The sequence below is a fragment of the Lactovum odontotermitis genome (assembly GCF_054658595.1).
The window spans coordinates 1-56549 of record NZ_BAAGGQ010000014.1 but is presented as its reverse complement, the minus strand read 5'-3'; the positions used below and the strand labels follow the sequence as shown (position 1 = coordinate 56549).

The following is a 56549-nucleotide window of genomic DNA, read 5'->3' as shown; positions in this document are numbered from 1 at the left end:
TATCATATCAATAAACTCCATCTAACTTATTTTCCATTTGCAAAATAAACATCCCCTTTGTAAAAATAATTATTACGTAGTATATTATAATTTCAGAAAATTGTCAATCATTTAATTATCTCGCAACTTAATATTTTTATCTCAACAAACAAGTAAATTTCAAAAAATCAAAGAATACGCTTGACTTAAAAGAAAAAAACTCCATTTTGAAACCAAAATAGAGTTTATCCACAGTCTAAAGCCCATTGAGCTCATCTTATTCTGTATAATACTTAACCACCGCATCACGGAAAAACTCCGCCACACCGTCAAAGTCACGGTCATAGTTCTTGCGGAAGCGCGAATCATCCACATACATTTGCGCAAAGCCCCGATGCATCTCAGCTGTAATCGGCTGCGACAGGTGATAAGACAGCCACTGCGCATGCAGCTCAACGGCTTCACGCGCCATCGTCTCATCTTTCTCCGGGAAAGCAGCATTCAGTAAATCTACAATTCTCTGATGTGTGTCCTCATCCCAATTCATTTCACCTTGCGTTCTCTCCAGATACTTTTCGTTCGCACGGTCCGCGGCTTCATCACCGTATTTCTGACGCACCTCTTGCCCGTACTTCTCTTCATTTTCCTGCACCCGCAACTTTTTCAGCTGCTCAAAATCCTTTTCTGACATTTGAAAATCTCCTTTTTCAAGTTTTTTTGTGAGACTGTCAATCAAATCAGATAAGCGCTGCTGCTCCTGACGCAGACGAAACAAATGCTCTGACAAAGCTGACTGTTCATCCATCGTGCGCGACAGAACTTCTTGAATCGCTGAAAGCGGCATGTCCAGCGCACGCAAGTTCATAATGTAGAAAATCTTCGTCAAATCTGACGGCTCATACTCACGATAGGTGTTTTCTCCGCGCTTCGGCGCCAAAAGACCAGCGTTTTCCCACACTCGCAGGGTTCTCGAGGTCAAACCAGTCATTTTTGTCACTTCTTTGATATTCATGCTCACAATTATATCATACAACTTGACCTTGGGTCAATGTCAAGCACAAAGCACGTCCTAATAAAAAAGCGCTCAAAGCGCATTTTTATCATAACCGTCAGTATAAACTTCCTGCTTCAACACCCCAACATAAGGCAGATTACGGAAATCTTCGTCATAGTCAAGCCCATAGCCGACCACAAACTCATTTGGAATCTCAAAGCCCTTATAATCAGGCGTGAGGTCAACTTCACGGTTAGAAGGCTTATCCAGCATCGTCACAATCGTTACCTTCGCCCCGCGATGCTCAAGCAGCTCCTTCAAATACTTCAGCGTCAGCCCCGTATCAATAATATCCTCAGCAATGATGACCTCGCGGCCGTTCACCGGCGTGTCAACATCCATAATCATCTTCACCTCGCCGGAAGACTTAGTGCCGCCGTGATAGCTCGACAGCGTCATAAAATCGATTTCAACATGCGTGTCGATACGCTTAATCAACTCAGCCAGAAAAGGAATCGAACCCCGTAAAATCCCCAGAATCAGCGGATTCTTCCCGTCAAAATCCTTCGTAATTTGCGCGCCAAGCTCCTTGGCCTTCTCAGCAATTTCTTCCTCAGTAATCAGCACCTTTTCGATGTACTGCTCAAGCATGTTCCGTCTCCTTTATTCAGGGCTCTAACCCAGATTCTTTGTTTAATTGTAGCACTTTCAAGACCATTACTCAAATCAGAAGTCATTTTCAGCACAGGCACAGCATAAATGTCTGAGTTGACCGCAATCACAGGCACATCCCTTTGGTTTAGGGCAATCTTCTCATCGATAAAATATTTCTTTAACGCCTTATTTACACCGCGGATTTGTATGAAATCACCCGGGCTTCGCTTTCTGATGGCATACTTCTCATTTACTGGCAAATTTACCGCCAAATAATGGGAATCGTTCGGGTTTTCAGTCACAACTTCCAGCTCCCAAGCCTCCAGCGACCGCGTCAAATAGAATTCCTGCACATTTTTCACGAAAAAGTAATCATTCGTGATTCGGCCTGAGAATTGCGCAGATTTGCGGATAATGTGCAAAATCTGCTCAAACTGCCCCTTGCTGAGCTGTAAATCCGCAAACCGCATCAAATACTCCTGCAGAATAAAATACTGCAAATCCTCATCCTGCGCCAGGAAACGCGCTAAATCAATCCTGTCATCCAAAATGGACAAACTGTCAATCTGACCGCGAATCAGCCGCATACTCCGGGAAATCTCAGCCGACAAATCCGTCAAACTTGCCAAAAACTGCGGATTCTCCTGCGACAATTCAGGAAAATAGACATTTCTCACACGATTGCGCAAATGATTATTCTCATGATTTGTAAAATCCTCGAAAAAGTCCGCCGCACCATCAAGCTCTGACTTACGAAAAGCCAGCAAAGGCCGAATGAGCTCACCGCCCGCAAAGCCTTGCCTTTCAGGAATTCCGCCCAAATAACGCAGACGGCGCCCGGTCAATAAACGCATGAAGACCGTCTCCGCCTGGTCCTCCTGATGATGGGCAGTAACCAGTACATTGTAGCCATTTTTTTGCATAATCTCAGAAAAATAGTGATAACGAAATTTCCGGGCTGCGTTTTCTGAAAACTTTCCAGTAAACGCAGACGAGAAAAAAGGAATTTCCAGCATCTTCATTTTTTCCCGGAGAAAACGCTCTTCCTGCTCAGATTCCGCACGAACCTTATGATTGACGTGCGCCACCGCTAACTCAATGTCCAACTTCTCACGCAAATCATAGAGCCAGTTAAACAACGTCATCGAGTCCTGTCCGCCGGATAAGGCAACCAGCACGCGCGAATGGGCGCTAAAAAACGCTCGCTCCTGACAAATTCGCAAAAATGTTAATTCATTTGGACTCATCATCTTATTTAAGTGCCTCATAAACCGTCTGTGAAATCTCGGTAAGCAGGCTGTCCGGCTGCTCGCCGGTTGTCATAATCACGAGCACATAAGGCTCCGGCGTGAAAACAATCGCAGCATCATTGTTCTCTTCGTCAGCAATCCCGATTTTATGGGCAACCTTTACATTATCCGGCACAGCCGCGTCAATCCTTGATGTATCATAGGAAGTACTGAAAAGTGCATTGAAACAAGCACCGCCCTCACCATAAAGCGCCAGAAGCGTATTCGCAACCATCTGACTGCTCGCATCTCTCGAAGATGTGGACCAGTCCGCACCTGCAATTTTCTTTATCTCTGCCTGAAAATCTGCAGAGAATTTGTCAGTTTCATAATAAGCCAGCATGTTTGAGGCCACATTGTCAGATTCTTTAGCTGCCAGATTAATCAAATCCTGGAGCTGGTAATCCTTATTGTCGGCACTTTTCGACATGCTGCCGGTTCCAGTAGCCTGAAAAGCTTCCCAAGATGTATCATTCACCTCTTCCGTATATTTCAGCTTGTCTGTCAAGGCTGCATTTCCAGCGTTAATCTGCTTTTGTGTCCAATAAAGAATCGGCAGTTTCCATAAGCTGGCCGCATAAATCATTTTATCCGGGTTGACAGTCACTGTAAACTTACTGTCAAGCTGCTTTACAGTGATTGACAGGTCTTTATCCGCATATTTCTGAGTCAATGTTTTTTCCAAATCCAGCATTTTAGGATTTTTCAAACTGACGGAAGCAGCGTCAATCCAGCCGGTCCGTCCGCCGTCAAAGCTCACTTCATAATAAGTGCCCCAATGAGTCTTAGCTTTTGCTAAAGTCTGCAAAGTCTGATTCCCAGAAATTGTGTCGTAAACTTCCGGATTAAAGGTTGTAAAGGGACTGTAAAGCACGTTTACATCACTCATCAAATACACCGTGGTTGACAGCTTTTCTCGTGTCAACGTAATGTCGGACGCGATTGATTTACTGCTTGCCAGCACGAAAGAGCCGTCAGCCAGCTCAAAAGCCGGCTTTTTCCCGGATAAACTCAGTTTTTTAATCGAAAGATGACCCTGCGCTGCAATCAAAGTTTTCTTCTTCGTCAAGTTCACATCTTTATAACTCATTATATCTGACAAAGCCACTGCCCGCAGCGGAATCACTTTCAAATATTTCGTCTTCGGCTGATTTTTGACCAGCTGCTTTTGAGCAGGCCTTGCCTCCTGAAAAAAAGCAAAAAACACTAGCACCAGTAACAATGCTAGTATAACATAAACAAGCCAGGGAATTTTTTTCAACTTAGTCTTTATTATTTCTTGCATCTTGTAAAACCCTGTCAAGCATTTCATTGCCGGAGCTCAAATCTGCATTACGCCAAACATCAAGTTTTGCAAACATCGGATTACCGCCGTGCAGCAGCTCATAAGTACGCTGACGCTGACCAAATGATTCGCTCGTCACATCCCAGGCCAAATTCAAAAGCAGCGCCCTGTCCTCAGCAGAAATCAGCGGACTAGTCAAACTCGCCTTCAAAATCTCTGCAATTTCCGGATTATCAAACTGTGCAAAATCCGGGATACCAACCGCCGAACCACTTGAAAACTCAGCAATCACGCGAAGAACCTCGTCATAATAAGCCGTCAAAGAAACACGCACAGCCAGCAGAGAATTCATATTCGGCGTGAAAACCTCACCCTCGAGATGTCCCGTCAACTCACTTCGAAGCACAGCCCCGCGAATCAATTCCAGATTGACTGTAAGTCCGCCCAGCATCTCCTGAACCCTCGTAAATCCGGTCAATCCCAGCTTCTCAGCCAGACGCAGCGCAATTGACGTCGCAAATTCCAGCTTGACAAGCCCGCGAACCTCGTCTTGATGCGCAGTGTGCACATAAAGCCCGCTTCCGCCAAAGAAAGCATTGGATAATTCAACATTACCGCAGACCAGCAGATTTTCATTCGGCACAAAGACATCATCAAAAATCAGCATGGCATCCAACTCATCAAAAGCATTCGCCAGCGGATGATCCGCTAAACTGCCCTCACGCAAAGTCGGCTTACGGCAGACCACTTTAAGGCCAGAAGCGTTTAAAGGCAGCCAGAAAGCCAGCGCAAACTTAGTGTCTTCCGGTGCCAAACCAGGCAGATTAAAGACCAGCAGCTGGTCAGCAAACGGCGCCAGCGTATTGACCTGCTTCGCCCCGCGCAGCACCACACCATCTTCGCGCTCTTCTTTAATCCAGACGCCGGCAAATTCCTCACCGGCATTCAATAGGTCCTGAAGCCCCCTACCACGGTCAACCTGAGGATTTTGAATCGCATGAGAGACAAACAAATCCTCGTTTCGAACCATTTCAGCCCAGTTCTTGGCATTCTCGGCATAATCCGCACGATTGTCAGCCCCTAAAACAGCTGCATAATTCGAAAGAATCGCAATTCCGCTGTCAATAAAATCAGGTGTTCTCCCCAGCATGCCAAAAGATTCGCGCGCAATTTTCTCATAAACCGCACGTTTTTCAGCCAAATCTTCCGCTGAATGCGGTGTTAAAAAAAGCTTCGAGATTGAAGACCCGTCTTCACCAGTAAAACTCAGTGTAGGGTCTGTCTCCCGCAGTTTGTAATAGCGCTGAATCACAGCCAGTGTTCGTGCAAATGTCGGCTCAGCCGTCAAATCTGTTAATCGTCCGCCGGCAAAATAAACCTCACGGCCGTCATTTAAATTTCCATCTCTTGTTGTCATTATTTTGAAGAACTTTCTGTTGTTAATGGGGAACTCGGCACCGTAAAGATTTTCTCATTAGCTCTTGTATAAAGATACCTGCTCCGGGCATACTTCTGCATGTAAAAAGAATTCTGCATGTTCTGAATCAGCTCAGACTGACTCGTTACCTTATACTTAACTTCTTTGCTCTCAGAAATCGTCTGAACATTCGTGGCCTTGGCCTTTTCCAGCGTCTGAAAAGATTTGACCAGTCCATAAGTCGGAATCGCCAACACAATCACAACTGTGATGAGAATCAGACCGAGATATTTACGGCGCGGCGTTGAAGCACGACGCTGTTTTTCCAGCTGGCGGTTCGTATATTCGTTGTTAAGCCGCAGAACATTTGGAACGTTCGGAACATTTGGTTCATTAGTCGTCCGTTGGTCCATCTGCTTCTCCTTTCAGCCGAGTTTCACTGATGATTTCATACATTTTTTCAGCATCTTCTTTACGAACATTTTCACGCAAATCAAGCACTTTAGCCTCTAGGATTTTATTACCGAAGCGAATAGTGATGATGTCGCCGGTTTTCAGCGCTGTTGCCGACTTGGCAATTTTCCCGTTGACTTGAATGCGGCCCTTATCCGCAACTTCCTTTGCCACAGGACGACGCTTGATTAATCGCGATACTTTTAAATATTTATCAAGTCTCATAGCGAAATTATAACATTTTCAACCTCTAAATAAAAGCCGATTACCGACTAAATCTTAAAAACAATACGAAAAATGATAAACACCAAATAAATAATCCAAAATCCAGCGTTAAACAATAGAGCCATCGCCCTTAGCCTGAAAAATTTCTGCCTATCTGTTTTTCTTGCAAATGCAAAAATACCCAGAAATCCGAGCAAAAACAAGAAACATAAAATACCCCACCAAAGCAGATTTAAGCTGATACTGGACAAGATAACCACAGAAACAGGCAGGGCAAACTCAGCTAGCAATAGGCGTGTTGCCCATCTTTGCTTTTCACTTTCTTCTTGCTCAAGTCTCTCTAATTCAACCTTAAGAGATTTTTTCTTCGTAAAATCAACCACTTATCCCTTAATTGTACAGAAAACTTTAATAAAATCAAGTGAAAAGCCAAGAACTTGTTTCACGTGAAACATTATTTGCCGTTTTCCTCTTTCTGCTCACGAATATCGGAAAGTGCCTCAGCAAACTTGATAATCTCCTGCAGCCAGAAAATCTCCGACTTTTCAGGCTTCAAGCGTACAACCATCTGCCCGCGTTCCTCAGCAACTTTCGCTTTCAGCACCGTTTTTGACAGAGCCTCAAAATAATCCTGCCCCTCATAAAGCGCACGCGAAGCCCTATCAAACTTGACCAAAATCTCACGCGGCTGTTTTTCAATCTTGGCAATAAGCGCATTTTCCGAAAAATACTTGAGCAAGCCAATTTCCAGCAGATAAGCAGCCTCGTCCGGATAAGTCCCGAAGCGGTCTAACAACTCGTCGCTGAGCTCCTCGTAAGCTACTCGGCTGTCGATTTGCCGAATTCGCTTGTAAATCTCGATTTTTTGACGTTCATCAGAAATGTAATCCGACGGCAAGAATGCGTCAAGACTGAGCTGGATTTCCGTATTGGACTTAAGTTTCTGCTTCGTCTCACCCAGCCGCTTATGGACTGCTTCCTCAAGCAATTGATTATACAAATCGAAACCAACTGTATCGATAAATCCGGACTGCTCCGCCCCCAGAAGATTGCCCGCTCCGCGGATTGACAAATCACGCATCGCAATCTTAAAGCCGCTTCCCAGCTCAGTAAAGCCCTTAATCGCGTCCAGCCGCTTCTCAGAGACCTCAGACAGAATTTTCTCCGGCTGATACATGAAATAAGCATAAGCCACACGATTCGTCCGCCCGACACGGCCGCGCAGCTGATAAAGCTGGCTCAGGCCCATTTTATCAGCATTCTCGATGAAAAGCGTGTTCGCATTGGGAATGTCAACCCCCGTCTCAATAATCGTCGTCGTGACCAGCATGTCATAATCACCCGCAATAAACGCCAGCAGCGTATCCTCCAGCTGAACCTCCGTCATTCGCCCGTGAATCGCTGCAATCCTGGCCTCCGGAACTAATTCTTCCAGCTGCGCCACCTTATTCTCAATGCTGTCAATTCGATTGTGCACGTAGAAAACCTGCCCGCCGCGGCCTAATTCACGTAGAACGGCATCGCGGATGACGTCATAATTCGTTTCCATCACATAGGTCTGAATCGGATAACGGTTTGTCGGCGGCGTCTCAATGACAGACAGGTCACGTATTCCCAGCATTGACATATGCAAAGTACGAGGAATCGGCGTCGCTGTCAAGGTCAGCACATCCACCTGCGTCTTCAGCTCTTTCAAGCGCTCCTTATGCTTCACACCGAAGCGCTGCTCCTCGTCAATCACCATCAATCCCATGTCAGAAAACTCGACATCCCTAGAAAGCAAGCGGTGAGTGCCGACAATCAGGTCAATCTGCCCCTTTTTTAATTTTTTCAGAATCTCAGCCTGCTCTGCTTTTGTCTGAAAACGCGATAAAACTGCCACATTCACGCCAAAATCAACAAAGCGCTCAGACATCGTCTGATAATGCTGCTCGGCCAGCACCGTCGTCGGAACAAGAACAGCCACCTGCTTGTGGTCATTTATGGCCTTGAAAGCCGCCCGCATCGCCACTTCTGTCTTGCCGAAGCCGACATCACCAACCAGCAGACGGTCCATCGGACGCAACTTCTCCATGTCCCGCTTGACCTCATCAATAGAGCGCTGCTGGTCCGGCGTTTCCACATAGCTGAAAGCCGCATCAAATTCCTGCTGATTTTCATCGTCGGGCGAAAATGCAAAGCCTTCCTGTGCCTGTCTTGCCGCATAGAGCTTGAGCAAATCCTCGGAAATATCTTCGATTTGTTTCTGGACAGAGCGATATGTATTCTTCCAGCGGCCGTCGTTCAGACGGTTGACCTTGGGAATTTTCCCTTCGCCGGCCGAATACTTACTGATATTATCCAGCTGGTCCACCGGAATGGACAGCGTGTCGCCCTTTTGATACTCAATGGTGAGATAATCCCGATGCATGCCGTCAATTTCGATAGTCTGAATGCCGAGATACTTACCAATTCCGTGAACCCGGTGAACCACGTAATCGCCGACTGTCAGCTCATTGTAGTCTTTCAGACGCTCCGCATTCGTAATATTCAGGCGCGGCGGACGTTTTTTCCTGACCTTGCCGAAAATCTCTGATTCCGTGATGAGCACCAGCTTTTCATCAAGAAAGACAAAACCGTTCGTCAAACTGGTCGAAATCAGATTGACTTGACCTTTCTGTAAATCATTGTTGACAGAAGCTGTAAACTTGATTTCTGTATTATTGAGCGCAGACGTTAATTTTTCAACATTTCCCGAGAGAACGACTGTAAAGTTCTGCTTGACAAACCTGTCAACTTCAGTGTAAAGCACATCCATCTGACCAAAGAACTGCTGCATGGAATGCTGTGTAAAGTTGTAAAGCAAGTCAAATCTCAGATTACCCAGCCCTTTCTGGAAATTTGAAAAATAAGTAATCGGTTTATAACTTCTCAGCTCAGCAAGTGTATCCGCCAAGTAAGTCTGGCCGTCAATACTGCGCTCAAGCGTCTTCTCCGACAAAATGAAATCAGCCAAGTCCAAATCAATTTTATGATTAGCTTCAGTAATTTTCTGAAAATCATCCACGAAAACCTGCACATTTTTCGGAAAATAGTCCCAAAGTGTTGACTTCTTTTCAAAGAAGAACTCAGCAAACTTACGGATGTCTTTGTGAATAAAATGATTCTTACTGGCTGCAATTAACTCGTCTAAACTCGGCAGATTTGCCTCAAAAAGCAGCTTTACACCCTTGTCAATTTCCTTGTCAGTCAGGACCAAATCGCTGGCCGGGCTTATCTCTACGCTGTCAACCTTCTCCAAAGACTTCTGACTTTCCGCGTCAAAAGACTGAATCCGGTCAATTTCATCGCCGAAGAATTCCATGCGCACGGGATTCTCTGCATCCAGAGGATAAATGTCCACAATATCCCCGCGATGCGAAAATTCACCCGGCGTTATCACCCTATCAACACGCTCAAAACCAGAATTCAACAAAAGCTTAGTTAATTCTGACAAATCGTAGTTATCACCTGCTTCTAAGCGCAAATAGTTTTCCTGGAAATTATCCGGCAAAGAAAGATAAGAGCGCATTGCCAGCCAAGGAATGACCAGAAAGCCTGTCTGAGCTGGTTCAAGCAGGAACTTCAGAGCATCCAGCCGATAAGCCGTTCTATCCTTGCTCGCAACTGCAAATTCAGCAAAAACACTGTCATCCGAGAAAAACTGATGAACCGCCGTTTCACCAACCAGCTCTGTCAATTCGCTGACGAGCTCATTGGCATGGAACTGATTATCCGTGATAATCACGTATTTCTCAGGATTATTGGCAAAGGCGTTCGCCATCACGAGCGATTTACTTGTACCAGAAAGACCTGTCAGCAGCGTGCGCTGAGTCTTTGCAAATCCAGCCTGCCAGGACTGAAGCTCACGGTTACTATTTAAAAAATCAATTATGTTCATCCGTTATATTTGCTCATTGTTTTTTCGAAATCATTCGTCTTAAGGTAAAACTGCAGCGCATCCGCAGCTTTTCTGATGCCTAACTGCGCCTCTGTCGCTTCTTCTCCCTCAAAACGCGACAAAACGTGATTCACAACCGTCCAGCCCGGTTTCGGCCGACCAATCCCGATTTTCACGCGTTTCCACTCGGTGCTGCCCAGATGCACAATCAGCGACTTGACGCCTCTTTGGCCGCCGGAAGAACCTTTTTGCCGCAGCCGCACACGTCCCGCAGGCGAATCCAAATCGTCCACAACCACAACCAAATCTGACAAATCCAGATTAAAATAAGTCATCAGCGGCTTGATTGACCGGCCTGACTCATTCATAAAGGTCTGCGGCTTGACCAGGAACACTTTTTCATTGTTTACGCGCGCTTCTGCGATTTCCGCAAGAAAGGACTTTTCCATGCGAAAGGACACACCTAGTTCCTGAGCCAGTAAATCAACCGTCATGAAACCCATATTATGCCGGGTGGCATCGTATCTCTCACCTGGATTTCCCAGTCCCACAATCATTTTCGTCATTCTATCGCCTCTAAAAATTCTTTTATTTCTTCTTTGTTATGTAAAACTGTCAAATTCGGCAGATAAACAAGTTTATCCCGCGGACTTTCCTTTATCCAGACAAACATCTGCCGCATCACCTGTAAAGTTACTTTGTAATTTTACCTTTTCAATTCCAAGCTTTTGCCTTATCCGACGCTTGATAAGCCTCATGTAAAGCCGATGTAGAGGAATATCGAGAAAAATGACCCTGTCAACTTGCTGTAAAGCTGCTGTAAACCTGTCGCGTAAACTATCCTCAATAATGAAATCATCCTGCGCCAGAATTTCCTGAAAAAGCCGCGATATTTCGTCGTCTGGACGTCTGAAATTGCCGATTTTCGACCCAGAATCCATTTTTATGGACAAACTCGTCCAGATGGTAAACTGGAATACCAAGAATTCTGGACATTTCCACCGCTAGTGTTGATTTTCCAGAGCCAACCCTACCTACAATATAGTATTTCATTCTCGGCTTCCCTTACAAAACGCCTAGAAAACGCAAAAAACCCGATAAAAACTTTATCAGCCCCCCTGCTAGAACATTATATCAAAAAAAGGCAGAAATCGCCTTTAATATATCTGTTAAACATTGAAGCGGAACTCCATGACGTCGCCGTCCTGACCCACATAGTCCTTGCCCTCTTCACGCAGCTTGCCGGCCTCACGCACTGCCTTCTCAGAGCCGTACTTGACCAGGTCGTCAAAAGACATCGTGACCGCACGAATGAAGCCGCGCTCAAAGTCCGAGTGAATCACACCGGCCATCTGCGGCGCTTTCATGCCACGCTTAAAAGTCCAGGCACGCACTTCTTTTTCCCCAGCCGTCAAGAAAGTCGCAAGCCCCAGCAAATGATAAGCAGCTCGCGTCAATTCATCCACGCCAGACTCTTCCAAGCCCAGAGATTCAAGGAACTCCTGCTTATCTTCCGGCTCCAAATCAGCAATCTCTTCTTCGATTTTAGCCGAAATTACAACAACTTCAGAGCTTTCAGTTGCCGCAAAATTCCGAATTTGCTTGACATAATCAATATTGTCAGGCTCTCCGACCTCATCTTCAGAAACATTGGCCACATAAAGAACCGGCTTACTTGACAGCAGGAACAAGCTCTTGACAACCTTCTGCTCCTCTTCGTCAAATTCAAGCGTACGCACCGATTTTCCAGCTTCCAGAACCGGCTTAATCTTCTGCAGCACATTAAATTCAGCCACTGCGGCCTTATCTGTCTTGGTTCTAGCAATCTTCGCCACCCGCTCGTATCGCTTGTTGACAGACTCCAGGTCCGCTAAAATCAGCTCCAGATTGATTGTCTCAATATCAGAAATCGGGTCCACAAAAGCACCCTCGTGCCCCTGCTCGCGCATGACATTTTCATCATCAAAAGCCCGCACCACGTGGATAATCGCGTCAACTTCACGGATATTCGCCAGAAACTTATTTCCCAGGCCCTCACCTTTTGATGCGCCTTTGACAATCCCCGCAATATCTGTAAACTCAAAGGTCGTGTGCACCACCTTTTTCGGGTGATACATCTCGGCGAGCTTATCAAGTCTGGCATCAGGCACCTCAACGACGCCGACATTCGGGTCAATCGTTGCAAAAGGATAATTAGCCGCCTCTGCGCCTGCACGCGTGATGGCGTTAAATAAAGTCGATTTTCCGACATTCGGCAGGCCGACGATTCCAGCTGTTAATGACATTATTAATAATTCCAATCTTATTTGAATAATGCTATTATAACATTTTTGCTTTATTTCGTTGCTTCTCGACATGTTTAGGTCAATGTCAAGCTTCTTCCTGCTTAGGCTTCAGCCGTATCCAGGTTTTAGCCAGCACGCCCAGCAAGAGTCCTGCCACAAAGACAAGCAGCCAGCGCCAGTCAAAGCTCTGCCCTGCCGCCTCCGTCTCCGGCGTTGTATCCTTCGTCGCAATCGGCGCCGCAAAGAAGTCAAAAATCCGACTGTTGTCCACCCCGCTGGTCCGTGTATTCGACAGAAGCGTCGCGAAATTGCTGTAATAGTCCTGACTGGTCTTGAAAGCGCCGTTTCCTGTGCTGAGCAGGCTCCCGGTATTGTCAATGACTGCCTTGGCATCTGTCTGTGTTTCCGTCACCGTCTCAACCATCTGCGTGAACTGATCCGCATTGCTCTTGATGATCTGTGCACTGTCTGCGGTGCTCTTTGCCTGTTCAGAACTGGATTTCATTATTCCGGAAAGCATGCTGTAAAGACTGTCGCCGCTGGCCTTGTCATAATAGAGCGACATCTCATCCGTGCTGCCCCCCTCCGGCCAGGCCTTCTCCTCAAGCAGACCCGCGTCCTGCTTCTTCCAGTCCTTGTACTGCGCCTCTAGCGCATCCGTCGTCTCCCCGTACCACTTGTTCAGCGTTTCGCTGATCTGGGAGAAATAGTCCCCCGGCATGTGTGCATCCAGTGTGCTTTTGTCGCTTTTCAGCGTCTTGAGTGTCTCGGAAAGAGTCCCCAATGTCTCCGTGACAGCCCTGATATTGGCGCTGCCTTTCTTCATGAATTGATTCACCTCTTCATCGTTCAGATGATCCAGGATTTCGAGCTTATCCATGTTGCCGTACATCCTGTAAACTGACTTGGCATCAGCACTGCCTCTGAAGTCTGTGATGCCTTCCATGCCGGTATATGTCGCTCCCGGTGCACCATAGAGGAAGGCAATGAGCTGCGACGCAGTGTCGATGTCGCTGAAGAGGCTGGTGATCGTGCCGAAATTTCCGCCGCCGACGTATTCTGAAATAGGGGAACCTGAAATCAGAGCGAAACTGTCGGTACTGGACTGGACAATGTCACCTGAGCTGCCGGTAATCGTCGCGGTGACACTTGTAAGCAGATCTTCCTGTGCAGGATCCGCCTGGCTGACCTCATAACTGAGGGTGTATGTTTTAGCCGGACCTGCCGGTACTCCCACTGATGATTCTTCGTCTGGATCCGGCTCAACCGGAGCCGCTGCCGAATTATCCAGAACAATTGAAGCCGGATTAGTGATCGCGAGAGCCGCTCCTGTGTCATCGGCTGCACCCGCAAGTGAAGCGGTGCCGTTAACAGTCTGAAGCGTTACCGTGTAGACTTCTCCAGCCGGAACACTGACAGTCAGCTGTTTGGTGAAAGGACTACCTGTGCCGGCTGAATCCGGGGCACTGGTGAAATTGACAGTGCCGGTGTTAAGCCCGAAGTCGGCGGCATAATTCCTGAGGACATCAATCTCCTCTTCGATTTTCTGCTTCTGAGCCGCATCAATGGACTGGTTGGCAAGCAGGGCATCCAGCAGCGGAGTATATTCACTGACATCCACTGAGACTTGGCTCAGGAGTCCGCTGATGGTGTCCGGATAGGCCGTCCCGAGATTGTTTTTCTCCTCAAAGGACCGGGTAATCAGCTCCGCAAGAGCCACTTTCGCATTGTCCTTTGTTTCAAGCGCTGTAAAGTCTGTTTTGTCAGCGCTTGCTTTAACCTCTTGTCCGAAAAACTGTGAATAGAGCGCCTTTTCAAGCCCCAGAAGCGTTGCCTGCTTGTCACTCAGTTCGGTGATCTGTGTGCCGATGTCGTCGCTCACCCCAGTGATGAGGCTATTGTAGTCCGCAATCCCTGCTTTCAGCTCTGCATAAAGTCCGCTTTCCTTCCCGTCACTGCTGGTCTTGTCAAACTTCTGAAGGGCTTCTGCCGCCTGTTGATAAGCCGCGGTGTACTGATCGTAGTAAAAGCTCTGGTCCGAAGCCGCCTGACGGGTGATGCCGCCGTTGGCATTCGTCAGGTTAAGACCGGTGATCTGTTCCTGGGTATCGAAATATTTTGTCAGATCCGGCAGCTGTTCATTCAGATCGTCGCTGTTTTCATTCAGCATTTTAGTGACCGTTTCCGTGAAAGTGTTCTGTGTGTCAATCCAGCTGTCATTCTGCTCCTTCAGACTGTTTGAAATGGTCACGACCGAGCTGTAGCCCTCATCCGTCGTCTGGAAAGGACCGTAGACCTTATCATTCAGCGTGGTCAGAATGGCCCCCTGACTGTTCACCACATCTCCCATGCTAGTCTGGGCATCGGCCACATTTCCCGCCACAGAGGCATAGTACATCTTGACAATTGAGCGGTTGAAGTCGTAGAGGACATTGACAATCTTGTCCTGCAGGAGCTTACCGGTCAGCTCAGGCTCAGAACTCAGAACCTTATAGCTGACCTGGGCTTTCTGAGGATCCATGGCCTGAAGCGTCAGAATATTCTGTGAAAAGTTCTGCGGGAGATAGATGACTGCCTGAACAGAACCGTCCTGGTAGGCCTTGTCTGCCACACTGCGCGCCGCCACCTGCCAGTTGTACTGACTGTCATTTGAGACAAGATTGACGAAAGTCTGGCCGAAATTGTAATTCCGCGCATTGAAAGACGCCGGCTGATCCTCATTGACCAGAGCAATCGTCGGCTTCTTCGCCTGCAGCGCCGCCTCTTTCCGGGCATTCTGACTCAGGGCAAAAGTGACGCAGCCTGCGCAGATCAGCAGGAAAACCACCACGCCTGTCAGGATCAGGCGGAATTTCAGGGTTTTCCGGTCAAAGTCGGACCAGGGGATTTTTGATTTGTTTGGGGTATCTTGCATAATTATTCTTTCATTTCAATTTGAATACTTCGCTGCGTATTCTGCGTAATTGGGCTGTTTTGATTTATCCATCGCATGAATCAATGTTCCTTGAAGCGGTTCATCAATAGAATCAGGTTTAATCATTATCGCAACGTTTTTATCTTTTTTCTCCGGGAAAATAATTGTATAATTCTGATTATTTTGCTTTATTCCATAGTAATTAATCCCATTTTTAGTACCAGCTTCATTTTGTGTATAATCAAAATTCTGCCCTTCGACTGTCACCATTTTGTCGGTAAAGGTAATTGTGGAGTTCGCTCCCGATCCATCCTGCACTTTCCAGGTCCCTTGAATCGATTTTGTGCCGCTGCAGCCAGTGAGCAAAACAAATGCAAAGGCTAAGCTGACGGCTAAGAGTATGAATTTATTCGTTTTCATTGCATCTAGTCTCTCCTGTTTGCTTCATCCAGAACCTCTTGTGAAGCATAGCCTAGATAGATATATGCGTATTTTGAACCGTCTCTCGCAGGGATATGAAAGAAAGGGGTATTGATTTCCAGCTGATTGGTCTCCAAAGTTTCCAGAAGTTCCGCATAGATACGCTCTGTTTGTGTCTCAAAATTACCCGTCACGATGCCTTTAAAGACTGGACCTATCTCGAAATAACTATGGAAGTGAAAATTCTCAAGCTGATCCGCATTCTCAAATTTATTTTCATAAACCGGGAAAAACATCTCAATGTCAACCATTTTGTCCTTAGGAAAATTATTCAAGCTATAGAAGAATGGCCCTTTCAGAGAATAATCCGCTTCTACAGCTTTAGAAATAAATGACTTAAAATGGTCTTCCAAATCCTCATAGTAGAATTTTTCTCGAAAACTAAGAACGTTTTGGAAGGCAATTTTTTCCTCCCACTTTACATCTTCAAAAGGAATCTCCATTAGATTTCCTCCACATCATAATACAAATCAATCATCGTTTCACCATAAAATTCCATGACCATATGATAAATCGTTTTCACCTGATTACCATCTTCACGTATTTGCGCCTCAAGCTGCTGGTAAGGAATTTCTTCATCCGTGTCATACTGGCGATAATAGTAATTCGTCACGACATTCAGCTCATCTACGAAATCAATAATAGAATCATTCTCGCCGACAATCTTAATCTTATTTCCAAGCGTCGTCATGATAACAAGCTCATCAGGAACCTCTGGATTATAAGCGTACAAAACTGGCCCACTTGTGTAATAACCGTTGCCCATCAGCATCTGTTTAAAAACTTCACCCGCCTCATCGACCTGATCGAACCATGAACGAGTTTCATCAATCTCCACATAAAACTGAATCACATTTTGAAGCAGTAATTGTCTACTTTTGAATTTCATTTTTTTCTTCTTTCTTGTTTTATTTTCTTTATGATCCATCGGATGAATAAGACTAACCAGCTTACTAAAATCAGAATTCCCAATACTCTTAACACTAACGGAAGTTCACCCTTTGAATACTCACCAATCTTAACAAAGTAAACGATGGATAAAATAAGGTAAAAAATCGTTCCAAATCTTTTCCAGAATTTTACTTTTTCAGATTTTGATTTTTTTGCTTGGTCAGGTGGCTCCTCCCAGTAAATTTTGTCTTTAGTCTTTAGATAGGCGAGATAGGAAAACTCTATAATCGGGCCGGGAAACACGATATTAAAGAAAATTAGAAATGCTGCACAGAAGATATTCATCAAGTATTTACCTTGCGTCAGTATCCCTGGAACTATCATGACCGCCGCAAATGTAATCCATAAAGTCGTTGAAGAACGAGCATTTAAAACGGACCGAAAATTTCCAGCTACTTGTCTTTCAGAGAATCCTATTTTCAGACGGTGCCGAAGCAACAGAATGTTCACGACAACTGAGATAGCAAAAGTGACCCCCCCTGCCATAAGTAACGTTTTTCCATAAAGGCTGCTTGGAGAATACATCACATTTGCTTTCACATAGAGTGATAAAAAGTAGGACATAGAATCTATAAATAAAGTCAAAAGAATTAAGACAATAACTAGTACAAAGCTAAAGAAAATTTGGAACTTGTATATCAATTTTTTTGATATAGACATAAAACCAACAATACCCATAAATGTCGTTAAAATAATGAAAACTGGCACTAAAGGTCGAAATTCCAACACCCTCGCATAGATGCTTGCTTGGCTTAAAAGCCAGGACATGACAGCACCAATAGGAAAGCCTGCAATCAACGAAATCCGCAGCTGAGATAGCGCTGCTCTGGAATTAGCGAGTGATTGAAAATATGTTCTGTTTTTCTTCTGTATTTCTTTGTTTGTCATATGATCACCAGAATAGATTGGATAAAAACTTCCCAACGTCATCAACCCCCTTTTTGATTGCATCTTTGGTATGATCTACAATACTCTTGGGTGGGTTACCAAATTTTGTATTAATTGCTACATTGGCTATGATACCTACCCCCGCTCCAACCACAGTGCCTAATGGCGGAACAATGAGAGAACCCACAGCAGCACCTGCGGCAGCCGCTCCTGCTCCTGAGGCGATGTCAACGCTCGTATCAATCGCAAAGTTCTTGACTTCTTCGCCCTGTAGTCCATCACTCAAGTTCACATCTTCCGCAAAATTCGTGCTCACCGTCATCACTGTACCTGCTACTCCAAGAAATTTTCCTCCAACTTTTAATTTCGATGCCCCCTTCCATTCCTTGAAATCATTAAGTGGATTTACCGACTTTCCAAATTCCTTTACACCCGCTTTTAAAGGCTGTTTGTAATAAGAATTCTCCACTCCCATCGCCGCATCCAGATTCTTTCCATTTTTAAAGCGACCATCAAAGTCTTTCCCTTTATAGAGACTCTTCGTTGATTTGGCAGTTCCTCCTGTTGGATCATAGAAATACTTCCTCCCTAACTTTAAAACGCCATTTGCATCCTTGGTCAGTTTTTGTCCGTCAAGAAACATCATCCCTTTTTTAAACTGCACGGTCGAATTCAAAATCTTGAACCCCTTCTTGGTGTTGTCTATCCATGCCTTCCCCGTCCCCACAACCCCGATTACCGATGCGCAGGTATCTATCTCACTGAAGTCGGCCGCACTGCTCGAAAACAGACCGCCCGTCTCACTGCAGAAAGCATAAAGCCGTTCCAGTTTCTTCTCCACTTTCTTGATATCGGCTTCCACGGTCGGAAGGTAATCTTGCAGTTCCTGACGCTGGTCGCTGTACATCTCTACCAGGTCTGTGTCTTCATCCCCTAGATGCGCTGTGATCAGATGCGTGTAGGAATCAATCTGAAGCGTCATACTCGTTCTTTGCTTTTTCAACTTCTCCAGAAGCTGCTTCAGTTTGTCTTCATCCAGGACTTCTCCGCCCGCCTTGTCAACGGCGGCTTTAAACTTGTCCAGGTCTGATCTTATTCTCTCCAGCGCAGAGGAGGCTTTTGAGATGGAGGGCCTGACGAGCTCCGTCAGTACTATCTCGGCCGCTGAATAGCCTCTGCCTGACAGCTGAGGGCCCTGCAGGGTATCGATCGCCTGTTTGGTCGCACGATTTAAATTATCCACTTTGGCCTGGCTGTCATCCAGATTCTTCTGCATCCGGCTGATGACAGCCTGCGCTTCACCTGGATTGTATACTAATCCCATGTTAAGTTGTCCCTTTCTTTTTGAAGTGTCTCGCGGCTGTCTTTGAGCGCAGTACTAGTCAATGCTGAGTTTAGGGTATGGAACTTGACTGATTCTTTCCTCGTAGCTGGAGGCGAATTCCTCTTCCTCCATATCGCGATAGCCCTCAAAAAGCAATTCTTCAATATCTTCGTCGTTGAAGAAGGCATATTCAGACTCTGAAACAACACCCTGAGGATAAGCCAAAGCCGAGTAGTCAAAATAGCCGATTGTCCCCTCGTTGTTAAAAAGTTGTGCGCGGCCGACAATCATAAGTTTGATGTCTCCGTTTTTCAGTGTGACGACCGTTCCTAACGGTAAGATGTGATCTTTATTCATTGTATTTTCCTTCTTTCAGCTGTTTTTTTAGTATTTTTATTGCTCTCAGCGCTTTACTGGGATGAATAGAGTTTTCAATAAACACTGTAATCCCAAATAAGCCAATAATCAATACAAATTCTTTTCCTGACATAGTTACTTCCGACAGTTGACTGAAAATAACCACGATGATAAGCAGATACATTAACCATTTCGTAAGCCTCAGTATCCAAAGATTTTTATTGTTATTTACCGCTTTTTTTATTTCAATCAAACTTATCTTTTCATATTCTCTATACTCAAAGGAACCATTCACGATTACTCTCACAATAATTTTTCCTACTGAAATTCCAATAACCACAGCAAAGACTATTGATAATATAACTGGAAATTGAAAGAAAATATCCAAAACTTTTCCAAGTATTGCGATCCCCCCCATGACAACGTATCCACCAAAAAATGTATCCATTTTTGAGTAAGAATAGCCCTCCTCCTCAGTTAAAAAACCTTTAAACTTTTGAATATATGGAACATTTTTTTCAAAGTCGAAATAGATAGAAGAATTTTTTGATATTTTCAAAAGCGGTACACTTTTCGTCATCCAAACACACTTCCTAATGATTTACCAAAGCCTGCAAACACTTTAATCATCAAATTTTCCTGCTTTCAGCTGCTTTTTTAATATTTTACGTGCTTTAGAAGCCTTAAATGGGTTCTCCGTATCATGCAGAAAAACAATTCCAAAACTTCCGACTATGAACATGATAAAATCTTTTCCTCTGAAGCCTCCATCAAGTAAGCGAATCATAATAACAAGCATCATACCAATAGTTAAAACAATGTATGTGCCTTTTATCAGCCAAAACCTTTTCCTATTTGAGATAAGAGTGATAACTTCACTTGATGTAAATTTTTTATATTCCCGCTTCCCTAATGAATTGATAACATATACTTTTATCAATATTTTTGCTAAAGCTGCTCCCAATATCAAAGCTAAAACCATACTAATAACCAGTGAGAGGGTAAACATTTGATCAAGCAATAACCCAAGAAAACTTGCACTTCCCATAATAATCCAGGTCAGCCAAAAAGTATTACTCTTCGAATAAGGTTCAGCTTTTGCGGCTCTTCCTATGAGTTGCTGAACATATAGTAGATTTTTTTCAAAATCAAAGTAGACAGAAAATTTTTTCGACTGATTGTGGACTAAGGGAACGTTCTTTTTATTTTTCATCCAAATACACTCCCCAATGATCTACCAAATCCTGCAAACACTTTACCTGCCTCGTTTTTCAAATTGTTTACGCCATTTGAAATATTTTTTCCTACTTTCGCAAAATCTTTCCCTGCTTGACCATTTTCGACCCAATCATATAGTCCTTCTCCAACAAAACCTAAGCCTCCCCCTATAACCGCTCCTGCAAGTGTACCTGCTCCTGGTAGTATGGCCGTACCTATAGCCATACCTACTGTTGAAGCACCTGATTCTATAGTCAAATGAGCAGCGGTATTCTTAATCGCTCGTCCCTGATCATGATATTTTTCCATCTGATCTTCATAGTCTACACCTGCACTAAAAACTGTTCCCGCAAAGCCAGCCACTTTTAAAACCTTACTCTTTGCTAGTGTATTCCCGACTTTAAGAAGGTCATCTCCTGCACTCTTTAGGGCACTTCCTCTGCGGGCCATCCGTGAAAGACTGGTTGTTGAATCTGTCAAAGCTCCCAGGCGAATCCCTTTCACTACTTTCGAATTTCCCACTTCTTTGACAACTTGTGAAACTGTCTTTTGCGAGAGGACAGATTTTACAACACTCTTTGACAGACTGTCGTTCCGTGCTAGCTCTTTGAACCGTTCAAGGTCACTATTGTTCTTGAACTTAAGCGTATAGCCCCCTGAGCCGTCAAAGCTCACAGCTCCAATCGCCGATGCGCAGGTATCTATCTCACTGAAGTCGGCCGCACTGCTCGAAAACAGACCGCCCGTCTCACTGCAGAAAGCATAAAGCCGCTCCAGTTTCTTCTCCACTTTCTTGATATCGGCTTCCACGGTCGGAAGGTAATCTATCAGTTCCTGACGCTGGTCGCTGTACATCTCTACCAGGTCTGTGTCTTCATCTCCTAGATGCGCTGTGATCAGACGCGTGTAGGAATCAATCTGAACCATCATGCTCGCTCTTTGCTTTTTCAACTTCTCCAGAAGCTGCTTCAGTTTGTCTTCATCCAGGACTTCTCCGCCCGCCTTGTCAACGGCGGCTTTAAACCTGTCCAGGTCTGATCTTACTCTCTCCAGCGCAGAGGAGGCTTTTGAGATGGAGGGCCTGACGAGCTCCGTCAGTACCGTCTCAGCCGCTGAATAGCCTCTGCCTGACAGCTGCGGACCCTGCAGGGTATCCACCGCCTGTTTGGTCGCACGATTTAAATTATCCACTTTGGCCTGGCTGTCATCCAGATTCTTCTGCATCCGGCTGATGACAGCCTGCGCTTCACCTGGATTGTATACTAATCCCATGGTAAGTTATCCCTTTCTTTTTGAAGTGTTTCGCGGCTGTCTTTGAGCGCAATACTAATCAATACTGAGTTTAGGGTATGGAACCTGGCTGATTCTTTCCTCGTAGCTGGAGGCGAATTCCTCTTCCTCCACGTCACGATAGCCCTCAAAAAGCACCTCTTCAATATCTTCATCGTTGAAGAAGGCATATTCAGACTCTGAAACAACACCCTGAGGATAAGCCAAAGCCGAGTAGTCAAAATAGCCGATTGTCCCCTCGTTGTTAAAAAGTTGTGCGCGGCCGACAATCATAAGTTTGATGTCTCCGTTTTTCAGTGTGACGACCGTTCCTAACGGTAAGATGTGATCTTTAATCATTGTATTTTCCTTCTTTCAGTTGTTTTTTTAGTATTTTCCGGGCTTTGAGCCCTCGGTGTGGATAGATAGAGTTGTGTAAGGCAACCGTTCCAAAAGTTCCAACTATAAACATAACAAAATCCTTGCCCTTGAAAGTATTTTCGGATAACGAAATTAATGAAACAAAAACTATTCCACTAACTAAAATTCCTTCTACAAGTAACATTATCCAAAATGCTTTTGAATTAGAAATAGCACGTTTTATTTCTGCTTGAGTTAATTGCCTATACTCTCTTTCTCCCAAAGAATTTGTAAGCATAATCTTTATAAACACTTCTCCTAAGCTACACCCTAAAATCACTGCTAAAACTATGCCAACCATTACAGGAAATTTAAACAAACTATCCAGAAATATTCCTGCAATAGCTGCTCCCGGCAATATGAGCTGTCCCAGCCAAAATGTATTGCTTCTTGAATATGTAGCACCTGCCGATTCTGTGTAAGGACCCACAAAATGTTGAATGTATGGTGTGTGTTTCAAAGTCAAAATAGATAAACGAATCTCCAGACATCTTTAGAAGCGGCACAGTGTTGTTTTTTCTCATCCAAACACACTTCCTAATGATTTACCAAATTCTGTAAGAGCTTCAATCATCAAATTTCCCTTCTTTCAGTTGTCTTTTTAATATTTTTCCACCTTTAATCATATGACTTGGATGTGAACTAAACACGATTGCTGATATTACAAAACCAGATGCTCCATTATAAAATATGAGCTTAGAAAATCCTTGTTTTGATGAGCTCAAAGCTACTAGCAAACTAATAATCAAGAAAAATATACAAAATATTAGTGTCAAATTTAAAAGCCTACCACCTCGTATTGCTCTTTTATAAATCTTTTCTATTTCCAGCTTTGAAAGCAATACTTGTTTTCTGGTAACAATTTCCGAAAGAACAATCTTAACTAGAAAATACCCAATTGCAAGCCCTAAAACAACTGCCAATACAAAAGAAATTAGTCTATTTCGTAAAATAAATTGATTAAGTGAAAAAATAGTAACTGGAGCAATCACATAAATAATGAGTAAAGACAAAAGAAATGTATTCGTCTTTTGATTGCCTGAAAAAACTTGAATTAAAGCTCCAGCAAACTTAACCTCATAAAGTTTTCCATCTCCAAAATTAAAATAAATCGAAGTAGAGCTATTTTTCAATACCAAAGGGGTCATTTCAAATTTTTTCATCATGAAAATACGCTTCCTAATGATTTACCAAATCCTGCAAACACTTTACCTGCCTCATTTTTTAAATTATTTACACCCTTTGAAATGCTCTTTCCAACTTTGGCAATGGACTTTCCAGCTTGTCCACTTTCTATCCAGTCATAACCAGCACTAAGACCTGTTCCAATCGTTCCGCCCAACACTGCACCAGCTAAAGTCCCAAAAATTGGTACAGGTATTAGAGTTCCTAAAGCAGCTCCTATGGCTGAACCACCGGTATTAAGTGCCACATGAGCAGCGGTATTCTTAATCGCTCGTCCCTGATCATGATATTTTTCCATCTGATCTTCATAGTCTACACCTGCACTAAAAACTGTTCCCGCAAAGCCAGCCACTTTTAAAACCTTACTCTTTGCTAGTGTATTCCCGACTTTAAGAAGGTCATCTCCTGCACTCTTTAGGGCACTTCCTCTGCGGGCCATCCGTGAAAGACTGGTTGTTGAATCTGTCAAAGCTCCCAGGCGAATCCCTTTCACTACTTTCGAATTTCCCACTTCTTTGACAACTTGTGAAACTGTCTTTTGCGAGAGGACAGATTTTACAACACTTTTTGACAGACTGTCGTTCCGTGCTAGCTCTTTGAACCGTTCAAGGTCACTATTGTTCTTGAACTTAAGCGTATAGCCCCCTGAGCCGTCAAAGCTCACGGCTCCAATCGCCGATGCGCAGGTATCTATCTCACTGAAGTCGGCTGCACTATTCGAAAACAGACCGCCCGTCTCACTGCAGAAAGCATAAAGCCGCTCCAGTTTCTTCTCCACTTTCTTGATATCGGCTTCCACGGTCGGAAGGTAATCTATCAGCTCCTGACGCTGGTCGCTGTACATCTCTACCAGGTCTGTGTCTTCGTCTCCTAGATGCGCTGTGATCAGACGCGTGTAGGAATCAATCTGAACCATCATGCTCGCTCTTTGCTTTTTCAACTTCTCCAGAAGCTGCTTCAGTTTGTCTTCATCCAGGACTTCTCCGCCCGCCTTGTCAACGGCGGCTTTAAACCTGTCCAGGTCTGATCTTACTCTCTCCAGCGCAGAGGAGGCTTTTGAGATGGAGGGCCTGACGAGCTCCGTTAGTACCGTCTCAGCCGCTGAATAGCCTCTGCCTGACAGCTGCGGACCCTGCAGGGTATCCACCGCCTGTTTGGTCGCACGATTTAAATTATCCACTTTGGCCTGGCTGTCATCCAGATTCTTCTGCATCCGGCTGATGACGGCCTGCGCTTCACCTGGATTGTATACTAATCCCATGTTAAGTTGTCCCTTTCTTTTTGAAGTGTCTCGCGGCTGTCTTTGAGCGCTTGAGAAGCTGTTTGATACTCTGCGGTTGTTTGCTCACGATGTCTTGAAATCATTTGAGAGAGATGACGTTTTTTATACTCGGTTTCACTGAAGGCATTGGGCTGACCATTGCGTCTGTTAAGTTCTGCTTCGATTTCCAGAATTTCGCTAAATGTTCGATTCATGGTTTGCTCAAAATCTTCAAGTTCTAGGTTTACCTGTTTTTGTTCGCGCAACAGTTCAATCGTCTTCTGTTCATTTGAAGAAATTTTAAGGTTATATTCATAGCGCTTATCCGCATTTTTGTCTTTTACCATTAGAAACCCCAGTTCATTTTTGAAATTTCAACCGCATCAAGTTTGTCTCGAGCTTCAATGACAGCCGCGAGTTCCGGAATGCAATCGGCGAGCAGCTTTGTGCTTGACTCTAGACTTGACACACTGCCTAGCATCTGGTTTGAAGCAGAGATACCCTGTGTGATTGCATCAATGTTGCTCTCCTCAACATCACCCTGCTGCCCTTTTTGTTCATCACTTTTAAAGAGTGCTATTGCCCCTTGGGCAGCTGTTAAATCAGATTTAAGTTTCATTATTTTGTTCCTCTCTTTTTAAATTTGTAAAATGGATCTCTCACTAACATTGCTTTTTCTTTTATTGTCTGATCCTCTTTCTCTTTTTGTGCATTGAAGACTTCCTCCAATATTTCTTCTTGAACTTCAGGATTCTTATTGACAGAAGCCACCATCTCTTTTAATGATCCCGTCATCTGCCCGAGCAGTTCATCAAGATAATTATCGTCTTTTTCATCGCTGTAGCCTTCGTTGTCAACCTTTACAACCTGTGAAGCTTCTACAGTTAAAATCTGCTCTTCCGTCGCTTCGATAACACCCAGTGGATGAGGCACAATACGGTAGCGCAGAACGGTTTGACCCGTTGTACTTTTTCCGACGGCGCGGGCAATGACGACATATTTTGTTTCCCGCAAAGCATCCATATCGTCGACTTCAACCATTGTCCCTAAGCCTAAAAATCTAGAAATATTTTCCTCTTTCTTACTCATCTTCTACCTCGCTATCCACCGGCACAACGATGTGAGAAAGGCTTTCATCTTTCACACAATGAAGTACGTTTCGTCCAAAATTTCCCTTCTTCTCGTCTGCTGAAAGATTTTCAATGAAATTCTGATTGTTCAATTCTCCGCCAAACAGAATTTCACTGAGATTTTCTCTTGCCGTCAGCGTCGCCATCCCAAAATTATTTCCGACACGAGACATATAGTCCATGAAAATGAACTGCTTATTCCCTGTGCTTTGCTCAATCAACGCTGTGAACTGTGCCTGCTGAAAGCCTGCTTTTTCCAAAATGTCTCCAATTCCATTAAATATGACAAGGTGACGAGTACCCGATGCCTCCGCAATCAGCTGCTGAACATACGGATCTTCAGAAATCAGATACTGACTGTCCGAACTGCTGTGCATAAGCCCTTGAAGTGCTTCTTTCAAGTTTGGAGCTTGATTGACGACTTCTTCTCTTGAAATATAAATCGAAACATCTTGTGCATATTTTTCCAGACTCTTCAAGTCATCAATCAGCACTACCTCTGCGTCACCTGCTTTTGAAAGGATTTCCCGAAAAAGAAATGGCGCAATGACATTCAGCTGCTTCTTGTTGGCTGAGAAAACTCCCAGACTTTGATTTGAAAAGAGTTTGAACGTTTCAACTGCCGATGTCTCTTTATTCAAGCCCAGCACAATTTCATCCGGGTTTGTTTCTGAAACATAAGTTTTGAAAACTTCCGCTGTCAACTCCTCCGGTACCATCGGAATGGCCTCCGGGCGGCTGCCCTGCCAGTCCTCATTCCTCGCGGCGACTTCTTCATAGAGATTCTCAAGCACTTCTGAATCTGTCCCGCCTGCGGCAGGAAGATAAATCTGGAGAGCCAGAGGGAAATTCAGCTTCATCTGGGCACGTCCCGGAATCTCCGACTGTAACAGCCGCTCTCTTCCGAACAGAGCCGCAATCTCGCTCTCGTCGTTCATGTAAAGGGCGATTCGGGTCTGGATACTGCCCATCATGTTCATCCGGAATGAATTGAAGCGGCCAGCCGTCATGATCAGATACATGCCGAGCGCCGCACCGTCCCGAAGCAGCTGAATCAGGATCTCATCCATCTCGTCCCGGCGCTTGCTTTGGGCGAGCGCATCGTAGTTATCCAGCAGAGTCACGAGAACCGGAAAATCCCGCCCTGTCCTGTGCCGGTACTGGCTGAGTGTCGCTACTCCTTCGCCTTTAAGCGCCTGCCGGCGTGTGTTCATCTTCTCTTTCAGAAGAGCCAGCATCTTCGTCAGCTTTTCGTCTTCTTCCAGCGTGACAATGTCCGCCGTATGCGGCAGCTCTTTCAGCGGAAGCAGCCCGTTATTTCCGAAATCCAGGAGGTTGAACTGAACCTGCTCCGGCGTATTCTGCCTGGCCAGGTTCATGGCCAGGGTCTGTAGACTTGTCGATTTACCGTAGCCCGGACTCGAGAAGATGACCGTGTGACTGGCGGTTTCCAGATTAAAAATGTATTCTTTCTGCGCCTGTTCGCTCGGAATGTCCATTAAACCCAGCGGAATGCACAGATTTCTCTGCGGACTCTGTCCCGCCTCAGGCGTGGTGAGGCGCGCCTCCAGATTCGGCAGCCAGGGCTTCGCCGGCAGTGCCAGATCTGTCGCTTCAAAGACACGGTTCACTTCTTCAATCACAGCTTCCAGCTGCGTCGGCAGCTCACCCGCATCACGCCGCTGAACGGTTGCTTCTCCCGGGTCGTAGGCCGGCTCCAGCTGTCCCAGGTCATTGACCCGGTAAATCCGTTCATCTTCCACCTCTGAAGTGACCGCTCCCGGGTCATACGCCACCCCTGAATAGCCGCTCTGGAAAAGGTCATAGACCTCGTTCTGACCCACTTTCAGATAGCCGCGGCCGGGCTGAGTAATGTGCGCGGCGTCATGTGTTTTCAACAGCTCGCTGGAGTCCTGCTCACTGGCCATTTTCAGCGCAATCTTGCTTCTTGAGTTGGCTTCAATCTGATCATTCACCACACCCGACGGCTTCTGGGTCGCGAGAATGAGATGCACACCGAGCGAGCGCCCGATACGGGCAACAGATGTCAATTCGTCCAGAAATTCCGGCACATTGGACTTTAATTCCGCAAATTCATCCGAAACCAGAATCAGGTGCGGAATCGGCAGCTCCGGATAATCGGCCTCTGCTTCATTCTCTGCTTTCGGACGCCGTTTGTAGAGATCCATATAAGCATTGATATTGTTTACCCCGTACCTGGCAAACTCGCGCTGACGTTTGTTAAGTTCTGCCTTGATACTCGCAAGCGCCCGTTCAGTGCCTGCGCCGTCTAAGTTGGTAATTGAACCCATGAAGTGCGGGAGTTGAGTGAGGGTATTGGCAATGCCTCCGCCCTTCCAGTCTATAATAAGCATCCCGATGTCTTCCGGCGAGAAGTTAATCGCCAGTCCCAGCAGATAGGTCGTCAGAAACTCCGACTTCCCTGAACCTGTAGTGCCTCCGACCAGGGCATGCGGGCCGTGCACACGCTCGTGCAGGTCCCAGTACATGGTCTCCTCTTTCCCGCGCCAGCCGATCAGCGACCGGATTGACTTGTTCGGCTCGGCTTTCTCCCAGCGTGCTCTGATTTCCAGCTCCTCAACCGTTCTTACTTCATATTGCTCAAGCAGGGAAAGAGTTTCTGGAATCGCGTTCTTCTCAACCTCCACATGATGAAGATGGGTAAGACGGCGCAGGCTATGCTCTAAATTCTGAAGAGCCGGATAAGGACTGAAGGGCTTGGCAAGATAGACACTGTGATCATTGATGAGGCTGCCGGCACTCTGATTCTTGTATTCAATCAGCGCGGTCACCGTTTCAGGCAGGAGCTTCTGATCCTCTTTCGCCTAGATGACCGTGACGCCAAGTTCACTCATGTCTTCTGCGAGAAACTCGTTCATGCCGTGTCCCGCCAGATAGGCGTCCTCAAAAATCGTGAAAATGTAATGCGGACTGAACTGAGGTTTTTCTTTCCCGGCCTCCAGCAAGATCTGCTTGCGCTGATTCATGAGCTGATAAAAACTGCTCAGGACGATATCACGTGTCTTGGCGTCGTGAATCAAACTGCGCATTCCCAATTCCTGAATCATAAAATGAGGCAGAAGACGCCAGCCTGCCCAGTCCTTGCGGTAGTCTTTCTCCGGCACTAGACTGACAAAGTTCACGTCGTGGTAGGAATGAAAGAAAGCAATCTGCAGGAGAAAATTCTCTGCGGCAGTCTTAAGGACGGGATAAGTTCCGATGAGCCCCAGGGTTTGATCCGTCAGGCTAAGTGTGACTGGAACTTTACGCTGGGTGCCATAATGCGCCAGCAGTTCCTTGACGCGCTGGGACGTTTCGTCGCTGTCTCTGGCTTTAATGTCGGACTCCACCTTCAAATGAGACGGCTGACTGCCTGTCCCAAGTGAAATTTCTAAGAAATCCTTATGATTTGTCATCCGTTCATAAATTCTGGAATCAAATGCCTCAATCCTTTCCGTCAGTGTCTCGGGTGAAGGAGCTTTAAAGTTCAGGATTTCCGTCTCTTCCTTGTAGAGCTTCCCAATCTCGCCGCTGATACTGATCAGATACAGATCATAGTTCTCTTTTCTCGCCGCAGCCTGCTGCTTATAATCTTTTTTATCGGTAAGATACTGTGAGACACTGAAAAATGCGGTCAGCACACTCATGAATCCCATTCCCAGCATCATCAGTGCATTGCGACCGGAAAGCACGCTCACAAGCCCCATCACCGCAAGCATGCCCAGCGGCGGAACAACCGCCCTTAAAATCCCGTTCTTCACCGGCTTTTGAGCAGCCTCGATCCGCTCAATCTTAAACTTGTCTTCCGGCGGCTCAAGATGCAGTCTTGGACTTCTGCGGTAATCCGGAAAGTCTTCCGGGAACTCTTCCATGCGCGGCTGCCTCAGATACTGACGGCGCGCAAAAGTGAGACGATCTGAAAAGACCGTCACTTTCCACTGGCTCGGACGCTTCTCAAGCAGAAAATCCGGGGTCAGAATCTGATCACCGGTGTGAAATTCAAGAAAATGATGGCCCGTCAAAGGCAGCTCATTGAAGTAGAGAAAATCATCTGCCACATCCACTGTGAAATGAGACGCTTGAATCATAACCTGACTCTTTCCCCGGCTTCTCAGATTTGCCCGCGGATCCGCTCCAATCAAAAACGGTTTTTTCCCGCTGATGATAAAGAAAGTCGTGAGCGCATTCTGCCTGGAAACCACCAGGATTTCAAGCTTCAGTTTTTCAGAAAAAGACCGCCCTAAAGGAGCCGGGTCCCCGCCAATCCATACCTGATCTCCGAGATAGCCGACGGGAAGACCCTGGAGGGTCACACTCGGATAGCTCTCCGTGAGCGTCACCTTTTCCAGCTGGTCCCCCAGAAGAAACACCACAAAGCGGACCTCTCCGGCATCTAAACGGCTGCCGATGAAAAACGGCTGCTCTTCGGCGGCTTTCTCCTTCTCAAATCCTTTGTCTTCCATCTTTCCTCCTTTTGGAATCGCATCTGCAGGGGCGCTTACTTGAAGGCTCACCTTATCTTCTCTCTTTATTCTTCTGCCAGAGTCTTTGTCAGTTCGTCAATCTGTTTCTCATACTCCGTCATCAGCTTCTGTTTCTTTTCACCGTTCATTGTGGTATCCAGTTTTGCGGACTCATAGAGATTCGTATAGGCAAGAAGCGTCAATTGCGTGTCACCGAGGTTCTTTGCCAGATCCAGCGCCTTGTCAAAGTCGCCGCGGCCGGTATCTGACCAGTAATTCAGAGTATTGTCATCCGTCTTCGGTGAAAGATTATTCAGAATCGATTCTTTCTGATTCAGCGTCAAGTCCGACAGATTGACAGAGCTGACAGCCAGCACATAGCGCGCAGACTTCGGCAGATCCGTCAAGGCAAAGCCCTCCAGGTCTGCCTGTGCCTGCGCATAATTGTCCGTCAGAAAAGAGGTCTGAGCCGTCACAATTGTCCGCTGCTTTTCGGCATCATGACGGAAAGAATAGGCGAACCAGCCGGCCGCAAGACATAAAAGGAGCGCAACGGGGACAATCCACTGGAAAAAGCGGTAACGAAGTCTTGAGACCCTCATTTCCCGCTGATTCACCTTTCGTGTTTCCCGTGCGGCTTCCTGGTCAATGAAACGATTAATTTCTGAAGTCGACTCACAGCTGCTAAGCTGAAGCAGCCATTCATCAGACGTTGGCAGTTCTCCATAAATAAGGGATTCAAATGGGCTTTTAGGATTAAAAATATTGAGAATAAGTGCTTTATAGCTGTCTAAAAACGCCCCCTCTGTCATCGCCATCGGCGTCATTTCCCCTTTGAGGCCATGGTGAATCACCTGAAACCAGCTCCCCTCCAGCAGAATATTTTCCGGATGCAGAAAAGGAAGATCCATCTCGTCTTCAATCTTTGAAATCATCGTCAGCTTCTGCGCAAGACTTAAGCGCTCCAGCCGCGAACGGGCGCCTTGAATCAGTGCGGACAGACTTTGAGACTCCTTTGACACCGGATAGAAAATCAGCCAGTCGTCGCCTTCCTTTTCTGCCCTCGCCGGCGCCGGCAATTCCGTCAGAGCAGACGGGCTGAACTGTGTCGCAGTCAGACGAATCTGCAGGCCTTCCGCCTTCCTTTCCAGCTCCAGCTCCTCTTTCCCGTTAGAGATTCTCATTCCACGATTCCTTTCTTGTTTCCTGTATAGGGACGATAGAAAAAACATCTCCGTCTCCCATGATGTGCTGCTTGAACAGGTCGCTGGGCTCAAGTCCCGTCGTTTGGCCCTTAAGCTGAAGCGTCCAGGCTTCTGGAAGATGGTCCCCTCCAAGCGTCAGGTGCATGAGTGCATCGAGACGGCTCAGGCTCACACCTGAAGGAACCTGATAATCCTGTTGCCTGCCGTGATATTCAAGACTGATGGTCATTCGCCGGCTCATTCTCTTTCCCCTTTCTGAATGCGCAGTGTCGCTTTTTCCTTCCGCTTTCTGGCACGCCGGTGCCCGCTCTTTCGCCCCAGGTAGACGGCTAGAAAACACAGAGGAAAACCGGCTGCACAGATGATCCAGTACCAGAGCGTGTTTGAGCGGCCCGTCTGCTCCGTTTTAGAAGGAATCACCACCGGCTGATAATTCACAAACAGTTTCTTGACAAGAGAAACAGTTTCTTCAGTATATAAGCCTTTTTGCGTCTGCTTTGAGAACGTCAGTGACGCTTTTGTGTCTGGAATCTTCAGCTGTTCCTGTTTTGAATTCTTGACACGCTGCGTCATTTCATCCGTAAAAAGCTGATTCCGGACTGGAAAATCACCCGTGGTCCCGATCCCGCCGCCTGAATTTGTGATGATGTTCGGATCCAGCACCAGCTGACCGTCATTCGTTGCCGCAGAGATTTCTGGCCCCTGCAGAAAGACGGTGAAAAAAACTATGAACATCAGATATTTTCTCTTTTTCATGTTCTGAGCTCTTTTTTTGAAAAAGAGGCGCTGTAGAAAACAGCACCTCCTGTGTGATCAGAAGCCGAAGCTCTGTGCATCCTGTGCATCGCGTTCCTGAACCGTATCCGCATACTTGTTCAGCTGCTGGTTCACGCTTTGAAGAAGATCTTCAAACTGAACCACACTCTGATGAAGCTGGTCATACTGCTCCAGATAAGACTGAAAAGCCTGACCTTTCCATTCTTCCGCAATCGTCTGATTCATTGAATTCACTTTTTGGATGGTCTGTTCAATTTCTTCCTTTGCCTGAATATAAACTTGTGCCTGGGACTTAAGTTCCTCGGGCGTTACAGAGATTTGAGCAATTTTGTTGGTTCTCCTTTATATAGTTATTTTGTGTTGCCAAGTGTTAGGTGAAAGAGGTTTCCTTTCATTTTCTCATTCTGCGAAGTACAAAAGAAAGAAGATAGAGCTCTGGAATGACTCTTGTAAAAGGAAAGAAAGGAAACATTTCTTGCAGGATTTGCGGCAGTCTATTAGACTGCCAGCCCGGCTATTTCTATAGAAATAGGATTCTGAGCAATAACCGTAAAATATCTGATAAATTAGTTTCTTATGAATCTGAAAATAGTATACCACACAATTATTTTATTGTCAAAAATTAGAAATGTGTTCAGTATATTTCTGGATTTCAAACTCAAGTCAGCCGTTATCCTTGATAAAAGGCGAACAAATGAGGAGTTGCCCTCCTAGAGTTTACCCTCAGATTTAAAACATTGTTTCCAATAAAATTTATTATATCACGTTAAATTTAAAGACATTGCGAAAAAAGCATATTTATTGCACACATTGTCATTTCTGTCCAAAAAAATAGCTTTTCAGGTGTGACAGCAGCTTATTTTCGCTTGTATTTCGGCTTCGTCTTCAATTGTCCGAAATAGAACTAAGACCTTTTTCTACTCTGTAACTCCTCTTTAGATTACGGTATTCTTCAAATACGCCGCTTTCTAAATAGAGACCATCGACAATATGATAGTTTGCATTTCTCATTGCATGTGAACTTTCTTCGAATTGGCAACTCCGCCAGTCTATATGAAACTCCTGTTCAATCCTATATCTTTTTCCGTTTTTATCAGAGTACTCTATAATAAAGAATAGACACGAAATACTCAATTCTACAGCAACTATGGACTTCGTGTCCGTTTGTTCACGTTTAAAAAATACTTTCGCCAGCATTGAGAAGGAACAACAACCTGGTGATTTTTAATTTCAAATCATTAACTTGAGAACATTTTAGGTATACATTTTCTATTTTGAGTACGAGCTGTGAAACATATTCAAACATGTCAGAGAATTCACCCCCTATTTTCCAATAGCGAAATTGAAAATCAAACTCCAAGAAACTTTATCAAAGATTCCTATAAAATTAAGGATCCTGTGGCCTACTTTGGCTGTGCAGGTTCAAGTCCCGCTTTCCGCAGTGTGAAAGCATTGAGAGCATCGGTCTTTTTAGACACGGTGCTCTTTTTCGTTCCTGGGTATGTCAAGGAATAAAACTTCGTATTGTAATATTTTTCCGTCTGAAGCAGTATGGCGGGATTTCCGACACACTAAAAGTTTATTGAGCTCCCCTTCAGTAATGTCTGATTTCTTCAATGTATTAGAATAGATTGAAAATATATTTCTACTTAAATCGTTTTTATTCTCTCTTCTCGGAACGATTTGAAAAGAGGTATACGGTTCATTTTCGTATAAAGACGAAAATATTATATTTTTCAAGGCAAAGATTAATGCAGACCGATAGTTCTCACCCGTCATTATCCCTAAATTGATTCCTTTCTCACACGAAAGATTTATCATCTTTTGTAGGAAATTCAGTCTTAATTGCGAGGCCTCTGAAAACAATAAACAATTAATCTCAATTGTTTTACTTAAGTATTGTGCAGTTTCTTCAACCTCGTTTAATGCTTTATAGGTGTATCCCATGATTCTCAAAAAAATCTTACCCAGTTCTTCAAAATTGTCTCCCTTAAATACTAACACAACAGTAGATGTTGTAGTGTTTTCAGAGGCACGCCCTCTTTTTGGAAAATTGTTAAGAATCTCCGAAAGTTCTTCTGTAGATTTGTTTAATAAGTCAACTATTTTGAGCACGATTGTTTCTCCTAAAATTTCAAGCTATTTAACTTTTTTCGTTCTTTCCGGTTATAAAGAATTACGAGCATAATAAAGAATGAGTTAATAAATCCTAAAATGAATAATCCGATTTGAGGTGTAAAATAATTATTTATTATTGAAGCCACAATTCCTCCAAGCGGAGCAAGAATTGTAGCAATAATAAAAGCACTGGCCATAACACGTCCCAACTCATTTTCTTTACTCTCTTGCTGCTGAATTGTTGTTATTGACACTGAAGCAATTGTTATCATTGAGCTTAATATTGCATAACATATGCCAAAGAATATCCAGTTTAAATCAATTCCGCTAATCAATATGACTGCTGGTATACTGATCATTGATAGGCTTGTAAGCTTACCAACGTTTATAGATTTTAATTTTGTAGAAAGTAATATTGCTCCAATCAAGCTTCCAAAACCAGCTAACGAATATACAATTCCAACCAATTGATCCGTTAATTGCAATTGGCTCTTCAAGTAAAACACTATGGTGGAATTAAAGCCGACCATGCTTATATTTACTATGATTGTATAAATCAAGACAGTTCTCAATTTTACGCTCTGTAGATTAAACCTAAAACCTGATAAGATTGCTTCCCACTTATCATTCGTTATCTCATTTTTAATCTTTGGGATTTTAGATATTAAAGTTGCAATCAACAATAATAAAAACGAAAAAGAATTAATAAAAAATATAGTATCAATATCCCACTTTAATAGTAGCAAACCAGCTAAGGCTGGGGAAACCAATTTAGAAATTGTCCTAACAGCTTGAAACTGAGAGTTATATTTCTGTAATTCTTCCTTTTTGAACAATGTTGGGGTAACAACAGAAAAACTTGTTTCAAACAGCATTGAAAAAGCCGGAAGCATAAATGCCACTCCATAATATAACTCTATTGGAAAATTATTTCTATGAAAGAATGGGACAAACAGACATAAAAACATTTGGAATAAGATAGAAATTATCATCACTATTTTTCTATCATATCTATCCAGAATATATCCCATGAAAAAACCTAATAATAGTTGTGGAAGCAATTCCACTATTACCATTCCTCCCATTGCAAATGACGAGTGAAACAACCGATAAATTAATATAGGGAAAGCAATCTTTTGAAATCTATCGCCAATATTAGATACGAATTCCCCTGCAGTTATTACGTAAAAAGTTCTTTTGTATATATCCATTCTTTTCTCCCCTCTCGTCTTAATCCTTGATTAATATCCAACTCAAGCAAATTTATCAGGTCTATCCCCACAGAACGGGAAGTCATGGGGACGATACTGTTCTCAGTTAAACCATACATTGTTCCAACTTCAATAAAATAAACCTTGTCATTCGTTACCCTGAAATCTATATATGCTATGCCACTGATTTCAAAAAACGTTTCTTTTTCATTGTGAAGCCTCCTTTATCTTATTATTCTGTTAATTATAACTATTTCTGAATCATATTGCTTACTTAAACATAGAGAATTTTATGAAAGATTTAAATTTAAAATGCAAAACGGCATATTTTCTATAACTTTTGGACAATTTACTTTATACTGTGCAAAATATAATTCTCACTAACCTTTTTTTCGAAAAAAATATATAATTGAAAATAGCGGAGATTTTTCGGAGTTAATGCCCGTCAGAATTAAGGGGAGGTAGAGCGTTTGAAAACAGAATCAGAAAAAGAGATCATCAGAAGCAGTTATGGAGAAGTATTTAGAGAATTACGCAGAAAAAAACATATATCCCAAAAAGTTGCCGCGGGAGGAAAACACCTGCAAGGAAATCTTTCTCGCTTTGAACAAGGCGGTCTTATCCCTGCCACCGATACTTTTTTCAAGTATTTAAGAAATATAAAGGTTGATCCGCCTGAGTATTTTAACGCGCTCAACGATTATCTTATTGATAAAGATATTCTCCTTTATTTGAATGAGGTTAGTACGGCTTATACTTCCCAAAACGTTCCTAAGTTGAAGGAGATTATCAAAGAACTTGAGAACAATAATGATAATGGAGAAAGTAGTTCTAATTTTGACAAGTCTTTTTTAGATAGAATTATGGTGGAAGCTATCCTTTCCCTTCTTGATCTTGAATTTAAAATCCCTAAGAGCGATGCCGATAAAATCCGAAACTATCTTAGGGCTACTCAATATTGGGGTTACTATGAATTACGGCTTCTTGGATGCGCCTCTAGGCTCTTTGATTTTGTTCAGCTTGCCGAAATTTCTAGGCACGTGTTTTCCTTTGCCTCCAAAAATGAAATATCTCCATATATTAGCCGCCAAATCATCTTATGTGAGCTGAATATTCTTGATAGCTTCCTACTGCAGAAGCAGCTGAAACAGGCTAAAATTGTTATTAGTAATTTAGAAAAGTACAATATTCCTGAAAACTTTTATTACGAAAGAGCCACCTTAACCTACTTTGAAGCACGCTACGACTATCTATGCGGAAATAATCAAGCACGTTCACTTGATAAAATGAAGGCACACTTATCCGCGCTTGAGCTCTATGGCTGTTCTGGAATTGCCAGATTATGTCGTGAAGAAATAGATAATCTGGTGAATGATCCTGATGTCGTACTCTTTCCCTATGACCGCGAAGACGAGGGAAAATAGTTGTTCCTGTTTGTTTTAACTAATATAGAACGCTGTCCGAAAAATAGAGGCTGTAAACAAAACCTGTTGAAACTCTCGGTAGGTTTCGTCCATACCTCGGAGAAGAATATCTCTTCCTATACAGCCACCGTGCAAATTATTAACGGGGACAATAAGTAAGCTCCAAAAGTTTAAAAAAATTTTTTGAAATTTCCAAGTTTTGTGACCTCCCTAAGAATGCTGCTCAAGTTTTCGGGGAATTGCATGGCTTGGAAATGGGATTTTCAAAATGGAAAACGAGCCTCATCTTGTTGATGAAACTCGTTTTTGTTACAGTGTCAGTGGATGTTCCACCTTTAAACTAAGCTGAATAGCCCTGCCTGATACACCTAGACCTATTTTTACCCAAATTGTGATTTTCAGTGAGAGAACTTTATAAATCGCATAGCATCAGGGCTTATGAGCCATAAGTACTAAAACTGTCATTATAACCTTTAGATTAGATAAAACTTTTCAGCTTAGTTGCTGGATGTAGACTTTTAATTCTTAAGTTATGAGCATTATAATCAACTGTAACAAGCTAATCCAGCAGGACTTATCCTGTACTTTTTGCGATTATCTTGTTCTAACAATTTCACAAAAAATTGCTGAAATTAAGAAAAAGATATGAAATCATGCCTCCACTGTTTCACCAATAGAGCACTTTATTGAATTTCGAAGTTTGAAGAAAAACTTCCTGAAAGAAAAATGAGCGAAGATGTCAAAAGCAGATAAAAATATAAATTGATGACTATTATAGATTTCATGAATTGTAAAATAATGAAAAAAGCAATTCAACCGGAAATTTCCATGAATTACTTTTCTCTGATCATTTTGCGAAAAATGAGGCATTTAGAGGTGTCTTGTAGACAAAACTGCAAAGTCGTCGCTAGTTTTTATGGAAATAAAATGTTATTTTGCATTTAATATTTAAATTTTACATAAAATCAACGTTGTTGAAACTTGCAGTAATATTTTATATGTAGTATAATAAAAAGATAATTTCATAATTCCAACCATATTCACCTTGTTTATATTGACTCCAAATCATTAAAAGAACAAATTGAGACCCTGGAAAAAGTGGGGAGAATATTGTTGGTTATTGAAGAGGACAGAAAAGCTGGTAGTGTCGCCTCTTTGATTTCCATTTTGATTCCGAGACTTGAGGTTCATTCTTTCGCCGTGAGCTCAGCTTGGCCTATATACGGGGGGAATCATCAAGAAGTTTTGGACTTTCTTGATTTTAATATGACAAATCTGAAAGACAAAGTACAAAAAATACTAACAGAATGTGAGAATTAGGATGTTTTCAATTATTTCAAAAAGCAAAAATTTTAGGTACTTCTTTTTTGCGGATATTGTATCAGGGTTCGGTGTAGGGATGGGAACTGTCGGCGGAAATTGGTATATTTTGTCACAGATGAAGTTAGATCGCTATGTTGGCTTATTATTGGCGGTTAATGTTCTTGCAAGTTTTTTGATTTCACCGTTATCAGGTTTGCTTATTGATAAAATGAATCGTAAAAATGTAATATTTATGACTTTTGTTTTTCGAGCGGTTGTACTGAGTATGATTTTAGCGATGTTTTATTTTTTCGGTTTTAACCTCTTGCTCATGTACTTGTACGCGGCTGTGAATGGTATTGGTTGGACGGTATATCTTTCTGCATCAAGAAGTTTCATTCAGGAAATTTTACCTAGCAATAGTCTTTCGAAAGGTAATTCGCTAGTTGAGATAAGTCTTCAAGTGGGAATGTTTGCAGCAGGAGCTGCCTCCGGAGTAATCTATAGTTTTTCAGGGTTTAATCTTATCTTGACTATAAATATTATAACGTTTATAATTAGTGGTGTCCTTATTTCTCGTGTCTCATACCGTTCTGTAATTTCAGATAATACAATAAAAGATGAGACAATCGTTCATAATTTTAAAAGCGGATTTGAATACTTGAAAAAAGAGAAATTAATCCTTTTTCTCGGGATTGTCTCAATCATTCCGTTGGCGGTAACGATGCTATATAACGTCGTTCTCCCCTCTTATGTGACAAATGTCTTAAAGTCTAATAGCATTACCTTCGGGATATCTGATATGTCATATGGCATTGGTGGACTGCTGTCCGGAGTATTAATTTCTAGCTTCAGTAAAAAAAGTAAGAACACACTCTTGATAAAAGGTCTCTATATAATTGCAGTTTTGGATTTATTAGTTCTTGGAGGAAATGATAAAGAGATTTTGATTTTTATCGGGAGTTTATTACTTGGTGTAACCAATTCAGGATTAAGGATTACGATTAATACCGAATTAATGCAGAAAGTTAATCCAAAATTTATGGGACGTTCAATGGCTTTCTGGAATGGTTTGTCCTTATTTGATACAGCTTGTCGGCTCAACAAGCATTGGTGCCTTAATTGATTCAATCGGCGCTCAGGCTGGGTTTATACTCATGGGAGTATTGATGTTTATAGGATTAGTTGGGTATTGGTTAATTTCTTCCCATCCCAAGTACGTAGACAAAGGAATCATTAAAGAGTAAGAGGTGAAAATGAAAAATATTTTGATTGTTGAACCCAGTTTTTATGGGGTTAGTTTCGCAAAAGAAGCGAAGAAATTGGGAAACAAAGTCGTGGCATTGGTAACTAACAGCAATGACCCTAAAAAATATGGGTATGAGGATTATGTTGATAAACTCATCATATGTGACATTCGTAGTGCGGATAGTATGTACGAAGCAATCTGTTCAAATGGCTATTTAGGTCAGGTAGATGCATTAATTTCAGGGACGGATTACGCTTTGGCTGAGACGGCAAAAGTAGCTGAAAAGCTAGGGATTTTTGGAATCTCATATCGTACGGCAGTCTTAGCTCGAAACAAAGATAAGGCAAGGGAAGTTTTTCAAGATAAAGGAGTTCCAAGCGCAAAATACAGTGTTGTAAAGAATGTTAAAGAAGCAAGGGAAGCTGCTCAAGAAATTGGGTATCCAGTCGTTTTAAAACCAACTAACGCTGCCAGTAGCCAGAATGTTTTTTTCATTGATGATGAGGACAGTCTATTAAGGGCTTTTGACACAATCAGTGGTTTCAAAACTAGTTATATGAATTTTGATATTCGAGACGAGTATTTGATTGAAGAGTATTTAGAAGGCCAAGAATTCAGTGTAGAAATTTTTGTGAAAAATTCAAAAATTATTTTTTCAGAGGTAACTGAAAAAATCACCACTCCTCTCCCTTATTTTGTAGAAGAATTCCATATTTTTCCCACGAGCGTTTATCAAAATAAAAAGAATGAAATTATTACGACTGCGAAACAAGGATTAGAGGCAATTGGATTCAGTGATGGGCCAGCGCACGTTGAAGTGAAATATACAAAAAAGGGAGCAAAAATTATAGAGATAAATGGTAGGCCAGGAGGGGATAACATTACCTCTGATTTAATTGTGGATGCTTATGGCATTAATATTTTTAAGGAAACAATACTGCTGTATCTAGGGGAATTAGAAGAAATTTCCCCCAAAAAAGATGAAGCTGCTGCAATTGGTTTTATTTTGTCGAATGAGGACAGGTACAATGTATCTTTAAAACACATTGATGAGGTTTTAGAAGATAAAAGTATAGTACGATACGACATAAGAAAAAAACATTTTACTGCGATAAAGCAGGCGAAAAGTTCTGACGATCGTCTAGGTTATATCATTATCAAAGCTGAAGCTCCAAACATTGCAAAAGAAAAAATTACCTCCCTGCTGGCAAAGATAAAGTTTGAATAAAACTTTACAAATAAGAAACGAGGAAAAACATGAGAATTTTACTGATTGGAAGCAGCGGGACGCTTGGAAAGGAAGTTGCAAAATGTTTGCGGGAGTATCATTGCGACTTGATTGAGGCAAATCGAAGCAGCGGAGATTATACTGTGGATATTTCCTTACCCGAGAGTATTGAAAGTTTATTCCAGGAAGTTGGGGCAGTGGATGCAATAATTTGTACCGCAGGGGAAGTCAGAGTTACTCCAATTGCTGAAATGACATTGGAAGACAACATGATTGCTGTTCAAAGTAAATTGCTGGGTCAGATTAATCTAGTCTTGATAGGTCAAAAGTTTCTCAACAGTCATGGTTCAATTACCTTGACAACTGGAGTGACAAAGGACGACCCAATTGTCGGTGGAGCATCGGGTGCGATGGCAAATGGGGCTATTGCAGCTTTTGTGAAGTCTGCAGCCGTTGATATGCAAGGGAAAGCGAGAATAAATTGTGTCAGTCCGACAATTGTTGATGAGTCGTTTGTGATGTACCAGGAGTCTTATGCCGGTTTTATCAGCATTCCTGCAAGCCGTGCTGCACAGGGGTATATCAAAAGTGTCTTTGGCGGTCAGACAGGTCAGGAGTATCAGTACTATTAACCCTACTTGCTGTTTGAGGAAGAGTTCAAGCAAACACATCGACGCTGAATTTGAAAAAGTATGAGCTCTAACACCAAAAATCCGATTTTTATTAATTAAGCTGGTACAAATATTAGGTATCGTTGATTTATAAGGAGTTTATGAAAGCATTAAGAGCATCGGTCTTTTTAGACGCGATGTTCTTTTTCGTTCCTGGGTACGTCTTGGGTACGAGTCCTGCGCGTTTTTAAATGAATGCGCAGCCTCTTTCAGCTTTTCAAACAAAATTACTACTTTAGCCGTAGAAAAAGCACACACAATTATGATAACATGAAGAGGAAATAATTAGAACAAGGAAAAAATATGAACAGTACAATTATAAGTGTCAAGAATGTCACCAAGGAAATAATATTAGGCAAGTCGAACAATAAAATAAGAATCATAAATGATATTTCCCTCGAAGTAAACAAAGGCGAATTCTTAAGCATCGTCGGCCCGTCCGGTTCTGGTAAAAGCACACTGATAAATATTATCTCCGGTTTATCAACTCCTACCAGCGGCGAAGTCTTTTTAGAAGCTCAAAATATATATAAGCTGAATTCATCAAAGCTAGCCAGATTAAGGCGGGAGCGAATCGGATTTATTTTTCAGCAATACAATTTAATTTCTGCCCTGCCGGTATTTGAAAATATTTCCTTACAATTAAAACTGAGCCATCAAAAAGTTGATAAGAAGCAAATTGATGAATTACTTAATCGTATGAATTTTGAGCCAAAATCAACGGCAAGTATTGATTCCCTCTCTGGCGGTGAAAAACAGAAAGTTGCCATCGCCAGAGTATTAGCAACGGACTGCGAAATTGTTTTTGCAGATGAGCCGACAGGCGCCTTAGATTCTGTCTCAAGTGAAAAAGTGTTTGAAATTCTGAGAGAAATGACGCATCAAGGAAAAACAGTTGTCATGGTCACACATAACGTTGAAATGGCTGCCAGATGCGACCGGGCAGTTGTGATACGTGACGGCAAAATACAAAATATTTTACCGAATCCTACTGAAGCTTCACTGCTTCATGAAATAACGGGGGGGCTTATAATATGATTTCACTTGCCTGGCTTCAATTTAAATATTCTTGGAAAACATGGCTTTTTTCCCTTCCAGTTTTCATTGTCTGTGCTTTTGTGATTAATATTTGCCTGACTAATTTTTTTAACTTTATTCAAAGTAGTTTGATAAATGATGATAACTCATATATTACCCAACTTTTTTTTGTTCCAATCGTGTTTGGGGGTGTTATGATCCCCATCGTTTTAAAAAATACGGTTAAAGAAATACTGAATGGCTTACGAAAACAAAATAATGTACAAATCATTTTGGGAATGACGCCAGGGTATCTTGCGATTCTAACAGGGATAGAATTAGCTATTGCAAGCATGTTAGGGACGATATGCGGCTCTATCATCTCAATCCCCTTTGCTCAAACTTTTTATAATTTTCTTATCAGCGTCCAGGGAACTCAGCAGTTTCCCCCTATGACCATCCGGTTTTCGTTTCAAGCTTTTCTTATCACCTTATTAATAATTACAATCGTAACTTTGTACACCGGTTATATTCGTTCAAGACGGACCTTCTATAAAATTCAAAAAAATATCGAGAACATTAAGATAGAAAACAGAGATAAATTTTACTATTTGAAAGTAGTATTTATGATATTTTTAAATATAGCTATCATTGCATACTTCTTGTTCCTTTCACCAGGAAAGTTAGGGATTAAATCTTTTGCCTTGCAGAGTATTTCATCGATTCTCCTAGAAATAATTTCTATCGCATTGTTGATAAATGTAAGCGGAAAAATAATTTTACTGTTCTTCTCTAAAATTTTCAACATTATATCCGACAAATTCAGATTATCCTTGCTAAACCTGGCAACTCACAGCGTCAATGAGCGTTACGACACTTTCAAAAAATATATATCCCGATTACGATTATAAGCATATTTGTTTCCGGGGTTTCTTCACTGCTTATTGATTTGCCAGAGGGAGGCGATCCAGGAACCAGAACAACAAATATGGTTGTCTTCTTGAGCGCTCCAATCCTTATTGCCTTAGCAAACACTATCTGTATGATGATGTTACTGCAAGAAAAAGAAACCTTCGAAATAAAACAATTATATATTTTAGGCTTAAGACCCTTGGACATATGGTTGAAAAAAGAATCTGAAATTCTAATTTATTCATTTGCATCACTAATAGCATCTTTGGCGGGCAACTTTGTGTTGAGCATAATGTTTGTCAGAATCACTCAATTGTTTAATAAAACCATGATTTGGACAAATATCTGGCTCCCCTCCCTTTTGCTTTCATTCGCGGTCTTTGTATTAATGTCAATTGTAGCGATGACTAAAGTAATGAATACTAAATGGGATATTTTGGAGTTTAATATTGATACAGATATCTAGCAAGTTATTGTTTTTCAGCAGCTTCGCAAACATTACGAGACTTTAGTTTACACTGGGTCTCTTTTTTATTGCTTCCAGCCACAGTCCCTGTGTACAATTTCCTTTGAAACTCTATTCCCCCAAAAATATGGTAAAATCAACATTAAGAATAAAAAAATTGCTTATTCAAAAGCCAAGCGCGCATGCGCTATTTAAAGGAGCACACATAATATCATGCAAAACATGCAGTCATTAATGAGACAAGCCCAGAAAATGCAAAAGCAAATGCTGGCACAGCAGGAAGAATTGGCTTCTACCACATTTGTCGGAAAATCTGCTCAAAATCTTGTAACTGCCACATTCAGCGGAGATAAGAAAATGAACGAACTGTCCATCAATCCTGAGCTGATTGACCCGGAAGATGCAGAGACATTGCAGGACATGATTGTTGCTGCTATCAACGATGCGCTGACTCAGATTGATAAGACGACTGAGCAGAAAATGGGAAAATTCGCTAATCTGCCTTTTTAGTAAACATTTTATTTGAAATTGTTGAGCAAAAACTGAGCTAAAAGCGGCTCAGTTTTACTTTGTAATGTTAAAATTAGATGATAATATAATTCAGCCGAGCCTTCGGGCGAATGCTATTCAAAAAGGAGAACATTATGTCATACGAAAAAACAAAATTGGCACTTAATCAAGCTGTAGCCGACCTCTCAGCCATGTCAGCCTTGATTCATCAAATCCATTGGTACATGCGCGGCGAGGACTTCCTCTCATTGCATCCGAAAATGGATGAATACCGCGACGCTATTGAGGCGCAGCTCGACGAAATCTCTGAGCGCCTAATCACACTGGGCGGCGCCCCTTGGTCAACGCTGACTGAATTCGCTGAATACAGCAAAATCAAGCTGGAACCAGGAATTTACGGAATCGATACTAAGAAACGCTTTGCTGAATTTGTGCTTGCTCTGCGCTACCTCGATGACCTCTACAAAGAAAGCATCGCAACTGCAGACGCTGAGAATGACTATGTCACCAGCGACATTTTCCACGACGGTCTTGCCTGGATTGAAAAGACAATCTGGATGGTTCAGGCTGAGCTTGGATTCGCACCAGAAATTAATTAATTGTACAAAAAATCGGTCACATCAGTTGACCGATTTTTTTATACAAATCCAGTCTAAGTGATTAAAATGAGCAAGAATTTCTGCTCATTTTAAATCTTTTACTCAGCTCGTTCTCTGCCGGATATTTCCGCCATAGGAAAAAAGTTCCCTCATGATTACGGCATCTTTTGCGACTACTTCGTAATTTACTTTAAGATTTACAACTTTATTAAGTGTCTGATTCAACTTTGATTCCTCCTTGATTTCTGAGATTTTTTCTTTTGACAATGGCAAGTATATCGTCACAAACTTAAAGGAAGCCTAGTCACAGCTGAAAGACAGCTAAAAGCAGAAAGGGATGAAAAAAGGAGCACAATGTCTCCTTTTCAAAAACTAAAATTAGTTTTACTTGCTTATTTAGTATACTCGTCAACCATTGCCAAAACCTCATCAACCGTCGAAGTTTCAGTCAGTGCTTTATGAGCCAGCTCTTCCATCTTCTTGCTGTCAAGACGCTTCATGAGCGCACGTGTCTGAAGAACAGAGGTTGCTGACATTGAGAACTCGTCAAGTCCCATACCCATGAGAAGCGGTACGGCCTTTTGGTCGCCGGCCATGGCACCGCACATGCCTGTCCATTTGCCTGCATCATGTGATGCTTTGATGACGCCGTTGATGAGGCGCAGGATGGATGGGTTGTAAGGCTGGTAGAGGTATGAAACCTGCTGGTTCATACGGTCTGCTGCCATGGTGTACTGAATCAAATCGTTTGTGCCGATTGAGAAGAAGTCAACTTCTTTGGCAAATTGGTCTGCCAATACTGCTGCTGCTGGAATTTCAACCATGATGCCGACTTCAATGTTATCAGCAATTGAAACGCCGTCAGCTTTGAGTTTAGCTTTTTCTTCCTCGTAGATGCCTTTGGCTTTGCGGAATTCCGCTACCAGGGCAACCATTGGGAACATGATACGCAAACGTCCGTGAACTGAAGCGCGTAACAAAGCACGCAGCTGTGTACGGAACATTGCATCGCCGCCCTCAGACAGACTGATACGCAGCGCACGCCAGCCCAGGAATGGGTTCATCTCTTCCGGCATTGGGAAGTAAGGCAGTTTCTTGTCGCCGCCGATGTCCATGGTGCGGACAACAACTGGTTTGCCGTTCATGCCTTCAAGTACAGCTTTGTAGGCTTCGTACTGCTCATCTTCGGTCGGGAAGTGGTCGGAATCCATGTAAAGGAACTCTGTACGGTAGAGGCCGACGGCCTCAGCGCCGTTATCATTTACACCTTCAACGTCTTTTGGCGTGCCGATGTTGGCCGCAATTTCAAAGTGCTTGCCGTCAGCGGTGAGGGTTTCAGCGTTTTTGAGCAGCGCCCATTCAGCTTTCTGCTTGGCATAAGCTTCGCCTGCTGTTTTGAATTCTGCCTGCGTAGCTTCGTCTGGGTCAATGACAACTTCACCTGTCAGACCAGAGGCAGCAATAAGCTGGCCGTCTTTGACAAGTTCAGTGATGTTGCCGAGTCCGAGGACCGCTGGGATTTCCAGTGTGTTGGCCATAATCGCAGAATGGGACGTTTTCCCGCCGATATTGGTGACAAAGGCTTTGACAAACTTTTTGTCAAGCTGGGCAGTCTCTGACGGTGTCAAATCGTCTGCTACGATAATGACTTCTTCGTTAATCAGTGCCGGGCTAGGCAGTTTTACGTTCAAGAGGTTTGCCATCACGCGCTTTGTGACGTCTTTGATGTCTGCTGCGCGCTCCTGCATGTAAGGATTATCTGTCATGCCCTCAAAAATGGTGATAAATGAATCTGCCACTTCTTTAAGTGCAGCCTCTGCATTGACTTTTTTGCTGCGGAGGGTGTCTTTTATCTGGCTGACAAAGTCGGGGTCAGATAAAACCATCATGTGCGCATCAAAAACAGATGCGGCATCAGCACCAAGGCTGGCCTCTGCTTTTTCCTTAATTAAAGAAAGCTCGTCTGTAGAAGCAGCTAATGCAGCGTCAAGGCGAGTTTCTTCATTGTCAGAATTTTCAACAGTCTTTGTCTCGAAAGACAAGTCTGGTTGAACAAGCAGATAAGCCTTAGCAACTGCTACGCCCGCTGACGCTGCAATTCCTTTAAGCTTTTCCGTCATGTTATTCAGCAAGTCCTTCCTTGACCATTGTCTCAGAGATGGCTGCCATTGCTTCGTCTGCATCGCTGCCTTCTGCAGAGATTGTGACGTCAGCGCCCTGGCCTACACCGAGGCTCATAACGCCCATGATAGATTTGAGGTTGACAGATTTGCCTTTGTACTCAAGGTTAATTTCTGAAGTAAATTTTGAAGCAGTTTGAACGAGAAGTGTTGCTGGACGAGCGTGGATGCCTGTTTCAGCTACAACGTGAAATTCTTTAGATGCCATTTTGATGGTCTCCTTAGTTATAAGTTATTTGTTATTTCTAACGATACATTCTATTTTACTATTTATTGAAGCGCATTGCAAGGTTTTAGTCGCAAATTGTGATATTTTTTACTATTTTCTCTGATTTTTATCCTGCAAGTCTGCTAAATGGCTCGGGAACATGGCCAGAAATGTGGTATAATGAGGGCATGAATTTTATGAAAAAGAAAAATACGAAGACTGAGACGGCCGCGGAAGAATTGCCGAAAATCAGTTATGAAGAGGGTCTAGCCTCATTAACCAGCAAAAACACCGATTACATTCATGATGTACACAGACTTTTAAGTCAAACCGGCAGGTCTGACGACGAAATAAAAACAATTCTGGAAGAGATTCTGCCGGAAATTTTAGAAGCTCAGAAAAGCGGTGTCACTGCGCGCGTGCTGAAAGGGACACCGACTGAATTTACGGCAAAATATAAGCCGAAAGCAGCTGAAAAAGCGAAGAAGGAGACGAATAAGAATCCTTATTTGATGCTGCTTGACAGCTTTCTGCTGGTCTTCGCAATACTTGGAGCACTTTTTGGCATCAGTATGGAATTCCAGAAATCAGCTTCTTCAGCGACCGTTTATGGCTTGACCGCCCTCATCTTGTGCAGTATCATTGCAGCATTCGGCATGTATACTGTTTATCGCCATCAATCGAAAACAGAAGCTGAAAGCGGCGAGAAGATTTCGCTGTGGCAGCGCCTAAAACCAACGATTCAGCTGATTGGCTTCTTTGCCGTCATCTATGTCGTACTAATCTTTTCTGCTTTTCTGCCGCGCGCCCTCAACCCGCTGCTGGATGGCATCACCATGATTATCTTGGCTGTCATTGCCTTCGGCATTCGATTTTTACTCAAGAGAAAATATAATATTCAGTCCTCATTTACTTCCCGATTAACTCAAGACAACACGAAGAAATAATCAGTACACAAAAAGCCCGGCCGGGCTTTTTTTATTTTTAGACAATTTTCACCAGCATGTCCTGAGGAAAACCAAGATGCGGCTCGCCTTTTTCTTCGCTGCGGCCAAGCGTTATAATCAGCTCCGGACGATAGCGCAGAGGCACATCCAGCGCCTCGTTGACGTGGTCGGTCTTGTGGAAGCCGAGAATGATATTGCTTTCGTAGCCGAAATCCTTGATGGCAAGCACCAGATTCATCGTGACAATGCCGGCATTCAGTGCCAGATAGTCTGAGGTATATCTGGCCGAGTAGCTGGCAAAAAGTTCTGGATAAGTCTTGTTATAACGCTGAATCTGCTCTGGTGAGATGACATTGCCGAATCTCTGGGCGATTTCTTGTGAGCGCTCGGAAATGGCGGTGTCACTGAAGAGTACGATAACTGCGCCTGCTTGTTTTACCTGATTGGCATTTCTAGGTGCAACTTCGTCTAACAGCAGTTCACGGCGCTCGTCGGACTCAACAATCGTGAAGAGCCAGGGCTGGATGTTGTGCGCAGATGGGGCCAGAACGGCTGTCGAGATGATTTGTTTCACGTCGACAGTGGGAATTTTTGTACCGTCAAAGTGTTTTACTGCGTGGCGGGATTTGTTTAGTTTTAGGTATTCCATATTTTCTCCTTATAACGTTCGCGGAAGCGCTCGATTTTTGAACTTTTTATTTTACTTCAATGATTTCTTCAAGCGGCAGGCGATAATGCGGCTCGCCGGGCTTGTCTGTTTTTCCGAAGACAATGACGAGTTCTGGGCGGAAACGCGGGTCAACTTCCAGAATTTCATTGATTTGCGGTCCTTTGTTAAAGCCTAAGATGATATTTCCGTGATAGCCGGCATCGTTAATGGCATACATCAGATTCATTGTGACAAGTCCGGTGTTCATGGCCAGATAGTCTGATTTATACTGAGCTGTGTAATGGCTAACTTCGTCAAGGTAATGGTCTTTGATGCGGAAGGCCCATTTTTCCTGGGTTTCGTTTTCCCATTTCCCCGTGGTCACTGCTTTTTCCAAGCGGCTGCGGATTTCTGTGTCCGAGAAAATCACGACTACTGCGGGCGCTTCTTCGATTTGCTGGCCGTTGCCGCCTCTACCGGCAGCTGCCAGGGCAGCTTTTTTGTCGGCAGAATCAACGATTACAAAGTGCCAGGTCTGCATGTTGATGCCCGACGGTGCGTAATGTGCTTCGCCCAGGATTTCTTTGATTGCGGCGACGGGGACTTTCTCGTTATTGAAGTATCTTGCAGCGTGACGGTGGTGGTTGAGTACGTTGAATTCCATTATGCGAGCGCTTCTTTCTTTATTTGTTTGCTTCTAAGTTGTCCGCAAGCCGCGTCAATGTCCGTCCCGTGCTCTTGGCGAATGACGCAGTTAATGCCGTTTTTCTTGAGAATATCATAGAATTTCAGCACAGTGTCTTTGCTTGAGCGCTCATATTTGATGTATTCGGCCACTGGATTGTAGGGAATCAGGTTGACGTAGGCCAGCTGTTTGCGAGGTTTTATCAGGTTTGCCAGCTGCTGGGCAATTTCAGGTGTATCATTAACGCCGGAGAGCATGATGTACTCGTAGGTCACACGGCGGTTCGTGGCTGCTGTGTAATCGTCAATGGCCGCGAAGAGCTTATCCAGCGACTGGCTGCGGTTGATGCGCATCAGGCTGGTACGCAGCTCGTCATTCGGTGCGTGGAGGCTGATTGCCAGATTGACTTGAAGTCCGTTTTCAGCGAATTCACGAATCTTCTGCGGGCTGAATCCGCAGGTGGAAACTGTGATGTGACGCGCCCCAATGGCCAGTCCCTTGTCATCGTTGATAATGTTCAGGAAATGAATCAGATTGTCATAATTGTCAAATGGCTCGCCGATGCCCATGACCACGACATGGCTCACGCGCTCATCCAAGCCGCGTGCATCAAAGTATTTCTGAACCAGCATAATCTGGCTGACGATTTCGCCTGCGGTCACATCACGCTCTTTCTTCAAAATACCGCTGGCGCAGAAGGTACAGCCCATGTTACAGCCGACCTGTGTGGTCACACAAACGGACAGGCCGTAACTCTGGCGCATCAACACTGTTTCAATCATCATTTTATCCGGCAGCATGAACAGGTATTTCACGGTGCCGTCGGCGGATTCCTGCACGACGACTTGCTGCAGAGGATTGATGATGAATGCTGTGTTTAATTTGTCAATGAGTGTTTTTGAGAGATTCGTCATTTCCTCGAAAGTCTCGACACGCTGGCGGTAAAGCCAGTCCCAGATTTGCTCGGCGCGGTACTTCTTTTCCTGCGCTTCTTCAACTATCCAACTCGTCAATTCTGCCCGAGTCAGGCCATATATGCTGTCTTTCATGTATTAATTAGTCTTTTCTTTCCCGAATTGTAAATTTCGCTTTGCTTGATTTCGGCTTGTTATCCCCAGATTTACTATTCCTATTATTACGTTTTGGCTGTGGTTTCTGATTATCTTTGTTCACGCGACTGTTGCGTTCTTTATTATTATTATTGCTATTGCGCGTCTTATTTCCGCCGCTGTCAGGTCTGACTGTTGTAAAACCGTCGTCTGAACGTTTACGGCTCGGACGGCGCTCACGTTCGCTGCGGTTTTTGACGGAAACATTCTGATGCGGCTTCTTTGTTGAGCGCGCCGGTCTTACACCTCTCAGGTCTTCCTTGTCCGCCACAAATGGCTCATCAACTTCACCTTCCGCACGTTCACGATGCAGAATAAAGTAGGCACAGCCATAGGCGCAGTACTCCTGCAGATAATCGGCTAAATGGTCTATTTTCTCATCCGCCTCTATGGGCTCTTCATGGTCATTCTCGTAAAAACCGCGCAGACGCAGAAGCTCATGTCCCCAATCCCCTACAACGTAGTCAAACTTGTCAAAAACATGTCCGTAGCGCTGCTCCAGCGCCAGAGCATCAAATCCTTCTTTATAGTTTTTAACCAGACGAAAAGTTTTCTTGCCGACCTCGACCAGCTTATCCGGCAAGGCCACAACCTGTTCGCCAGGATATTTATTGTAATTTTTTAGTTCTTCTGCTATTTCTTTTGCCATATTATTTAAACCCGGTACTTCCAAAACCGCCGGCACGTTCTGCCTTTTCAGCCTCATCATCGCCGTCGGCAATCAGGAAAGGCATGAAAACGACTTGACACACGCGCTCGCCTTTCTCAACAATCACTTCATGGTCTGTGATGTTGCACATCTGCATAAACATTTCGCCTTCATTGTCGGGATTGTTGTAATAATCCGCATCAATCACGCCCACTGAATTAATCAGTACCAGTCCCTTTTTACGCGGATTCGACGAACGGCTGTACATGTACAGAACTTCACCAGGCTGCATGTAGGCCTTTAAACCAGTCGAAATCAGCTTAATCTCACCCGCCGCCAGCGTCACTGTCTCTGCCGCTTCAACATCATAGCCGGCCGCAAAATGGGTGGCACGCTGAGGCAGGTTCACTCCTGCCTCCCGATATTTTGAAACAATCTCAAATCCGCGAATTTTACTCATTTTTTTATTATATCATATTTTAGTGTCAACAGGCTCTAGTTCCAGTCATTGTCTTATTAAAAAATCCTGCTTGTCGGCAGAATTTTTTTGTTTACAAGCCAATCTTGAAGAAGGATAGTTAAAATCCAAAGCTCATAGCATCCAGCCGTGCGTTTTCGCCAATATATTGGGCATATTCCTCTCCTAGAAACTTCTTAAAGTACTCTTCATCACTCGTGAGTTTAAGCTGAAATTTTTTCAAATAGTGAATGATTGCAGCGTCTGCTTGTTCCACAAAGGCTGGCATATCAAATTCATATTTGTAGTATTTGTTTTCTGCTTCGACATAATAAGAAATTTCACCCTCCCCCGATGGATTTAATCCAATATAAAAACTCTGGCTGTCTATTCCGGTCAGTTTGAAGTAGTGTTTTGGGAAATATTCTTCTAAAACATCTTCTTCAGCATAAATCTGTTCGGAATCTTCATTCTCATAATCAATCTCACTAAATAGATTATAACGACTTTCAGATATGGAGTTTTCATATTCAAATGGAAACTTTTGATTCAGTAAAAATTCCTTTTTTTCAATAAAATCCAGAATCCATTGATTCATTTCCCATTCTTTATCTAAAAGAATTTTCTCACCATACTGAATTAAAAGTTCCCCCCATAAATCATATTGGGAACCTCCCTGTTCTTTCAAATATGGATTTTGCGTCTTTCTAAAAATAAAAATTAAATTATCCATTTATTTCCCCTTTTTGAGTTTGCCGTATTGTGAATTAGAAATTTTTCCTTCTTCTCTCCACTTTCTCAAAACATTTATTCCCCCTTTTTCTCGTAATTCATCGCCTGAAATCTCATAGCCATGCCATGCCGGATTATTACCAGAATTATCATTTTGGAATTCATAGATTTTCCCATCTTTGATACCATATTTTTGCTTCCCGGATTGTATAGCGTCATCTAAAACTTTCTGGGCTTCTTCATCGCTCAATTTCATCTTAGTTTCACTATTCCTGTTGCTCTTTTCACCCGATTTGTAAAGAAAGTGAGAAGATTTTCTCTTGTCATTATCGGGATTTTCACGCTTACTTTGAAGCCAGTAATCATAATTTTCCCTTTTCCCTAAAGCTGCAAGTAGTTCTAGAGCCTCACTTTTAATCTCCAGAATACTTTCTTCTAAGCTCTCAGGGGCAAGCGATTCAATATCTTCTAATTCTGTCCCCTTTTCAATCAAATCTAATATTCTCTCATCCAAATTATCCGCTCTCAAAATAGTGAGACTCGAAGGAGTGAATAATGAGCGTTCAGTATCTTCAATATTTATAACTTTTTGAAGCAGAGATTCCATTAAGCCCACAATTATAATCAAAATAGCTCGCTGAGTTTCTTTATTATCGTTAATCTTTATTAGCATATCTTTCTCCTATTACTTGCAAAATTTCTCCAACCGCCTTTAACGTCTACATCAAATACTCTTCCCGATTTACTTTGGAAATAGTGAATAGAAATTTTGTTTCCATTTTCATCATAACCATCTTTATATACTTTTTTCCATTCTCCACCTTCAATAGCCCGGAGTTTTTCAAGTATCTTTTTGTTTTTCACAGCGTTTTTACCTGTTCCATTTTTATCAGCCTCAAAATTTTCAGGATATTTAGGAGCGTCTTTTATACTCCCATAAGTGTGCTGAATGGTATTTTTATAGCTTGCCGCTTGTTCTTCATACCCATTCGCGAAGCTGTACTGCACACTCCCTACGGGAACGTTAATTTTGCTCAGTGCACTACCGACAGTTGCACTGCCAGCGATAACAGCAGCTGTACCAACCCCCTCCATAGATACTGCACCAGAAAGCAGCGGAACACCGACTGCCGCACCTGCACCGGTGAGTGTCAAGCCTGAACCGCCGGTCATCACTGCCGCGCCGCCTAAACCTAGCAGGGCACCGCCAATCATGGAAGCTCCGCCTGCAAACAGCTGTGCAAAACTTTCTCTGGCACGCTCCCAGCTTTCAGCGTCGTATTCTTTGTTCGCGCGGTCGGTTAAAGCTTCATCGTAAATGCCGTTTTTCAGGACGATGACGCCCTGCTGGAAAGGTTCAATCTGCAGGATGTTGCCGTCTTTGCTAAAAATCCTGCTTTTCAGCAGAATTTCATCGCAAATTTAGTAAGTTAAAATCCCTATTGCCTGAATTCATCTTGTTGTTTTTTCCATTTTTTGAATTCTTCAAGGTCCTCGGGAGAGATTTGATTATCTTTTAAATGGAGAAGTCTTTCTTTTGATACAAGTTCCATATTTTCATCAATTTCTAGCTGTGATTCTATCCCTGTTTTGGCTAATTTTATATACTCGCTTCTCTTCATATGTTCAACAATAACTGATGGCTCAGTATTTGCAATAACATCAACAAATTCATTCATAGTTGCAATACGAAAATGTCTAGCATCATTTCCTTTAATCCCTAAGCTTGTATCATTAAACCATTTTAGAAAATCACTATCAAAACATTCTAGTATTAAATTTGTTCCCATTGTTATTCCATCTTCCTCACGTTCAAGATAGTCCCCATCATGTTCGAAATAGATTCCTTCATCTGCTACACGTAAAGCTAGTGAATGAAATGCAACTGTTATCTTTATTATTTCTTCTTTGTTTTCAGGATCCTCTATCGGAATAACAACAAAAATATCACCTCCACCTTTATACTCTAACTTTTCAAAGTCAGCCCACTGATAGTCAATTTTTGGAAGTTTCTCTTTAAGAATTGCTTTCACTTTCATGCTCAATACCTGCTTTCTATTTAGGATAACGTATTTTTATTTGGGTTCCATCTGGTCGAGTAATTTGAAGAGTAGGATATCCTTGACCAGAAAGATCTTTACTTTGGCTATCATATCTTGTACTGACGGAAGAACCATCAGGAAGCTTCCCAGTTCTGACTTTTTCTCCATATTTATTCGTAATGCTCTTCATATCAGATAAGTCAAGATAATCAAAGTCTTTATCGACTTGTTCAACGCCACCAGTATTCTTGAAATTTTTATTGCTTCCTGTCCTTTTGGTTATATCATCAAGCCCATTTGTCAGTTCATCAATCTTCTTATCTGTCTCTTCAACAGCTTTTGACCGTTCTTCATACCCTTTCGCAAAGCTGTACTGTAAGCTCCCTACGGGGACGTTCATCTTGCTCAGTGCACTACCGACAGTTGCACTGCCGGCGATAACAGCAGCTGTACCAACCCCCTCCATAGATACTGCACCAGAAAGCAGCGGAACACCGACTAAATCTAACAGGGCACCGCCAATCATGGAAGCTCCGCCTGCAAACAGCTGTGCAAAACTTTCTCTGGCACGCTCCCAGTTTTCTGAATCGTATTCTTTGTTCGCGCGGTCGGTTAAAGCTTCATCGTAAATGTCGTTTTTCAGGACGATGACGCCCTGCTGGAAAGCAGAATTTTAGTTCTTCTATAAGTTCATCTTGCTAAAGGATAGTCTAAAAGCCAAAACTCATAGCATCCAACCGTGCGTTTTCGCCAATATATTGGGCATATTCCTCTCCTAGAAACCTCTTAAAGTATTCTTCATCACTTGTAAGCTTAAGTTGGAATTTTTTTAGGTAATTGATAATTGATTTGTCAGCTTGTTCCACAAAGGCTGGCATATCAAACTCATATTTGTAGTATTTATCTTCCGCTTCGACATAATAAGAAATTTCACCATTTCCAACCGGATTTTTTCCGATAAAGTACATAGGTGTTGTCGTTCCATCAATGTGAAACATATGTTCTGGAAAGTACCCATTCAAAACATCATCTTGTTTATCTGCTAAAGAAACATCTTCAATTTCCGCAATTTCATCATTTAGCTTTTCATAGCTTATCGCAATTGAATCTGTGTAACTAAAGGGAAATCTTTGCTGCAATAATGCTTTCTTCCTTTCAATAAAACTTTGTATCCAATTATTCATCTCCCATTCGCATTTCAGAAGATTTATATCACCATAACGAAGCGTAAGTTCTCCCCACAAGTCATATTGAGAACCTTTTTGCTCTGTCAAATATGGATTTTGAGTTTTCTTAAAAATAATATTCAAGTCTTCCATCATTATTTTCCTTTCTTCATCTTGTTATACTCAGTTCTACTTATTTTTCCCTCATCTCGCCACTGTTTTAGGACATTTAATCCCTTTTTTTGGACAAGCTCATTTCCCTTAATTTCATAGCCATGCCACGTTGGATTGTTTCCTGCGTCATCACATTGGAATTCATAAATTTTCCCATCTTTGAACCCATACTTCCTCTCGCCGGATTGTACAGCGTCATCTAAAACTTTCTGCGCTTCTTCATCGCTCAACTTCATCTTAGAGCCGTAACTCTTAACACCTACATGCTTAGTATGAGGAGAATAAGTAGCCTTTTCACTTACTTCTTTTGCTCTGTCTTCGACATTTTTTGCGAAGCTGTACTGCACACTGCCCACGGGAACGTTGATTTTGCTCAGTGCACTACCGACAGTTGCACTGCCGGCGATAACAGCAGCTGTACCAACCCCCTCCATAGATACTGCACCAGAAAGCAGCGGAACACCGACTGCTGCACCTGCAC

At 43.1% G+C, this 56549-nt stretch carries 60 protein-coding genes and 2 pseudogenes; 10 read left to right on the top strand and 52 right to left on the bottom strand.

The window, feature by feature from the left end; genetic code table 11:
• Positions 1–256: 256 nt before the first annotated feature.
• The 38 genes and pseudogenes from ACYQ2E_RS08465 to ACYQ2E_RS08280 form a co-directional block, all read right to left on the bottom strand.
• Entirely contained in the window at positions 257–991 is a 735-nt protein-coding gene (locus ACYQ2E_RS08465; protein WP_460017624.1) for a MerR family transcriptional regulator, read from the bottom strand.
• A 72-nt stretch (positions 992–1063) separates the two neighbouring features.
• Positions 1064–1624 carry a hypoxanthine phosphoribosyltransferase gene (hpt, locus tag ACYQ2E_RS08460; RefSeq protein ID WP_460017623.1) on the bottom strand — a complete coding sequence of 187 codons (561 nt, stop codon included), beginning with the start codon at positions 1622–1624 and terminating at the stop codon, positions 1064–1066.
• Positions 1594–2877, bottom strand: a complete 1284-nt coding sequence (tilS, locus tag ACYQ2E_RS08455) for a tRNA lysidine(34) synthetase TilS (protein WP_460017622.1) — start codon at positions 2875–2877, stop codon at positions 1594–1596. The genes hpt and tilS overlap by 31 nt, the downstream gene beginning before the upstream one ends.
• 1 nt (position 2878) lies before the next feature.
• On the bottom strand, positions 2879–4123 hold the full coding sequence (locus tag ACYQ2E_RS08450) for a serine hydrolase (RefSeq protein ID WP_460017621.1): 1245 nt from the start codon (positions 4121–4123) through the stop codon (positions 2879–2881).
• Positions 4124–4178: 55 nt separating this feature from the next.
• Entirely contained in the window at positions 4179–5618 is a 1440-nt protein-coding gene (locus ACYQ2E_RS08445; protein ID WP_460017620.1) for a 4-hydroxyphenylacetate 3-hydroxylase N-terminal domain-containing protein, read from the bottom strand.
• Positions 5618–6031, bottom strand: a complete 414-nt coding sequence (locus ACYQ2E_RS08440; RefSeq protein WP_460017619.1) for a septum formation initiator family protein — start codon at positions 6029–6031, stop codon at positions 5618–5620. The genes ACYQ2E_RS08445 and ACYQ2E_RS08440 overlap by 1 nt, the downstream gene beginning before the upstream one ends.
• A complete protein-coding gene (locus ACYQ2E_RS08435) occupies positions 6012–6296 on the bottom strand; it encodes an RNA-binding S4 domain-containing protein (protein ID WP_460017618.1) in 285 nt (94 codons plus the stop codon). The genes ACYQ2E_RS08440 and ACYQ2E_RS08435 overlap by 20 nt, the downstream gene beginning before the upstream one ends.
• A gap of 47 nt (positions 6297–6343) precedes the next feature.
• Entirely contained in the window at positions 6344–6679 is a 336-nt protein-coding gene (locus ACYQ2E_RS08430) for a hypothetical protein (protein ID WP_460017617.1), read from the bottom strand.
• Between the two features lie 71 nt (positions 6680–6750).
• Entirely contained in the window at positions 6751–10215 is a 3465-nt protein-coding gene (mfd, locus tag ACYQ2E_RS08425; RefSeq protein ID WP_460017616.1) for a transcription-repair coupling factor, read from the bottom strand.
• Positions 10212–10781, bottom strand: coding sequence for an aminoacyl-tRNA hydrolase (pth, locus tag ACYQ2E_RS08420; RefSeq protein WP_460017615.1), 570 nt, complete (start codon positions 10779–10781; stop codon positions 10212–10214). Before pth ends, mfd begins: the two co-directional genes overlap by 4 nt.
• Before the next feature lie 289 nt (positions 10782–11070).
• On the bottom strand, positions 11071–11268 hold the full coding sequence (locus ACYQ2E_RS08415) for a hypothetical protein (RefSeq protein WP_460017614.1): 198 nt from the start codon (positions 11266–11268) through the stop codon (positions 11071–11073).
• A 116-nt stretch (positions 11269–11384) separates the two neighbouring features.
• On the bottom strand, positions 11385–12500 hold the full coding sequence (gene ychF / locus ACYQ2E_RS08410) for a redox-regulated ATPase YchF (RefSeq protein ID WP_460017613.1): 1116 nt from the start codon (positions 12498–12500) through the stop codon (positions 11385–11387).
• 85 nt (positions 12501–12585) lie between these two features.
• Positions 12586–15414, bottom strand: a complete 2829-nt coding sequence (gene esaA / locus ACYQ2E_RS08405) for a type VII secretion protein EsaA (RefSeq protein ID WP_460017612.1) — start codon at positions 15412–15414, stop codon at positions 12586–12588.
• 15 nt (positions 15415–15429) lie between these two features.
• Positions 15430–15834: a glycosyltransferase gene (locus tag ACYQ2E_RS08400; protein WP_460017611.1), complete on the bottom strand. Its 405-nt coding sequence runs from the start codon at positions 15832–15834 to the stop codon at positions 15430–15432.
• A gap of 5 nt (positions 15835–15839) precedes the next feature.
• Entirely contained in the window at positions 15840–16337 is a 498-nt protein-coding gene (locus tag ACYQ2E_RS08395; RefSeq protein ID WP_460017610.1) for a DUF5085 family protein, read from the bottom strand.
• A complete protein-coding gene (locus ACYQ2E_RS08390) occupies positions 16337–16783 on the bottom strand; it encodes a hypothetical protein (protein WP_460017609.1) in 447 nt (148 codons plus the stop codon). The genes ACYQ2E_RS08395 and ACYQ2E_RS08390 overlap by 1 nt, the downstream gene beginning before the upstream one ends.
• Entirely contained in the window at positions 16780–17733 is a 954-nt protein-coding gene (locus tag ACYQ2E_RS08385) for a hypothetical protein (protein WP_460017608.1), read from the bottom strand. Before ACYQ2E_RS08385 ends, ACYQ2E_RS08390 begins: the two co-directional genes overlap by 4 nt.
• Before the next feature lie 4 nt (positions 17734–17737).
• Positions 17738–19057, bottom strand: a complete 1320-nt coding sequence (locus tag ACYQ2E_RS08380) for a T7SS effector LXG polymorphic toxin (protein ID WP_460017607.1) — start codon at positions 19055–19057, stop codon at positions 17738–17740.
• A gap of 54 nt (positions 19058–19111) precedes the next feature.
• A complete protein-coding gene (locus ACYQ2E_RS08375) occupies positions 19112–19414 on the bottom strand; it encodes a DUF4176 domain-containing protein (protein ID WP_460017606.1) in 303 nt (100 codons plus the stop codon).
• The gene (locus tag ACYQ2E_RS08370; RefSeq protein WP_460017605.1) at positions 19407–19994 is read right to left on the bottom strand and encodes a hypothetical protein; all 588 of its coding nucleotides are present in this window, start codon (positions 19992–19994) and stop codon (positions 19407–19409) included. Before ACYQ2E_RS08370 ends, ACYQ2E_RS08375 begins: the two co-directional genes overlap by 8 nt.
• Before the next feature lie 42 nt (positions 19995–20036).
• The gene (locus ACYQ2E_RS08365) at positions 20037–20627 is read right to left on the bottom strand and encodes a hypothetical protein (protein WP_460017604.1); all 591 of its coding nucleotides are present in this window, start codon (positions 20625–20627) and stop codon (positions 20037–20039) included.
• Positions 20624–21904, bottom strand: coding sequence for a T7SS effector LXG polymorphic toxin (locus tag ACYQ2E_RS08360; protein ID WP_460017603.1), 1281 nt, complete (start codon positions 21902–21904; stop codon positions 20624–20626). Before ACYQ2E_RS08360 ends, ACYQ2E_RS08365 begins: the two co-directional genes overlap by 4 nt.
• 54 nt (positions 21905–21958) lie before the next feature.
• Positions 21959–22261 (bottom strand): DUF4176 domain-containing protein, encoded by a 303-nt coding sequence (locus tag ACYQ2E_RS08355; RefSeq protein WP_460017602.1) that lies wholly within the window; start codon positions 22259–22261, stop codon positions 21959–21961.
• Positions 22254–22787 (bottom strand): hypothetical protein, encoded by a 534-nt coding sequence (locus tag ACYQ2E_RS08350; protein WP_460017601.1) that lies wholly within the window; start codon positions 22785–22787, stop codon positions 22254–22256. The genes ACYQ2E_RS08355 and ACYQ2E_RS08350 overlap by 8 nt, the downstream gene beginning before the upstream one ends.
• A gap of 100 nt (positions 22788–22887) precedes the next feature.
• Positions 22888–23487, bottom strand: coding sequence for a hypothetical protein (locus ACYQ2E_RS08345; RefSeq protein ID WP_460017600.1), 600 nt, complete (start codon positions 23485–23487; stop codon positions 22888–22890).
• Positions 23484–24767 carry a T7SS effector LXG polymorphic toxin gene (locus ACYQ2E_RS08340; RefSeq protein WP_460017599.1) on the bottom strand — a complete coding sequence of 428 codons (1284 nt, stop codon included), beginning with the start codon at positions 24765–24767 and terminating at the stop codon, positions 23484–23486. The genes ACYQ2E_RS08345 and ACYQ2E_RS08340 overlap by 4 nt, the downstream gene beginning before the upstream one ends.
• A complete protein-coding gene (locus ACYQ2E_RS08335; RefSeq protein WP_460017598.1) occupies positions 24758–25114 on the bottom strand; it encodes a hypothetical protein in 357 nt (118 codons plus the stop codon). The genes ACYQ2E_RS08340 and ACYQ2E_RS08335 overlap by 10 nt, the downstream gene beginning before the upstream one ends.
• On the bottom strand, positions 25114–25386 hold the full coding sequence (locus ACYQ2E_RS08330; protein WP_460017597.1) for a hypothetical protein: 273 nt from the start codon (positions 25384–25386) through the stop codon (positions 25114–25116). Before ACYQ2E_RS08330 ends, ACYQ2E_RS08335 begins: the two co-directional genes overlap by 1 nt.
• Complete coding sequence (locus tag ACYQ2E_RS08325; protein ID WP_460017596.1) at positions 25386–25856, bottom strand: DUF4176 domain-containing protein; 471 nt, start codon at positions 25854–25856, stop codon at positions 25386–25388. Before ACYQ2E_RS08325 ends, ACYQ2E_RS08330 begins: the two co-directional genes overlap by 1 nt.
• Positions 25849–28728 (bottom strand): annotated as a pseudogene (gene essC / locus ACYQ2E_RS08320) (type VII secretion protein EssC); the annotation flags it as partial. The pseudogene essC and the gene ACYQ2E_RS08325, both read right to left, overlap by 8 nt.
• Positions 28729–28743: 15 nt before the next feature.
• Positions 28744–30381 carry a hypothetical protein gene (locus tag ACYQ2E_RS08315; protein ID WP_460017595.1) on the bottom strand — a complete coding sequence of 546 codons (1638 nt, stop codon included), beginning with the start codon at positions 30379–30381 and terminating at the stop codon, positions 28744–28746.
• A 65-nt stretch (positions 30382–30446) separates the two neighbouring features.
• Positions 30447–31565: a type VII secretion protein EssB gene (gene essB / locus ACYQ2E_RS08310; protein ID WP_460017594.1), complete on the bottom strand. Its 1119-nt coding sequence runs from the start codon at positions 31563–31565 to the stop codon at positions 30447–30449.
• Positions 31552–31827: a hypothetical protein gene (locus ACYQ2E_RS08305; protein ID WP_460017593.1), complete on the bottom strand. Its 276-nt coding sequence runs from the start codon at positions 31825–31827 to the stop codon at positions 31552–31554. Before ACYQ2E_RS08305 ends, essB begins: the two co-directional genes overlap by 14 nt.
• Positions 31824–32342 carry a type VII secretion protein EssA gene (gene essA, locus ACYQ2E_RS08300; protein WP_460017592.1) on the bottom strand — a complete coding sequence of 173 codons (519 nt, stop codon included), beginning with the start codon at positions 32340–32342 and terminating at the stop codon, positions 31824–31826. The genes ACYQ2E_RS08305 and essA overlap by 4 nt, the downstream gene beginning before the upstream one ends.
• A 57-nt stretch (positions 32343–32399) precedes the next feature.
• A complete protein-coding gene (locus ACYQ2E_RS08295) occupies positions 32400–32690 on the bottom strand; it encodes a WXG100 family type VII secretion target (RefSeq protein ID WP_460017627.1) in 291 nt (96 codons plus the stop codon).
• 1143 nt (positions 32691–33833) lie between these two features.
• Complete coding sequence (locus tag ACYQ2E_RS08290) at positions 33834–34478, bottom strand: glycoside hydrolase family 25 domain-containing protein (RefSeq protein WP_460017591.1); 645 nt, start codon at positions 34476–34478, stop codon at positions 33834–33836.
• 11 nt (positions 34479–34489) lie between these two features.
• The gene (locus ACYQ2E_RS08285) at positions 34490–35692 is read right to left on the bottom strand and encodes an MFS transporter (protein ID WP_460017590.1); all 1203 of its coding nucleotides are present in this window, start codon (positions 35690–35692) and stop codon (positions 34490–34492) included.
• Positions 35662–35880, bottom strand: coding sequence for a hypothetical protein (locus tag ACYQ2E_RS08280; RefSeq protein ID WP_460017626.1), 219 nt, complete (start codon positions 35878–35880; stop codon positions 35662–35664). Before ACYQ2E_RS08280 ends, ACYQ2E_RS08285 begins: the two co-directional genes overlap by 31 nt.
• 282 nt (positions 35881–36162) lie before the next feature.
• Between ACYQ2E_RS08280 and ACYQ2E_RS08275 the strand changes: the two genes are divergently transcribed.
• The 9 genes from ACYQ2E_RS08275 to ACYQ2E_RS08235 all read left to right on the top strand — a co-directional run bounded on the left by ACYQ2E_RS08275 (position 36163) and on the right by ACYQ2E_RS08235 (position 45070).
• On the top strand, positions 36163–37116 hold the full coding sequence (locus ACYQ2E_RS08275; protein ID WP_460017589.1) for an Rgg/GadR/MutR family transcriptional regulator: 954 nt from the start codon (positions 36163–36165) through the stop codon (positions 37114–37116).
• A gap of 1321 nt (positions 37117–38437) precedes the next feature.
• Positions 38438–39544, top strand: coding sequence for an MFS transporter (locus ACYQ2E_RS08270; protein ID WP_460017588.1), 1107 nt, complete (start codon positions 38438–38440; stop codon positions 39542–39544).
• 130 nt (positions 39545–39674) lie between these two features.
• Positions 39675–40895, top strand: a complete 1221-nt coding sequence (locus tag ACYQ2E_RS08265) for an ATP-grasp domain-containing protein (RefSeq protein WP_460017587.1) — start codon at positions 39675–39677, stop codon at positions 40893–40895.
• 29 nt (positions 40896–40924) lie between these two features.
• Positions 40925–41527, top strand: a complete 603-nt coding sequence (locus ACYQ2E_RS08260; protein WP_460017586.1) for a short chain dehydrogenase — start codon at positions 40925–40927, stop codon at positions 41525–41527.
• Between the two features lie 342 nt (positions 41528–41869).
• Positions 41870–42604, top strand: coding sequence for an ABC transporter ATP-binding protein (locus ACYQ2E_RS08255; protein ID WP_460017585.1), 735 nt, complete (start codon positions 41870–41872; stop codon positions 42602–42604).
• On the top strand, positions 42601–43494 hold the full coding sequence (locus ACYQ2E_RS08250; RefSeq protein ID WP_460017584.1) for an FtsX-like permease family protein: 894 nt from the start codon (positions 42601–42603) through the stop codon (positions 43492–43494). The genes ACYQ2E_RS08255 and ACYQ2E_RS08250 overlap by 4 nt, the downstream gene beginning before the upstream one ends.
• Before the next feature lie 38 nt (positions 43495–43532).
• Positions 43533–43961, top strand: coding sequence for a hypothetical protein (locus ACYQ2E_RS08245; protein ID WP_460017583.1), 429 nt, complete (start codon positions 43533–43535; stop codon positions 43959–43961).
• A 213-nt stretch (positions 43962–44174) separates the two neighbouring features.
• The gene (locus tag ACYQ2E_RS08240; RefSeq protein WP_460017582.1) at positions 44175–44471 is read left to right on the top strand and encodes a YbaB/EbfC family nucleoid-associated protein; all 297 of its coding nucleotides are present in this window, start codon (positions 44175–44177) and stop codon (positions 44469–44471) included.
• A 134-nt stretch (positions 44472–44605) separates the two neighbouring features.
• The gene (locus ACYQ2E_RS08235; RefSeq protein WP_460017581.1) at positions 44606–45070 is read left to right on the top strand and encodes a Dps family protein; all 465 of its coding nucleotides are present in this window, start codon (positions 44606–44608) and stop codon (positions 45068–45070) included.
• A gap of 392 nt (positions 45071–45462) precedes the next feature.
• Here ACYQ2E_RS08235 and ptsP read toward each other — a convergent pair whose 3' ends face one another.
• Complete coding sequence (ptsP, locus tag ACYQ2E_RS08230; protein WP_460017580.1) at positions 45463–47190, bottom strand: phosphoenolpyruvate--protein phosphotransferase; 1728 nt, start codon at positions 47188–47190, stop codon at positions 45463–45465.
• 1 nt (position 47191) lies between these two features.
• Positions 47192–47458 (bottom strand): phosphocarrier protein HPr, encoded by a 267-nt coding sequence (locus ACYQ2E_RS08225; protein ID WP_460017579.1) that lies wholly within the window; start codon positions 47456–47458, stop codon positions 47192–47194.
• 197 nt (positions 47459–47655) lie between these two features.
• Between ACYQ2E_RS08225 and ACYQ2E_RS08220 the strand changes: the two genes are divergently transcribed.
• Complete coding sequence (locus tag ACYQ2E_RS08220) at positions 47656–48405, top strand: DUF1129 family protein (RefSeq protein ID WP_460017578.1); 750 nt, start codon at positions 47656–47658, stop codon at positions 48403–48405.
• Positions 48406–48442: 37 nt separating this feature from the next.
• Here ACYQ2E_RS08220 and ACYQ2E_RS08215 read toward each other — a convergent pair whose 3' ends face one another.
• The 12 genes and pseudogenes from ACYQ2E_RS08215 to ACYQ2E_RS08160 all read right to left on the bottom strand — a co-directional run.
• Positions 48443–49054, bottom strand: coding sequence for a nitroreductase family protein (locus tag ACYQ2E_RS08215; protein WP_460017577.1), 612 nt, complete (start codon positions 49052–49054; stop codon positions 48443–48445).
• 46 nt (positions 49055–49100) lie between these two features.
• Complete coding sequence (locus ACYQ2E_RS08210) at positions 49101–49718, bottom strand: nitroreductase family protein (protein WP_460017576.1); 618 nt, start codon at positions 49716–49718, stop codon at positions 49101–49103.
• On the bottom strand, positions 49718–50788 hold the full coding sequence (rlmN, locus tag ACYQ2E_RS08205; RefSeq protein ID WP_460017575.1) for a dual-specificity RNA methyltransferase RlmN: 1071 nt from the start codon (positions 50786–50788) through the stop codon (positions 49718–49720). The genes ACYQ2E_RS08210 and rlmN overlap by 1 nt, the downstream gene beginning before the upstream one ends.
• Positions 50789–50795: 7 nt before the next feature.
• Entirely contained in the window at positions 50796–51557 is a 762-nt protein-coding gene (locus ACYQ2E_RS08200; protein ID WP_460017574.1) for a YutD family protein, read from the bottom strand.
• Complete coding sequence (locus ACYQ2E_RS08195) at positions 51499–51957, bottom strand: dUTP diphosphatase (protein WP_460017573.1); 459 nt, start codon at positions 51955–51957, stop codon at positions 51499–51501. Before ACYQ2E_RS08195 ends, ACYQ2E_RS08200 begins: the two co-directional genes overlap by 59 nt.
• A 118-nt stretch (positions 51958–52075) precedes the next feature.
• Positions 52076–52687, bottom strand: coding sequence for a hypothetical protein (locus ACYQ2E_RS08190; protein WP_460017572.1), 612 nt, complete (start codon positions 52685–52687; stop codon positions 52076–52078).
• Complete coding sequence (locus ACYQ2E_RS08185; protein WP_460017571.1) at positions 52688–53359, bottom strand: DUF3969 family protein; 672 nt, start codon at positions 53357–53359, stop codon at positions 52688–52690.
• Complete coding sequence (locus tag ACYQ2E_RS08180; protein ID WP_460017570.1) at positions 53353–53901, bottom strand: hypothetical protein; 549 nt, start codon at positions 53899–53901, stop codon at positions 53353–53355. The genes ACYQ2E_RS08185 and ACYQ2E_RS08180 overlap by 7 nt, the downstream gene beginning before the upstream one ends.
• 224 nt (positions 53902–54125) lie before the next feature.
• A complete protein-coding gene (locus ACYQ2E_RS08175; RefSeq protein WP_460017569.1) occupies positions 54126–54725 on the bottom strand; it encodes a hypothetical protein in 600 nt (199 codons plus the stop codon).
• 16 nt (positions 54726–54741) lie between these two features.
• Positions 54742–55254, bottom strand: coding sequence for a hypothetical protein (locus tag ACYQ2E_RS08170; protein ID WP_460017568.1), 513 nt, complete (start codon positions 55252–55254; stop codon positions 54742–54744).
• A 184-nt stretch (positions 55255–55438) separates the two neighbouring features.
• Positions 55439–56050: a hypothetical protein gene (locus ACYQ2E_RS08165; RefSeq protein WP_460017567.1), complete on the bottom strand. Its 612-nt coding sequence runs from the start codon at positions 56048–56050 to the stop codon at positions 55439–55441.
• Positions 56050–56549: pseudogene (locus tag ACYQ2E_RS08160) on the bottom strand (hypothetical protein); the annotation flags it as partial. The pseudogene ACYQ2E_RS08160 and the gene ACYQ2E_RS08165, both read right to left, overlap by 1 nt.

Excerpts from the sequence above, each read along its gene's own strand:
- ACYQ2E_RS08400 (WP_460017611.1), bottom strand. The coding sequence starts at position 15,834 with ATGAAAACGAATAAATTCATACTCTTAGCCGTCAGCTTAGCCTTTGCA.
- ACYQ2E_RS08465 (WP_460017624.1), bottom strand. The coding sequence starts at position 991 with ATGAATATCAAAGAAGTGACAAAAATGACTGGTTTGACCTCGAGAACC.
- ACYQ2E_RS08385 (WP_460017608.1), bottom strand. The coding sequence starts at position 17,733 with ATGACAAACAAAGAAATACAGAAGAAAAACAGAACATATTTTCAATCA.
- ychF (WP_460017613.1), bottom strand. The coding sequence starts at position 12,500 with ATGTCATTAACAGCTGGAATCGTCGGCCTGCCGAATGTCGGAAAATCG.
- essB (WP_460017594.1), bottom strand. The coding sequence starts at position 31,565 with ATGAGAATCTCTAACGGGAAAGAGGAGCTGGAGCTGGAAAGGAAGGCG.
- ACYQ2E_RS08360 (WP_460017603.1), bottom strand. The coding sequence starts at position 21,904 with ATGGGATTAGTATACAATCCAGGTGAAGCGCAGGCTGTCATCAGCCGG.
- ACYQ2E_RS08200 (WP_460017574.1), bottom strand. The coding sequence starts at position 51,557 with ATGATGAGGCTGAAAAGGCAGAACGTGCCGGCGGTTTTGGAAGTACCG.
- ACYQ2E_RS08180 (WP_460017570.1), bottom strand. The coding sequence starts at position 53,901 with ATGATTGGCGGTGCCCTGCTAGGTTTAGGCGGCGCGGCAGTGATGACC.
- ACYQ2E_RS08435 (WP_460017618.1), bottom strand. The coding sequence starts at position 6,296 with ATGAGACTTGATAAATATTTAAAAGTATCGCGATTAATCAAGCGTCGT.
- ACYQ2E_RS08270 (WP_460017588.1), top strand. The coding sequence starts at position 38,438 with ATGTTTTCAATTATTTCAAAAAGCAAAAATTTTAGGTACTTCTTTTTT.
- ACYQ2E_RS08445 (WP_460017620.1), bottom strand. The coding sequence starts at position 5,618 with ATGACAACAAGAGATGGAAATTTAAATGACGGCCGTGAGGTTTATTTT.
- ACYQ2E_RS08225 (WP_460017579.1), bottom strand. The coding sequence starts at position 47,458 with ATGGCATCTAAAGAATTTCACGTTGTAGCTGAAACAGGCATCCACGCT.
- ACYQ2E_RS08345 (WP_460017600.1), bottom strand. The coding sequence starts at position 23,487 with ATGATGAAAAAATTTGAAATGACCCCTTTGGTATTGAAAAATAGCTCT.
- pth (WP_460017615.1), bottom strand. The coding sequence starts at position 10,781 with ATGACGAAAATGATTGTGGGACTGGGAAATCCAGGTGAGAGATACGAT.
- ACYQ2E_RS08235 (WP_460017581.1), top strand. The coding sequence starts at position 44,606 with ATGTCATACGAAAAAACAAAATTGGCACTTAATCAAGCTGTAGCCGAC.
- ACYQ2E_RS08260 (WP_460017586.1), top strand. The coding sequence starts at position 40,925 with ATGAGAATTTTACTGATTGGAAGCAGCGGGACGCTTGGAAAGGAAGTT.
- ACYQ2E_RS08215 (WP_460017577.1), bottom strand. The coding sequence starts at position 49,054 with ATGGAATACCTAAAACTAAACAAATCCCGCCACGCAGTAAAACACTTT.
- ACYQ2E_RS08220 (WP_460017578.1), top strand. The coding sequence starts at position 47,656 with ATGAAAAAGAAAAATACGAAGACTGAGACGGCCGCGGAAGAATTGCCG.
- ACYQ2E_RS08240 (WP_460017582.1), top strand. The coding sequence starts at position 44,175 with ATGCAAAACATGCAGTCATTAATGAGACAAGCCCAGAAAATGCAAAAG.
- ACYQ2E_RS08395 (WP_460017610.1), bottom strand. The coding sequence starts at position 16,337 with ATGGAGATTCCTTTTGAAGATGTAAAGTGGGAGGAAAAAATTGCCTTC.
- rlmN (WP_460017575.1), bottom strand. The coding sequence starts at position 50,788 with ATGAAAGACAGCATATATGGCCTGACTCGGGCAGAATTGACGAGTTGG.
- ACYQ2E_RS08185 (WP_460017571.1), bottom strand. The coding sequence starts at position 53,359 with ATGCTAATAAAGATTAACGATAATAAAGAAACTCAGCGAGCTATTTTG.
- ACYQ2E_RS08380 (WP_460017607.1), bottom strand. The coding sequence starts at position 19,057 with ATGGGATTAGTATACAATCCAGGTGAAGCGCAGGCTGTCATCAGCCGG.
- ACYQ2E_RS08210 (WP_460017576.1), bottom strand. The coding sequence starts at position 49,718 with ATGGAATTCAACGTACTCAACCACCACCGTCACGCTGCAAGATACTTC.
- essA (WP_460017592.1), bottom strand. The coding sequence starts at position 32,342 with ATGAAAAAGAGAAAATATCTGATGTTCATAGTTTTTTTCACCGTCTTT.
- ACYQ2E_RS08415 (WP_460017614.1), bottom strand. The coding sequence starts at position 11,268 with ATGAAATACTATATTGTAGGTAGGGTTGGCTCTGGAAAATCAACACTA.
- ACYQ2E_RS08165 (WP_460017567.1), bottom strand. The coding sequence starts at position 56,050 with ATGATGGAAGACTTGAATATTATTTTTAAGAAAACTCAAAATCCATAT.
- ACYQ2E_RS08375 (WP_460017606.1), bottom strand. The coding sequence starts at position 19,414 with ATGAATAAAGATCACATCTTACCGTTAGGAACGGTCGTCACACTGAAA.
- tilS (WP_460017622.1), bottom strand. The coding sequence starts at position 2,877 with ATGATGAGTCCAAATGAATTAACATTTTTGCGAATTTGTCAGGAGCGA.
- ACYQ2E_RS08170 (WP_460017568.1), bottom strand. The coding sequence starts at position 55,254 with ATGATTGGCGGTGCCCTGTTAGATTTAGTCGGTGTTCCGCTGCTTTCT.
- ACYQ2E_RS08390 (WP_460017609.1), bottom strand. The coding sequence starts at position 16,783 with ATGAAATTCAAAAGTAGACAATTACTGCTTCAAAATGTGATTCAGTTT.
- ACYQ2E_RS08340 (WP_460017599.1), bottom strand. The coding sequence starts at position 24,767 with ATGGGATTAGTATACAATCCAGGTGAAGCGCAGGCCGTCATCAGCCGG.
- ACYQ2E_RS08190 (WP_460017572.1), bottom strand. The coding sequence starts at position 52,687 with ATGGATAATTTAATTTTTATTTTTAGAAAGACGCAAAATCCATATTTG.
- ACYQ2E_RS08315 (WP_460017595.1), bottom strand. The coding sequence starts at position 30,381 with ATGGAAGACAAAGGATTTGAGAAGGAGAAAGCCGCCGAAGAGCAGCCG.
- ACYQ2E_RS08330 (WP_460017597.1), bottom strand. The coding sequence starts at position 25,386 with ATGAAACTTAAATCTGATTTAACAGCTGCCCAAGGGGCAATAGCACTC.
- ACYQ2E_RS08265 (WP_460017587.1), top strand. The coding sequence starts at position 39,675 with ATGAAAAATATTTTGATTGTTGAACCCAGTTTTTATGGGGTTAGTTTC.
- mfd (WP_460017616.1), bottom strand. The coding sequence starts at position 10,215 with ATGAACATAATTGATTTTTTAAATAGTAACCGTGAGCTTCAGTCCTGG.
- ACYQ2E_RS08370 (WP_460017605.1), bottom strand. The coding sequence starts at position 19,994 with ATGACGAAAAGTGTACCGCTTTTGAAAATATCAAAAAATTCTTCTATC.
- ACYQ2E_RS08195 (WP_460017573.1), bottom strand. The coding sequence starts at position 51,957 with ATGAGTAAAATTCGCGGATTTGAGATTGTTTCAAAATATCGGGAGGCA.
- ACYQ2E_RS08355 (WP_460017602.1), bottom strand. The coding sequence starts at position 22,261 with ATGATTAAAGATCACATCTTACCGTTAGGAACGGTCGTCACACTGAAA.
- ACYQ2E_RS08175 (WP_460017569.1), bottom strand. The coding sequence starts at position 54,725 with ATGAAAGTGAAAGCAATTCTTAAAGAGAAACTTCCAAAAATTGACTAT.
- hpt (WP_460017623.1), bottom strand. The coding sequence starts at position 1,624 with ATGCTTGAGCAGTACATCGAAAAGGTGCTGATTACTGAGGAAGAAATT.
- esaA (WP_460017612.1), bottom strand. The coding sequence starts at position 15,414 with ATGCAAGATACCCCAAACAAATCAAAAATCCCCTGGTCCGACTTTGAC.
- ACYQ2E_RS08255 (WP_460017585.1), top strand. The coding sequence starts at position 41,870 with ATGAACAGTACAATTATAAGTGTCAAGAATGTCACCAAGGAAATAATA.
- ACYQ2E_RS08365 (WP_460017604.1), bottom strand. The coding sequence starts at position 20,627 with ATGAAAAATAAAAAGAACGTTCCCTTAGTCCACAATCAGTCGAAAAAA.
- ACYQ2E_RS08305 (WP_460017593.1), bottom strand. The coding sequence starts at position 31,827 with ATGAGCCGGCGAATGACCATCAGTCTTGAATATCACGGCAGGCAACAG.
- ACYQ2E_RS08440 (WP_460017619.1), bottom strand. The coding sequence starts at position 6,031 with ATGGACCAACGGACGACTAATGAACCAAATGTTCCGAACGTTCCAAAT.
- ACYQ2E_RS08250 (WP_460017584.1), top strand. The coding sequence starts at position 42,601 with ATGATTTCACTTGCCTGGCTTCAATTTAAATATTCTTGGAAAACATGG.
- ACYQ2E_RS08335 (WP_460017598.1), bottom strand. The coding sequence starts at position 25,114 with ATGGTAAAAGACAAAAATGCGGATAAGCGCTATGAATATAACCTTAAA.
- ACYQ2E_RS08325 (WP_460017596.1), bottom strand. The coding sequence starts at position 25,856 with ATGAGTAAGAAAGAGGAAAATATTTCTAGATTTTTAGGCTTAGGGACA.
- ptsP (WP_460017580.1), bottom strand. The coding sequence starts at position 47,190 with ATGACGGAAAAGCTTAAAGGAATTGCAGCGTCAGCGGGCGTAGCAGTT.
- ACYQ2E_RS08285 (WP_460017590.1), bottom strand. The coding sequence starts at position 35,692 with ATGGATATATACAAAAGAACTTTTTACGTAATAACTGCAGGGGAATTC.